The organism is Moorena sp. SIO3A2 (assembly GCF_010672265.1).
Classification (GTDB): domain Bacteria; phylum Cyanobacteriota; class Cyanobacteriia; order Cyanobacteriales; family Coleofasciculaceae; genus Moorena; species Moorena producens.
Map to the genome: position 1 here is coordinate 346,029 of NZ_JAAHHC010000015.1, position 57,402 is coordinate 403,430.

Annotated in this window: 54 protein-coding genes and 6 pseudogenes; 26 read left to right on the plus strand and 34 right to left on the minus strand. The window is 43.9% G+C overall.

Going from position 1 to position 57,402, the window contains the following annotated elements; translation table 11 throughout:
- The first annotated feature begins 16 nt into the window (after positions 1–16).
- From F6K64_RS18930 to F6K64_RS18940, 3 genes are read left to right on the plus strand one after another with little or no spacing between them, the layout of a single operon-like run.
- A complete protein-coding gene (locus F6K64_RS18930) occupies positions 17–238 on the plus strand; it encodes a hypothetical protein (RefSeq protein ID WP_287265988.1) in 222 nt (73 codons plus the stop codon).
- Positions 239–249: 11 nt separating this feature from the next.
- Positions 250–390 carry a hypothetical protein gene (locus F6K64_RS18935; protein WP_287265989.1) on the plus strand — a complete coding sequence of 47 codons (141 nt, stop codon included), beginning with the start codon at positions 250–252 and terminating at the stop codon, positions 388–390.
- 31 nt (positions 391–421) lie between these two features.
- Positions 422–1,135, plus strand: coding sequence for a hypothetical protein (locus tag F6K64_RS18940; RefSeq protein WP_287265991.1), 714 nt, complete (start codon positions 422–424; stop codon positions 1,133–1,135).
- A gap of 121 nt (positions 1,136–1,256) precedes the next feature.
- Here the strand turns inward: F6K64_RS18940 and F6K64_RS18945 are convergent, their stop codons facing one another.
- Together F6K64_RS18945 and F6K64_RS18950 are read right to left on the minus strand one after the other, a co-directional pair.
- Positions 1,257–1,706 (minus strand): PIN domain-containing protein, encoded by a 450-nt coding sequence (locus F6K64_RS18945; RefSeq protein ID WP_287265992.1) that lies wholly within the window; start codon positions 1,704–1,706, stop codon positions 1,257–1,259.
- A 6-nt stretch (positions 1,707–1,712) separates the two neighbouring features.
- Positions 1,713–2,039 carry a hypothetical protein gene (locus F6K64_RS18950; protein WP_287265994.1) on the minus strand — a complete coding sequence of 109 codons (327 nt, stop codon included), beginning with the start codon at positions 2,037–2,039 and terminating at the stop codon, positions 1,713–1,715.
- A 177-nt stretch (positions 2,040–2,216) separates the two neighbouring features.
- On the opposite strand from F6K64_RS18950, the gene F6K64_RS18955 reads away from it, so the two are divergent.
- The 4 genes from F6K64_RS18955 to F6K64_RS18970 all read left to right on the plus strand — a co-directional run bounded on the left by F6K64_RS18955 (position 2,217) and on the right by F6K64_RS18970 (position 3,320).
- On the plus strand, positions 2,217–2,471 hold the full coding sequence (locus F6K64_RS18955) for a hypothetical protein (protein ID WP_008189740.1): 255 nt from the start codon (positions 2,217–2,219) through the stop codon (positions 2,469–2,471).
- Positions 2,468–2,800 carry a type II toxin-antitoxin system RelE/ParE family toxin gene (locus F6K64_RS18960; protein ID WP_008189742.1) on the plus strand — a complete coding sequence of 111 codons (333 nt, stop codon included), beginning with the start codon at positions 2,468–2,470 and terminating at the stop codon, positions 2,798–2,800. Before F6K64_RS18955 ends, F6K64_RS18960 begins: the two co-directional genes overlap by 4 nt.
- 57 nt (positions 2,801–2,857) lie before the next feature.
- Positions 2,858–3,013 carry a hypothetical protein gene (locus F6K64_RS18965; RefSeq protein ID WP_154659948.1) on the plus strand — a complete coding sequence of 52 codons (156 nt, stop codon included), beginning with the start codon at positions 2,858–2,860 and terminating at the stop codon, positions 3,011–3,013.
- Between the two features lie 181 nt (positions 3,014–3,194).
- On the plus strand, positions 3,195–3,320 hold the full coding sequence (locus F6K64_RS18970; RefSeq protein WP_287265996.1) for a hypothetical protein: 126 nt from the start codon (positions 3,195–3,197) through the stop codon (positions 3,318–3,320).
- A 98-nt stretch (positions 3,321–3,418) separates the two neighbouring features.
- On the opposite strand, the gene F6K64_RS18975 is transcribed toward F6K64_RS18970, so the two are convergent.
- Genes F6K64_RS18975 through F6K64_RS18985 form a run of 3 tightly spaced genes read right to left on the minus strand, consistent with a single transcriptional unit; the run spans position 3,419 to position 4,133 of the window.
- Positions 3,419–3,595: a hypothetical protein gene (locus F6K64_RS18975; RefSeq protein ID WP_154659949.1), complete on the minus strand. Its 177-nt coding sequence runs from the start codon at positions 3,593–3,595 to the stop codon at positions 3,419–3,421.
- 29 nt (positions 3,596–3,624) lie between these two features.
- Positions 3,625–3,927: a helix-turn-helix transcriptional regulator gene (locus F6K64_RS18980; protein ID WP_008189746.1), complete on the minus strand. Its 303-nt coding sequence runs from the start codon at positions 3,925–3,927 to the stop codon at positions 3,625–3,627.
- Positions 3,924–4,133: a type II toxin-antitoxin system RelE/ParE family toxin gene (locus tag F6K64_RS18985; RefSeq protein ID WP_334220046.1), complete on the minus strand. Its 210-nt coding sequence runs from the start codon at positions 4,131–4,133 to the stop codon at positions 3,924–3,926. Before F6K64_RS18985 ends, F6K64_RS18980 begins: the two co-directional genes overlap by 4 nt.
- A gap of 207 nt (positions 4,134–4,340) precedes the next feature.
- Between F6K64_RS18985 and F6K64_RS18990 the strand changes: the two genes are divergently transcribed.
- The 7 genes and pseudogenes from F6K64_RS18990 to F6K64_RS38975 all read left to right on the plus strand — a co-directional run.
- Positions 4,341–4,679 (plus strand): DUF433 domain-containing protein, encoded by a 339-nt coding sequence (locus F6K64_RS18990; protein WP_287255570.1) that lies wholly within the window; start codon positions 4,341–4,343, stop codon positions 4,677–4,679.
- A gap of 98 nt (positions 4,680–4,777) precedes the next feature.
- A complete protein-coding gene (locus tag F6K64_RS38290; RefSeq protein ID WP_229415549.1) occupies positions 4,778–5,044 on the plus strand; it encodes a DUF5615 family PIN-like protein in 267 nt (88 codons plus the stop codon).
- 73 nt (positions 5,045–5,117) lie between these two features.
- The gene (locus F6K64_RS18995) at positions 5,118–5,411 is read left to right on the plus strand and encodes a ribbon-helix-helix protein, CopG family (protein WP_287265998.1); all 294 of its coding nucleotides are present in this window, start codon (positions 5,118–5,120) and stop codon (positions 5,409–5,411) included.
- A gap of 164 nt (positions 5,412–5,575) precedes the next feature.
- Positions 5,576–5,797, plus strand: coding sequence for a type II toxin-antitoxin system HicB family antitoxin (locus F6K64_RS19000; protein WP_287266000.1), 222 nt, complete (start codon positions 5,576–5,578; stop codon positions 5,795–5,797).
- Positions 5,787–6,000 (plus strand): annotated as a pseudogene (locus tag F6K64_RS38970) (type II toxin-antitoxin system HicA family toxin). The gene F6K64_RS19000 and the pseudogene F6K64_RS38970 overlap by 11 nt, the downstream one beginning before the upstream one ends.
- Before the next feature lie 86 nt (positions 6,001–6,086).
- A complete protein-coding gene (locus F6K64_RS19010) occupies positions 6,087–6,341 on the plus strand; it encodes a type II toxin-antitoxin system Phd/YefM family antitoxin (RefSeq protein WP_008189757.1) in 255 nt (84 codons plus the stop codon).
- A pseudogene (locus F6K64_RS38975) lies at positions 6,338–6,430 on the plus strand (Txe/YoeB family addiction module toxin); the annotation flags it as partial. The gene F6K64_RS19010 and the pseudogene F6K64_RS38975, both read left to right, overlap by 4 nt.
- 187 nt (positions 6,431–6,617) lie before the next feature.
- Here F6K64_RS38975 and F6K64_RS19015 read toward each other — a convergent pair.
- The 6 genes and pseudogenes from F6K64_RS19015 to F6K64_RS19040 all read right to left on the minus strand — a co-directional run bounded on the left by F6K64_RS19015 (position 6,618) and on the right by F6K64_RS19040 (position 9,384).
- Positions 6,618–6,884, minus strand: a complete 267-nt coding sequence (locus tag F6K64_RS19015) for a DUF2442 domain-containing protein (protein ID WP_008189761.1) — start codon at positions 6,882–6,884, stop codon at positions 6,618–6,620.
- Positions 6,856–7,101 (minus strand): annotated as a pseudogene (locus tag F6K64_RS19020) (DUF4160 domain-containing protein). Before F6K64_RS19020 ends, F6K64_RS19015 begins: the two are co-directional and overlap by 29 nt.
- Before the next feature lie 304 nt (positions 7,102–7,405).
- A complete protein-coding gene (locus F6K64_RS19025) occupies positions 7,406–8,338 on the minus strand; it encodes a flagellar assembly protein H (protein ID WP_502708048.1) in 933 nt (310 codons plus the stop codon).
- Positions 8,339–8,506: 168 nt separating this feature from the next.
- On the minus strand, positions 8,507–8,701 hold the full coding sequence (locus F6K64_RS19030; protein WP_008189766.1) for a hypothetical protein: 195 nt from the start codon (positions 8,699–8,701) through the stop codon (positions 8,507–8,509).
- A complete protein-coding gene (locus F6K64_RS19035; RefSeq protein ID WP_008189767.1) occupies positions 8,702–9,055 on the minus strand; it encodes an HNH endonuclease in 354 nt (117 codons plus the stop codon).
- Positions 9,052–9,384: a hypothetical protein gene (locus F6K64_RS19040; protein ID WP_287266002.1), complete on the minus strand. Its 333-nt coding sequence runs from the start codon at positions 9,382–9,384 to the stop codon at positions 9,052–9,054. The genes F6K64_RS19035 and F6K64_RS19040 overlap by 4 nt, the downstream gene beginning before the upstream one ends.
- A 578-nt stretch (positions 9,385–9,962) precedes the next feature.
- Here F6K64_RS19040 and F6K64_RS38980 point away from each other — a divergent pair.
- Positions 9,963–10,154 (plus strand): type II toxin-antitoxin system HicB family antitoxin, encoded by a 192-nt coding sequence (locus F6K64_RS38980; protein ID WP_502708049.1) that lies wholly within the window; start codon positions 9,963–9,965, stop codon positions 10,152–10,154.
- Positions 10,151–10,321, plus strand: a pseudogene (locus tag F6K64_RS38985) (type II toxin-antitoxin system HicA family toxin); the annotation flags it as partial. The gene F6K64_RS38980 and the pseudogene F6K64_RS38985, both read left to right, overlap by 4 nt.
- A 146-nt stretch (positions 10,322–10,467) precedes the next feature.
- Here F6K64_RS38985 and F6K64_RS19055 read toward each other — a convergent pair.
- Positions 10,468–11,004 (minus strand): annotated as a pseudogene (locus F6K64_RS19055) (AhpC/TSA family protein); the annotation flags it as partial.
- A gap of 396 nt (positions 11,005–11,400) precedes the next feature.
- A pseudogene (locus F6K64_RS19060) lies at positions 11,401–11,631 on the minus strand (hypothetical protein); the annotation flags it as partial.
- A gap of 463 nt (positions 11,632–12,094) precedes the next feature.
- Here F6K64_RS19060 and F6K64_RS19065 point away from each other — a divergent pair.
- Positions 12,095–12,469 (plus strand): DUF433 domain-containing protein, encoded by a 375-nt coding sequence (locus F6K64_RS19065; RefSeq protein WP_008189779.1) that lies wholly within the window; start codon positions 12,095–12,097, stop codon positions 12,467–12,469.
- A 2-nt stretch (positions 12,470–12,471) separates the two neighbouring features.
- Complete coding sequence (locus tag F6K64_RS19070) at positions 12,472–12,843, plus strand: DUF5615 family PIN-like protein (RefSeq protein ID WP_008189781.1); 372 nt, start codon at positions 12,472–12,474, stop codon at positions 12,841–12,843.
- Positions 12,844–13,038: 195 nt separating this feature from the next.
- On the opposite strand, the gene F6K64_RS19075 is transcribed toward F6K64_RS19070, so the two are convergent.
- The 5 genes from F6K64_RS19075 to F6K64_RS19095 form a co-directional block, all read right to left on the minus strand.
- Positions 13,039–13,611, minus strand: a complete 573-nt coding sequence (locus tag F6K64_RS19075; protein ID WP_008189786.1) for a Uma2 family endonuclease — start codon at positions 13,609–13,611, stop codon at positions 13,039–13,041.
- A gap of 15 nt (positions 13,612–13,626) precedes the next feature.
- Positions 13,627–13,761 (minus strand): hypothetical protein, encoded by a 135-nt coding sequence (locus F6K64_RS19080; protein ID WP_008189788.1) that lies wholly within the window; start codon positions 13,759–13,761, stop codon positions 13,627–13,629.
- Positions 13,762–13,915: 154 nt separating this feature from the next.
- A complete protein-coding gene (locus F6K64_RS19085; protein WP_008189790.1) occupies positions 13,916–14,722 on the minus strand; it encodes a Uma2 family endonuclease in 807 nt (268 codons plus the stop codon).
- A gap of 281 nt (positions 14,723–15,003) precedes the next feature.
- The gene (locus F6K64_RS19090) at positions 15,004–15,207 is read right to left on the minus strand and encodes a type II TA system antitoxin, ParD family (RefSeq protein ID WP_267872116.1); all 204 of its coding nucleotides are present in this window, start codon (positions 15,205–15,207) and stop codon (positions 15,004–15,006) included.
- A 96-nt stretch (positions 15,208–15,303) separates the two neighbouring features.
- Entirely contained in the window at positions 15,304–16,479 is a 1,176-nt protein-coding gene (locus F6K64_RS19095) for an RNA-guided endonuclease InsQ/TnpB family protein (RefSeq protein ID WP_008189792.1), read from the minus strand.
- Between the two features lie 230 nt (positions 16,480–16,709).
- Here F6K64_RS19095 and F6K64_RS19100 point away from each other — a divergent pair, with 230 nt between their 5' ends.
- Positions 16,710–17,000 (plus strand): hypothetical protein, encoded by a 291-nt coding sequence (locus tag F6K64_RS19100; protein ID WP_131826858.1) that lies wholly within the window; start codon positions 16,710–16,712, stop codon positions 16,998–17,000.
- Between the two features lie 357 nt (positions 17,001–17,357).
- On the opposite strand, the gene F6K64_RS19105 is transcribed toward F6K64_RS19100, so the two are convergent.
- The 3 genes from F6K64_RS19105 to F6K64_RS19115 form a co-directional block, all read right to left on the minus strand.
- Positions 17,358–19,088, minus strand: a complete 1,731-nt coding sequence (locus F6K64_RS19105; RefSeq protein ID WP_287295244.1) for a ShlB/FhaC/HecB family hemolysin secretion/activation protein — start codon at positions 19,086–19,088, stop codon at positions 17,358–17,360.
- 359 nt (positions 19,089–19,447) lie between these two features.
- Positions 19,448–20,317, minus strand: a complete 870-nt coding sequence (locus tag F6K64_RS19110; protein WP_052308483.1) for a calcium-binding protein — start codon at positions 20,315–20,317, stop codon at positions 19,448–19,450.
- Between the two features lie 433 nt (positions 20,318–20,750).
- Positions 20,751–27,902: a two-partner secretion domain-containing protein gene (locus F6K64_RS19115; RefSeq protein WP_287266008.1), complete on the minus strand. Its 7,152-nt coding sequence runs from the start codon at positions 27,900–27,902 to the stop codon at positions 20,751–20,753.
- An 871-nt stretch (positions 27,903–28,773) separates the two neighbouring features.
- On the opposite strand from F6K64_RS19115, the gene F6K64_RS19120 reads away from it, so the two are divergent.
- The gene (locus tag F6K64_RS19120) at positions 28,774–31,554 is read left to right on the plus strand and encodes a CHAT domain-containing protein (protein ID WP_287266010.1); all 2,781 of its coding nucleotides are present in this window, start codon (positions 28,774–28,776) and stop codon (positions 31,552–31,554) included.
- A 29-nt stretch (positions 31,555–31,583) separates the two neighbouring features.
- Here F6K64_RS19120 and F6K64_RS19125 read toward each other — a convergent pair whose 3' ends face one another.
- Positions 31,584–32,333: a DUF928 domain-containing protein gene (locus F6K64_RS19125; RefSeq protein ID WP_287266011.1), complete on the minus strand. Its 750-nt coding sequence runs from the start codon at positions 32,331–32,333 to the stop codon at positions 31,584–31,586.
- 652 nt (positions 32,334–32,985) lie between these two features.
- On the opposite strand from F6K64_RS19125, the gene F6K64_RS19130 reads away from it, so the two are divergent.
- Entirely contained in the window at positions 32,986–33,186 is a 201-nt protein-coding gene (locus tag F6K64_RS19130) for a hypothetical protein (RefSeq protein WP_287254000.1), read from the plus strand.
- Positions 33,187–34,009: 823 nt separating this feature from the next.
- On the opposite strand, the gene F6K64_RS19135 is transcribed toward F6K64_RS19130, so the two are convergent.
- The 7 genes from F6K64_RS19135 to F6K64_RS19165 all read right to left on the minus strand — a co-directional run bounded on the left by F6K64_RS19135 (position 34,010) and on the right by F6K64_RS19165 (position 41,531).
- Positions 34,010–35,944, minus strand: coding sequence for a sensor histidine kinase (locus F6K64_RS19135; RefSeq protein WP_287266014.1), 1,935 nt, complete (start codon positions 35,942–35,944; stop codon positions 34,010–34,012).
- 24 nt (positions 35,945–35,968) lie between these two features.
- Positions 35,969–36,640, minus strand: a complete 672-nt coding sequence (locus tag F6K64_RS19140) for a response regulator (RefSeq protein WP_502708050.1) — start codon at positions 36,638–36,640, stop codon at positions 35,969–35,971.
- A gap of 28 nt (positions 36,641–36,668) precedes the next feature.
- Positions 36,669–36,869: a hypothetical protein gene (locus tag F6K64_RS19145; protein ID WP_287263171.1), complete on the minus strand. Its 201-nt coding sequence runs from the start codon at positions 36,867–36,869 to the stop codon at positions 36,669–36,671.
- A 478-nt stretch (positions 36,870–37,347) separates the two neighbouring features.
- A complete protein-coding gene (locus tag F6K64_RS19150; protein WP_287266017.1) occupies positions 37,348–37,845 on the minus strand; it encodes a WD40 repeat domain-containing protein in 498 nt (165 codons plus the stop codon).
- A gap of 2 nt (positions 37,846–37,847) precedes the next feature.
- Complete coding sequence (locus F6K64_RS19155) at positions 37,848–39,050, minus strand: RNA-guided endonuclease InsQ/TnpB family protein (RefSeq protein WP_287256359.1); 1,203 nt, start codon at positions 39,048–39,050, stop codon at positions 37,848–37,850.
- A gap of 221 nt (positions 39,051–39,271) precedes the next feature.
- Positions 39,272–40,471 (minus strand): hypothetical protein, encoded by a 1,200-nt coding sequence (locus F6K64_RS19160; protein ID WP_287266019.1) that lies wholly within the window; start codon positions 40,469–40,471, stop codon positions 39,272–39,274.
- Positions 40,472–40,826: 355 nt separating this feature from the next.
- Positions 40,827–41,531: an esterase/lipase family protein gene (locus F6K64_RS19165; RefSeq protein ID WP_008189821.1), complete on the minus strand. Its 705-nt coding sequence runs from the start codon at positions 41,529–41,531 to the stop codon at positions 40,827–40,829.
- A gap of 40 nt (positions 41,532–41,571) precedes the next feature.
- Here F6K64_RS19165 and F6K64_RS19170 point away from each other — a divergent pair, with 40 nt between their 5' ends.
- Both F6K64_RS19170 and F6K64_RS19175 read left to right on the plus strand, forming a co-directional pair.
- On the plus strand, positions 41,572–42,282 hold the full coding sequence (locus F6K64_RS19170; RefSeq protein ID WP_008189823.1) for a precorrin-2 C(20)-methyltransferase: 711 nt from the start codon (positions 41,572–41,574) through the stop codon (positions 42,280–42,282).
- 172 nt (positions 42,283–42,454) lie between these two features.
- Positions 42,455–44,395, plus strand: coding sequence for a TonB family protein (locus F6K64_RS19175; protein ID WP_044495274.1), 1,941 nt, complete (start codon positions 42,455–42,457; stop codon positions 44,393–44,395).
- A 330-nt stretch (positions 44,396–44,725) separates the two neighbouring features.
- Here the strand turns inward: F6K64_RS19175 and F6K64_RS19180 are convergent, their stop codons facing one another.
- A complete protein-coding gene (locus tag F6K64_RS19180; protein WP_044495276.1) occupies positions 44,726–45,175 on the minus strand; it encodes a MerR family transcriptional regulator in 450 nt (149 codons plus the stop codon).
- A gap of 228 nt (positions 45,176–45,403) precedes the next feature.
- The gene (locus F6K64_RS19185; RefSeq protein WP_071102587.1) at positions 45,404–45,607 is read right to left on the minus strand and encodes a hypothetical protein; all 204 of its coding nucleotides are present in this window, start codon (positions 45,605–45,607) and stop codon (positions 45,404–45,406) included.
- 1,699 nt (positions 45,608–47,306) lie between these two features.
- Here F6K64_RS19185 and F6K64_RS19195 point away from each other — a divergent pair.
- Complete coding sequence (locus F6K64_RS19195) at positions 47,307–48,404, plus strand: sulfotransferase family protein (protein ID WP_052308484.1); 1,098 nt, start codon at positions 47,307–47,309, stop codon at positions 48,402–48,404.
- Between the two features lie 250 nt (positions 48,405–48,654).
- On the opposite strand, the gene F6K64_RS19200 is transcribed toward F6K64_RS19195, so the two are convergent.
- Positions 48,655–50,220 (minus strand): NAD(P)H-quinone oxidoreductase subunit N, encoded by a 1,566-nt coding sequence (locus F6K64_RS19200; RefSeq protein ID WP_008189835.1) that lies wholly within the window; start codon positions 50,218–50,220, stop codon positions 48,655–48,657.
- A gap of 701 nt (positions 50,221–50,921) precedes the next feature.
- Here F6K64_RS19200 and topA point away from each other — a divergent pair.
- Positions 50,922–53,600, plus strand: a complete 2,679-nt coding sequence (gene topA / locus F6K64_RS19205) for a type I DNA topoisomerase (protein ID WP_287250987.1) — start codon at positions 50,922–50,924, stop codon at positions 53,598–53,600.
- 92 nt (positions 53,601–53,692) lie between these two features.
- Positions 53,693–55,201 carry a tetratricopeptide repeat protein gene (locus F6K64_RS19210; protein ID WP_161603203.1) on the plus strand — a complete coding sequence of 503 codons (1,509 nt, stop codon included), beginning with the start codon at positions 53,693–53,695 and terminating at the stop codon, positions 55,199–55,201.
- Positions 55,202–55,462: 261 nt separating this feature from the next.
- Here F6K64_RS19210 and F6K64_RS19215 read toward each other — a convergent pair whose 3' ends face one another.
- Together F6K64_RS19215 and F6K64_RS19220 are read right to left on the minus strand one after the other, a co-directional pair.
- A complete protein-coding gene (locus F6K64_RS19215) occupies positions 55,463–55,906 on the minus strand; it encodes a DoxX family protein (protein ID WP_008189841.1) in 444 nt (147 codons plus the stop codon).
- A gap of 257 nt (positions 55,907–56,163) precedes the next feature.
- A complete protein-coding gene (locus F6K64_RS19220) occupies positions 56,164–57,141 on the minus strand; it encodes a class II glutamine amidotransferase (protein ID WP_008189843.1) in 978 nt (325 codons plus the stop codon).
- Positions 57,142–57,402: the final 261 nt, after the last annotated feature.

Genomic DNA, 57,402 nt, shown 5'->3' on the forward strand with positions numbered 1-57,402 from the left:
AAGGAAAAAACTATATATGTCACTCTCAAGTAAAGTCAAAAAAATCCGCAAAAAGAAAAAAGATGCTAAGAAAGCGAAAGCAGCATCAAAAGCATATTCAGATTCTTCCAATTCCCAATCCCAAGGAAAAATCAATCCGATCACCGGTATGACCACCGAGGCGGAGATCAAGACATTGAGTGAAGCCCTTGCCGGTGCTTCTAACCTGTCCAAAGATGATGCTGCTTCTTTGTCTTGATGCAGTCGCTCATGGGGGAAACCACGGCAGTCGCTCATGGGGGGAACCCCCAAGACCGCGCTGCCTCCCCAAGACCGCGCTGCATCGCTTTTAAAGCAGGGGCAAGGTCTGAGAGACAAAAGGTCAAGTGGTCAGCCCATCTCAAAGTCTGAGATAGCCTCTTTCAAAGACTCTACGGGTGATATGTTTAATAAATTGGAGGATGTAAAAGGTTTCGATCAATTAAAAAATCCATTTACGATGACCGAGAGTGAGATCAATCAACAAGTTGAGCAACTCGCTCAGGCGATGGAGAAAGCGGTAAAAGTCCCTTCAGACAATACCAAAAAAATGCTCAAGGATACCTATGCCTTAATGGATCATTTAACCAATACCAAGGGTGACAGGGATTCTGCCGATGGTGAGGCAAGAGATGACTCAGATACCAATACCTCTAGCGCTGATTATCAAAACTTACTCAATAACTTCAAAGAATCTTATAGTCAGCATTATGATGCCTTAGAGTCAAGTGAAGCCGGTAAACCCATTGGTGGTCATTTGTTTAATATGACCAAAGATGAACTGGATGCTGAGATTAAGGATATCAATCAAAAAATAGCAGACGCGAAACAACTTCCACCAGAGCAAATTCATGAGTTCGTTCGTGATGCCTATGCCTTAAGAGAAAAGCTATTTGATTTTTCTAAATCCGCAGAAAATACTGCTAGCACCGATAGCTCTACTACAGAGGATAAAGAAGAGAACACAAAAGCGGATGAGACGATAGATCAAGAGGTGAGGGATAAAAATTCACCAGAGGATCAAGTTGCGAAAAATGAGGTATATCGAGAAATAGGTGAATTTAACCAAAAACATGCTGGCACGATGGAGGAGATAGTGCGGGCGTCACTCAAGTAGGGTGCGCCATTCAACAGTGCGATCGCCCGATATTGTAGGGTGCGTTAATGAAATGTAACGCACCAAATTCCTATTAATTTTAGAAGATAATTCCGGGTGTAATAATGAATCATCTAAATTTTTAAATTTCTTGCCATTCCCGAGCATTGACAAATAAAGATAGGTGCTTTGTATTATTGGTTGCCACAGTAACGTCATACCCAGAATTAGTAACTAAAATAGCTTGAGCGGCTAAAATAACATCTCCATCTAAAGCTTTAGGATCCGCTGTTGGTTTTCCTTTTTTTCTGACTTCCGCCCATAATTCGGCAGCTTTTAACATAACTTCTGTAGTAATCGGAAGATATATTATTTCGGCTTTAAGGCGATTGAGTTTCTTGATTCCCGATACCTTATTTGCTCGTAATAGTTCTCTTCTAATTTCATAATCGATAATTTCAGGTAAAACAACATCATATCCTCGGTCAAAAAGATTATAAAACCATTCTTGACATTTCAGTGACAACGCAGCGCCTTTTGGATTTGTAATTAAACCAACAGGGGCTGAATCTAAAACTATCACTTTGCTCATCTTAGTTTAAATCGAAACTCCTTTGATCGATTTAATGATTTCCCAAGTTTCTTTTTGGTCTTCTTCTTCGTCTAACTCATTCCAAGATTCAAATAACTCCTTTAACTTTTGTTGTTGCTGCTTTCGTTGAATTGGATCAGATTTTTCCAGCCGATCCATCGCTTTTTGCCAATGATATACAGATTCTTTATTCGTCATTTGGCTTTGACGAAATAAACGAAGGATTTGTAATAATTGTGGAATCTGTTCGTCGGGAATATTTTCAATTTCTAATAATAGATCGTCACGCAAATCAGTAAGGGTACGTGTTAGTTCAGAACTCGAATGATTCATGATTCATTTCCTCAAGATCGAGAGTATTAATTTGTTCTGGTTTTCCAATTTGTTGCACTTTTATATTATAGTGCGATCGCGATCTTGTCGGGTGGGTTGAGGAAATGCTAAAGTAACGCCCCCCCACACTTTGCTAGAATAAAGCGCAGAAGCAAAGGTTGGGAGGGAAGTAGCTCGATGACAATTGTTGTTACCCTTAGCTCAGAATTAGAAGCACTACTGCGTGAATATGCTGCTCAGCGAGGTCAAGATGTTAGCTTGGTTGCGTCCGAATTGCTGGCTAGTGTCTTAGAGTCGGAGGTGGAAGATTCACAGGAGGCTATCAAGGGCATTCAAAAAGGACTGAATGATTTCCAGGCAGGTCGATTTCGGTCTTTCGCTGAGTTTGCCCAAGAGCAGCGTCGCCAGTATAACCTGCCAGTCGATTCATGAAATACCCTATTGAAATTTCCAGTGTGGCCGAGGCGGAAGCCGACAGCGCCTTCCTACGTTTATCCCAAGTCACATCTACCACCCAGGCAAGCCAATGGTATGCTGGATTGCTACAAGCAATCGAATCTCTATCGCAATTTCCAAAACGTTGTCCTCTAGCAAGAGAGAATAAGTATTTCAGTCAAGAAATACGACAATTACTCTACGGTCGGGGACGTAATTCATATCGAATTCTTTTTACCATTTTGGAAGAGCAAGAACGAGCGACCGTTCGCATTCTACACATCCGGCACGCATCACAGCAAACCTTAGGTGAAGAACTAGGCTGATGCCAATATGGTCGTAGCGATCGTCGCTTTTGTAGCTTTTGTAGGTTGGGTTGAAGAATGAAACCCAACATAATTCCCCTCAACACAACGTCTTCTCCTCAAGAGCGAGGTTTTCTCTCTTGCAAAGAGAAACTAAAATTTAATTGGTGTGGCGGTCTGATGTTGTTGGGTTTCCGTTCCTATACCCAACCTACGATTGAATTGAGGTGGTGAGTGCGTACGCTTATCCTCTGTTGCGGATAACATACATTGAGCCATGCGATCGTGCTATACTAAGTAAAAAAATATAATCAAAAAAACGTAATTAATCATGACAGCAAATAGCACTATAGAAAATAGACTCATAGAAAAGCTTAAAAAACTCTCCCTTGAACAAATCCAACAAGTATAAAATTTGATTGATGCCCTTAGTCAAGATAATACAGAGCGAAAATTAACTGTTGTATCGACTAAACTTTCTGAATCTGTCTTTGCTAAAATTTGGGATAATCCTGAAGATGCCGAGTATGACAACCTATAATTTTGGGGATATTATTCTCGTCCCTTTTCCCTTTACTGACCAAACTACTATCAAAAAAAGACCAACCGTTATCATAAGCTCAAACACTTATAGCAATTCTACGACTTGTGAGGTACAAATTTCTGAGGTGCGACCCGTGGCGAATTTAATTCGCCTACGGAAAGCGCACCTAAGTTTTTAGGGAGCAGGGAGCAGGGAGCAGGGAGCAGGGAGCAGGGAGCAGCGGATATGGGAAAAGGTAAGAGGGAAGAGGTAAAAAATAATGTGTACCTCATAGCTAAGAGAAACGCTATATAATTTCAGGTTAAGGAGAAGGTTCAATTGGCACAAAATTAATTTCTACCTTATATCCAACAGCCTGAGCATAGTCTTCGATCGTCGAGAGCTTGGGAGAATAAGATGAATTAACATTCTCTAAACGGGAAATATTGCTCTTTTGTGTATTTAGAATTTTTGCCAACTCTTCTTGAGTTAAACCGGCTTTTTTCCTTAGGTCAATAAGTTTCTTTCTAAGATCGTAAGCTACGGCCAGAGCTTCATACTCTTTTTTAACTTCACTATTAACTAGAGCTTTTTCTTTAAACTTGGCAAAGGTTGGACGGCTCACTTTTTTATCTCCTTCATCCGTTTTTTGGCCAGATCTAATTCTTTTTTTGGTGTTTTTTGCGACTTTTTAATAAAGGAATGCAGAATAATTACTTCTCTTCCTTTGATCATACAGTAAAGAGAGCGACCAATACCTTCTTTACCTTTTGATCTTATTTCAAAAAGTCCGCCACCCATTGAAGCTGTGTATGGTATAGCAGTCGCCAGGGCAGTTAGGACATGACAAAAGTCTCACACCCTTTGTAAGCGCAAGAGTGTGACTTCTGACTTCTGACTTCTGACTTCTGCTATACTAAGAGCATCCGTTAGGATCGGAAGGTAAATTAACCGACAATGCAGACCTTACCTTAAAGATGGCATCCTACTCCCTTAACTTGCCGCTTTAACTTCAGCCAAGTTGTAGAACAATGTGCTTTGCGTCAAGGCATTCCCCTCAACGACTTTATTTTATGGGCAGTGGCTGAAAAAGTTGCCGAAATCAAGCATCAATTCCATGACCCAAGCTTTCCCCACATTACTTATCGTCAAGGAGCCAGTGGTCACCCCGTCTCAGTCATTCGTGGGACAGGGATTCGAGTCCAGACAATTGCGATCGCCACCCACCAATGGGGAATGTCTCCCAACCAGCTGGCCGAGGAATATGGGTTAACTGAAACTCAAATTAACGACGCACTAGGGTTTTACACCGCACATCAAACCGAAATTGACAGCGCGATCGTAGCTGAACAAGAGAGCGAAGTAGCCAATGTCTAAACTGCGGCAACACCAAAGATGCGGACACGTCTATCAAAGCCTTACAATCAGCCCTAACCGTTCGTGGTCATGATGTTACTCGGACTCCCAATGAATGGATAGCCAAAGATGCAAGTGATGAAACCCAACTTTTGAAGGCAACGGCTCAAGGGCGATGTATTTTTACATTCAACATCAAAGATTTCTCCGCTTTAGCCATACAATACCCAGAACATCATGGCATTATTCTGGCGGCTCAAAGCAGATGGAACTTATCCGACCTTATTAAGGCACTCGAGCGTTTTCTTTTAGAGACTCAATCAGAAGATTGCTTAGGGCAAGTTCGTTGGTTGAATCAATATCGCCCTATTAGCCGTGATGATTAATGGTGAGTACATTAAGGGGAATATATATGGTTAATCACTTATTGGAAAAGCACGAAAAGGGAGAGAGAAATTTATGAACAATATTTCTATTGAAGAAATTGAACAAAAAATTGAAGTAGGAGAAGAAGTTATAGACCGCTATTTTGACTCCACAACAACAAGAGTCGGAACACGCCGTCAGATGACTTCAAGAAGAAGACAGGATATAGAAACCAAAAAGGTGGAAATTCCTAGCCCTATGCTTACTGAACTTGATACAATGGCAAAAGAACTCAACATTAGCAGATCTGCTGTGATTAAAATGATGCTAAGACGCGCCCTTGATGAACATTATCTTGCTCAGAAGCAGATGAAATCAGAAATTTAGTGCGATCGCCGCTCTTGTAGTACGATAGTGTTTGGAAGGCGCGAGCTATAGCGTTTCGGAGCATTTTGGTTATGCACAAAATAGAAATTATCCACCGATTACTCTTTGTTGGGTCTTTCAACGATAGAATAGACAGCCAAAAAAATATCTAGATAAAAACAACAATGAAATCCATAAACGACTATAAAATTATTTTACGTCCCGATGACAATGGAACTTTTGTCGCTTATATTCCAGCGATTAAAGGATGTCATGCCTGGGGAGAAACTCCTGAAGCAGCCCTATCCGAATTAAATCCTGTTTTTGAGATGATTCAAGAAGAATACCTCGAAGAAGGCAAAAATTTACCTGATGATGTCGAGGTAACTGTTTCTCATGCCAGCTAAAGCTAAAACCGTGAGAAAAAGTTGCTAAACAATTAGGCTTTCATAAAGTTCGTCAAAAAGGAACTCATGCCCGTTGGAAGCATCCGGATGGACGGTCAACCACTATTCCTGTTCATGGTAATGCTGAGATGGGAGGTTGGTTATTTCGAGAAATACTCAAGCAGTTAGGAATTAGTGATCAGGAATTTTATCAACTCAAATAAGTGCGATCGCCCGTAGATTTTATTGACAAATAAAATAGGTAAATTTCGGTTACCTTTATAGTGTATAAAACTCTGACTATCTCAAAATGAAAGCAATTACGAGCAATCAAGCAAAACACCAATTAGATGAACTTATTGATCGGGTCATTCTTGACGTAGAACCGACTATATTATGTAATGATCAAGGAAAACAAGCTGTTTTAATGTCTTTAGATGAATTTAACTCTTGGCGAGAAACACTATATTTATTATCCCACCCTGCCAATGCCGAACATCTATTAGAATCTATTGGACAAGCTAAATCAGGAAAAAAATCAATTAAACAATTAATTGATGAATGAAAATCACTTTTACCGAAGCATCATGGTCTGACTATATTTGGCTACAAGAGAATGATAAAAGGCTATTAAAAAGAGTTAATTTACTGGTTTACGAGGACCTCAATTCATCAGGTTGACTCAAAGGGGGGATAATGTTGAGGCACGAAACCCAACAATCACGGGCTTTTGCTTACCTAACTGACGCTGCACTGGACGGACTGGCGATCGCTTAGTTCGTAACCGTTAGATACCTGCCGCCAGTGAGCTTGAACGTTAGAGTGCCTCACCTCGATTAACTCATAAATTTCTGGAGGATGGGGCTGGCGCACCACGCAGCATCCCTTCTGTACTCAAATCCTCGTCTATGTCGCTCCAGTGGATCCCATAACCACCACCGCAAACTTCCCAATTTGAACGTTGATCGGGTGTGGCGTTAAGTAGCCTTGGGTACCAAACTAGAGGTACGGTAATTTTCCGCCCATCCATTAAATCAACACTAATGGTTTCTTCAGTAAAGTAGACATTCTTAACTCTCTCATCCGCTCGAATTGCCAAAATACCCATACCAAGCCTCTAATAGATTTTTCTGATTTTCCTGGACTATCCCTTGCAATTTCCGAATTTCCTTAGCACTGAAACCAACATTGCTAGCTAGACTGACTGGTTCCAGCTAGAATTTAGCAGATGAAGCATCACGGTCAATATGGATGTGCGGCGGTTCATTCGGCTCATGACTATAAAAGTAGAAACGATTTGGACCGATCCGTAAAATTGTTGGCATAATGGAATAATTCTAACACTATGCTGGTTACCATGTCTTGAACTTTGGCTTGCAGCACGATCAAGTCGTCTGGTAGTGCGTTCGCGTAGCGTGACCTACGGTCAATCGCTTTTAGCGGAAGCTGAGGCCTTTCGGCCACGCTTTGCGAACGCTTCATCGCGTAGCGTGGCCTACGGCCAATCGCTCTTGTAGGGTGCGTTCGATTACACAAGAGCTATCAAGACATTTATTGACAAAATATCACAGAACGCACCATCCCTTACTGGGCTTCATTCAAAGTTAAATTTTCATTTTTAACTTTGAATTAATCCCTGAATCTTGCTAATAATTCCTCACGGGATAGCTGAGATAACTGTAAAATTAAAGCGGAAAATTCTTGATTAGATAAGGACAGCATTGGTTCAATAATACCTCTAAGTTGGTCATCAATAGAATTAAACCGAACTCTCAACAAGTTTTCGATAATCGCAGTGCGCTCCATCCTCAGACCCTGCTGCATACCTTGTTGTATACCCTGCTCTATACCTGACTGAGTAGCAGCTTCTAATTTTTCTAATAAAAGTGGTGATAACCGCATAATTAACTCCCTGTCTTGCTGTTCTAATTCTGTACTTACTTCCAAGTTACTACGCAGAGAAGATAACAACAATAAAGTATTTTCCCGAAATTGATTTGTTTCTGGCAGTGCTTCTAATTCATCAATGGCCTGTTGTTGGACCCTGCCTCTGCCTAACATTCTCAACCATAGTGTGTCTAAGGTCTTTGGTAATTTATGTATTACGACTAATCCAGTCCTTAGGAAAGAGGGTAACAAATAAATCCCCTCACCCCAATGGTCCGGATCACTCTTAGCACCAAAGCCTTCTAATATTGCAGATGATGCTGTCGGGGTCAAAATCCATAATTTTGGGTAATTCTCTTCATTGAGGCGAGTATTCTCTCGATTCCCTTGACGAATAAAATCTGTGTGTACCTCTAATAATTTCAGGAGGCAAGTCCGAATTTCGTTAATAGTAACCGGATTTCTAAAGGGTTCAAACAAACAAGGCGTTGTAGCTAATTTCCCTAATAATCCTAAGGCTTCTGGGGAAGTTTGTGCTTGATTGGCCGGGGCAAAAAATACATCGACTTGTCGGATTTCGCTGCGGATTTCTAGGGGAGCCTGACATTCTCCAAATTGTGATAACAATTCTTCTAAATAATCTTTGGCAAATTGGTCGTGGATAAATCGGGTCATTAGATAAATATGTAGGGTGGGCACTTGTGCGATCATCTGTGATAAAATCTTAGATTTACAAACACAAGTGCCCACCATTATAGGTTTGAATTGGTAAGCATTGTTGTTGGCCAATATCGGTCGATCGCGATCAATATTTCCATCAATGCTCAATCTGAAACCTACTCATTAGGTGGATGCGGTGCCTACTTCAATCCAAATTGCTCTTGCTTCAACCAGATTCTCATTGTTCAAGCGCAGCGCTTGAATAATGAGGTACACAAGATTTTTTCCCTCTTGCCTCTTGCCTCTTGCCTCTTGCCTCTTCTCTGTTCCCTGTTCCCAGATCCGCTGTTCCCTAAAACCCAAAAACTTGTACCTCACCTAATTGAAAAACGCTATACTGTTGCTCGGCCCACTGGTGTTATTCCAGCAATATGAGTTCCACCATTGTTCCAAATGAAATGGTCGTTCCCAAAATTGATTTCGTGGATTATAGAGTGCAACATACTGCCCTGTCTGTGGATCAACTGCGTAGATTTTGCTCCCTTTGAATTCATTACAGCGATAACAGGAAGCAGCTAAATTTTCTCGATTGTCTGTTCCACGTTGTGAGCGAGGCCAGATGTGCTCCATGACTAGTGGTGTACCAGTCAACTGGGAAGAGGTTTTACAATATTCACAGCGAAAATTGGCTTCTTGAATTACGCGCCGTCGTAATTCAACAGATATGGTCATAGAATCACAGGTAAATCAATAAGTGCAGGAATCCGATGCCCTTTCCAACGTAGAACAGACCAGGCATAAGCTTTCCGCAGCATGAGACGATCGGCTGCTTGTCGCAACTCGGCGAGTTCGAGCCGTTCCTCCGGTGTCAGTTTCTCATCCTGATGTTTGTCTAGCAACTCAACACAGCGATGATGCTGATCAGGGTCTATTTCTGCTTGAGCAATGGTGAGTAGCTGTTCAGTATCTAGTATCTGAAGCTGTAATAACTCTGCTTGCATTTCTAAAGGTGCATTATCAACCGAAGGTGGCAAATTGCTAACTACACAATGCAGCTGCAAGTGTCTCTACACTTTGCTGCGTAGCTTTGGCAATTCGTGCCAGTTGGTGGAAGATGGGACGGCAGCAGATCGATCGTGATTTGTTGAGTTGTCATGTTCAATGGCTACTGGCTAGATACTGCGGTTATTGTAGCGAGTTTTTTCATCGTGCATCAAACACTTCAGGAAGCTAGGTGTGATCGCTGATGTAGGTTGGGTTGAAGAATGAAACCCAACATAATTCCCCTCAACACAACGTCTTCTCCTCCAGAGCCGGGTATCTGCTCTAACAAAATAGAACCTACAATTTAATTGGTGTGGCGGTCTGATGTTGTTGGGTTTCCGTTCCTATACCCAACCTACGATTGAATTGAGGTGGTGAGTGCGATCGCATCATCGATGGCGTACGGGTGGGGATTGCGTACACTGATGGGGATTGGTTAAAATTAAGAGGTTACTTATTGTCGGTGAGTAAAACCGTTTGCGCGTCTGACAAAGAAAAGAAAATAATTTCTCTTGGTGCGCATTCACGCTTGTCGGGAAACCCGACCGGGGTCGCACCGCTGAGAGTATCGGAGGGCGAAAATAGGGTTTCCATGATGAAAATTACATATACATATTGGAAAGAAGCGGATGGGATGTTCTTGGGCTATTTGAATGAATTTCCAGATCATTGGACACAAGGGGTTGATCTAGAAGAATTAAAAGATAATTTAGCTGTACTCTATAGAACATTTACTAGTGAAGAAATTCCCGGAATTAAGAGAGTCGCAGAACTTGAGGTTGCATGAAAAGACGCGATTTAATTGCCTACTTATAAAAATCCGGTTGCTATTTGATTCGACATGGTGGGAAACACGATATTTACCATAACCCAAATAATGGACAAACGGAACCAATTCCAAGGCATCGAGAAATTAATGAGCGATTGGCTAAAAAGATTATCAAAAGCAAAACTCCAAGAAAATTAAATGCGAATAAAATAGCGCGAGCGGGTGGGAAGGGTGATCTCTGTTGTCGGTTGGGTTGAGTGCGTACGCTCTTGTAGGGTGCGTTCGATTACACTAGATCTATCAAGACATTGTTACTATCGCTTTGGTAGAGCTAATCTAATAAAAACGACAGTGGACGACTCATATTCTGAGCAAAGCCAAGGAGACCGCCATCGCGGTATTCGTAGAGTAATTTCCCCTGTGAATCGAATAAGAAGGTTCCCCCTCGCTGGGTCAGATAAGCCCCATTGGGTACATAAGTATTCCAGTGGCTTAAAACCTCTGTCATATTCCGCAGCCGCAGGGTTGCCAATTCAAAGGGTCTTTGAAAACCTTTGCCACCAGCCAGCCTGAAGAATGACCCCTTGATAGGGGGAAGTGGTATACCTCGCACAACCTCCTCATCATCGAGCAACTGCGGAGCCTGACTATCGCCCCAATAGCCTCGAAATACTTCAGCTAGAGTGCCAGGACTACCAATACCCGCACACATCAGCAGCAGATTCAAGTAGGCATTTAGGGTTATTGAGAGCCCTGGTAGCTTGAGCGATAGTCCTGGATAAAGATTAAGCTGGTGGTGCAGCTGTGCATTGGGACAGACAAACAGCCAATCCCCAGAAAACCCCGTATAGTTGCAGAATCGCTTACCAAAAATTTTGGGTTTAAAGCCCCGTCCTTATAGGACGGCTTTCTTTTTAAGTTAAAACTTGACAGTTTTCGCACTGCGTGTTATTATAAAAGCATAAACAAAAAATAAAAAACTAGATAAATACTATCTAATGATAAGTAGACAACGTAAAAAATATGTATCAGATACATATTGCGTAATTTGGTCTAACGACTTAAACGTCTATGAAAAAAATTAGATTAAAAAAGTATCTATCTATATATAAAAAAAAGGTACGGTGGGGCACACCGAAACCTAGGTTATAAACCAAATACGCTTGTGGAGAGGCGACCTCTATTTTTCCTGGCTCCGGCCTGGTTAAACAAGTAACCCCATTGAAGCAAGAATCCCCGTCCTTCCAGGGCGGGGAGTGTCAACAGAATCGCGATTGCCAATACCAACAGCTCGTATTACTATACCCTCGCCCTGTAACCTTTTTGCTTCCCGTTGCAGCCACCAAGCGTATTCGAGACTGTCGAAATCTCCAAGTTGGGGCCAGACAAGTACCAGCTGGCGGGTGGCTGACTCACAACCGCTCAGAAGTGGCAGGATGACTCCATCACTTACCCGCTGGCACTGGGTCTGATTTAAGATTGTGTAAGGATTCATGTTCAACCGGTTGTTTTAAGGGGAATGTGGTATTAAAAGTAAAGCACGCTTCGACATTGGTTTGAGCTTTGCGATGAAGCGTTCGCGTAGCGTGGCCTACGGCCTCAGCTTCCGCGCTTATGCGATCGCTTCTTCTATAATTTGTTGAATTGCTGCTAAATCAGGAGGCTGTTGGTGGCTCTCCATTCCCAGCCAAAGCAGATACTCAATATTACCACCAGGTCTACTCAAATTGCTGCCTCAATTAAAGGTATTTATCTGCCTTGATCGTAAATTCGGGACTTACTTCAAAGTACCATCGAGTTGAGCCTGGTACGATCGCCGATCAACTGAATGAGTGAGCGAACCATAACGGATCTTATTTCGTGCTTAAAGGGTATATGTGAGCGAACGGGCTTTGAATATAATGGACATTGGGTATCAAGGGAATAGATAGCTATCCACCAGGGATAGGAGGTTTAATATGGTGTCAGCACCTACTGAAGAACCAGCAATCATTCGGACAGAGCGGGGATTGACAATCGCAGGTACACGCATCACTCTTTACGACGTGATGGATTACCTGAAGGCTCAGTATCCACAACAGTTGATCTGTGAAAAACTAAGTCTTAATAATCATCAGATTCGTTCAGCGCTAGCCTACATTGAAACTCATCATGTTGAGTTTGAAGCGGAATACCAAGAATGTCTCCAAACAGCAAAGGAAATTCGGCAATATTGGGAAGAGCGAAATCGAGAACGATTTGCCAAGATCGCAGCAATGCCTCCGAAGCCAGGTCAGGAAGCCCTCCGTGCAAAACTCCAAGCATGGAAAGCGCGAATTGAAGCCCAGGCATAGCCATGAACTTTCTGATTGACTACAATTTAACTGGCGATGCTGTTCTATTTTGGGGAACACTATCGGCTGAAGGATGGCTGGAACTATTACCTATTCGCTTCTTTACATTTCAGGACGCTGACTTGCCAATGGATAGTAGCGATCGCGCTGTTTGGCACTTTGCTCAGAGCAACCAAATGATCCTGATTACCGCTAACCGAAATATGATAGGAGTTGACTCTCTAGAGCAAACAATTCGTGAGGACAATACACCAACTTCGTTACCAATTCTGACAATTGGTAACCCAGATCGACTTGACGAAAGTAGTTATCGGCAAAAATGCGCTACCCGATTGATTGAAGGCAACCCAACACCTCAGAACTTTGACCCATGATGTCCTGGAAGGCAAAAATTTACCTGATGATGTCGAAGTAACAGTTTCTCATGCCAGCATTAGCTAAAACCTTAGTGACTAAACTTTCTGAATCGGTCTTTGCTAAAATTTGGGATAATCCTGAAGATGCCGAGTATGATAACCTATAATTATCACTTATAATTTTGGTGATATTATTCAGTTATACGTGCTGTTTTACTTAACCGGAAAGAAGCGATTGATTAGTACAACAAAATTTGGTAATAACGGAGAAGTTAACTCATCCTGATCAAATAAGGTAGCAACTAGAGTTAATTTTACCTTGTCTCGGCGATATACCTCTACTTGCTTACGAAAACGATCGACAATCCAATATTCTTTTACTCCTTGAATTGAATATAATTTGACTTTCACTTCCCGGTCGCGTTTTTCATTTTCTTTACCAAAAGAAATTACTTCCACCACTAATTCTGGTGCTGCGGTAAGATGTCCAGCTTCATCTTCTATTTGAGCTAATCTTTCTTGGCTTACCCACACTACATCAGGAATCACATTATCGGCATCTGAGAAGATAATTCCGGGAGTAATAATAGTTTCACCATTACCTGTTGATTCTGACCAATTATTCAAATAACTAAAAATTCTGCCACAAACTTGTTGATGTCGTCGGTGAGGCGTTCGAGTCACAAATAATTCTCCTTCAATTATTTCGTATATTGTCCCTTCAGAGTGAGGCAATAGTTCTAAATCATCGATTATCCAACTGACTCGATCAATCGTTTCAGTCATACCAATTCTCCTAATTTAATATGTATTAATTTTATCAAAATGCAGATAAGCTAATATCATGTCGGGATAATTACCCTTAATAAAAATCTCCGCCATCTCCCCATCTCCCCACACTTCCCACCCTCCCCACACTTCCCACCCTCCCCACACTTCCCACCCTCCCTCTAATTATGGGTATTCAACCTGACTTGATATAATCCCTCATCCTGAGGGGGAGGGTGTTGCGCCACCCTTAAGTCATTCATCACCTCATTCACCCCCTTAATCGCCTTCCGCACTTGACAACGTGTCGGTATGGTGGGGTTCATAGCTCGAACTGTTCTGGATCTATGCCCTTTGCTTTTAATTGCGATCGCAAGGCTTGCAACGAAGCTTCTGCCTGTTCTGCCCGTTGTGATGCCTGTTGTTTTTCCAGCCTTTCGAGCTCTAAAGCTTCCTCCGCTTGCTCTAAAGCTTCTTCCGCTTGCTCTGCCCGTTGGCGTTCCTGTTCTTTTGCCAGCCTTTCGAGCTCTGCTTGTTGTTGAGCGAGATCTTTGAGCTCAATAATTTCCAAATAAGTAGCAAAACGTTCACCATTGGGATAATACAGCACCAATTGAGATGCTACTAACTCAAACCTAATTCCTAAACGGGGACTAACCCAACCTGGCATCTGGGGGATGGGTTCTAGTTTTTCGGCTGAACGCAACCAGCCTTTTAGTTTTGTCCGATTTGGATCATACAGATAGTACTCTTCTACTCCATGGGTCTGGTAAAACTTGAGTTTATCCTCTTCTAATTCCTTGATGGTGTTCGTTTCTGATGCTATTTCAAAGGTCACCTGGGGATTAAGGTTATCTTCAACCCAGGTTTTGTAGGAACGCCGATGCCCTTTGGGTCTACCTACAACCACCATCACATCGGGGGCTTGGTTGATTTTAGGTTGTCCTTGTTCTGGATACCACAACAAATCCCCAGCGACGAACACATTCGGGTCATCCTTGAATAGGGCTTCCAGGCCATACTTAATCGTGGTAATTAGTTCAAATTGAAGGGTATTGTCCGCCAAGGGTTTGCCATCACTTTCGGGATAGAAGATGTTATCGGTAGTGGGCGGTCGCTGCTGAACCATAAGGAAAAACCATTACCAGAGCTGATCAGCCTATTTTATCTTATACTCAGATCTTGAACCAAGTTTAAAATTTATCTGTAAAGGTAGGGAACTTCGGATCAGTAAACAGGTAAAAAAACCTGTATACCTCATTACTATGAGAAATGCTATATTAACCCGAAATGACGTTATTTATTGAGAGCATTAATTGCCAATATAGCTGTTGCAAAAGCCATTTTTAGCCTAGGTAATCTGCGGGATTCAGACCACTTTTGCAAAACGTCTAATCAGGGCATCTTCATTCAGGACTGGATGTTATTGCGTGCTTTCTGCTTAATATCAGGAAAAGTGCTGGGGGAGAATTCACCCCATTCAGCCGCTTCTATTCTCGGCTTGAGAAAGGCAGACAGTTGAGCGAGGGCTTCTTCGGAGCTTAGTTCTGGGTTGATGGGCACATCAGGCAGAGAGCGTTCAAGCACATATTCCTTAATCGTTTTGCCGCTCAGGGCTGCGTTCGCGAAGCGGTTCTAAAGGAACATCGCTTTGAGCTTCTGATGCTGTTCTGGGGTAACCAATCCCCACGGCGCTTATGCCGGGGGCTTTTAGTAGCCCTGTACAATATCTGTTAGAGAACAGGATAAGTACGAACCTCCGGGCAGGGTTACACTCTGCCCCAGCATTTTAATCATCATAGAACCATTGAAATCAGCATCTCCAATCCATCCACAAGCACTACACTTGTAGCGTTTTCGGGACCTATAAGACTTGCCTTTTACTGGATGGATATGCAGGCACTTGTGGCACGTTTGAGAGGTATAGCGAGGATTGACGAAGATGACTTCTACCCCAGCTTCTAAAGCCTTGTACCGTATAAATTCTCTAAGCTGATAAAAAGCCCAACTGTTAGACCTTCTTTTTTCGGTCTTAGACCTTGGCTGTAGGTTCGTCCTCTCTCTGATACCTGTCAAATCCTCCAGAGCGATAACTGCTCCTTGAGACTTTGCTGATTCAACAATAGCCTTGCTTACATTATGGTTAACCCAAGTCTGAAAACGTCTTTCTTTGCCTGATAGCCGTTTCTGAAGTTGGCGACATCTGCGTCTACTACTTCTTGTGCCCTTCGAGGCTTTCTGTTGAATTTGTCTTCTTACTCTGGCAAATTTGTCTCTAGTTTCCGTTACTTGCTTGCCAGAAAAACTCAGGTTTTCACTAGTAACAGCGATCTCCGTGCGCCCTAAGTCTACTCCAATAACCTTTTCTCTTTTTTGAGGTAATGGAGCTTTTTCCTTAACTTGGATATGAACATAATACTGACCATCACGATGCTTGCATAGTTGAGCGGAGGTAGGTTGCTTGCCTTTGAGTTTGCCAATTTGGTAGTTACCAATCTGCAAGGTAAATCTCTCTCTGCCACCTACTAAAGTTAAGCTAACAGTTTGATCTTTTTCTCTGTAACTGAAAATTCTGGCATCATAATCAGCACTAGTAGGACTGAAATTTGATACAGGCTTGTTTTTATGTTTAGCTGTTTTTCTGTTTGCAGCCACACGTCCACAAACTCTTACCGCTAAATTAGCGCTTAAGTTATAGGTTTCCCTGATGTATTTGTAAACCTGAGCCTGTATCGTGTTTTTGCTGGTTATGGAGGATTTTACGACAGCATTGGTATAGTTGCAAGCATCCGCAAACCCCTTAAGTGTGGCCTCAATCTTGTCGGCTTGCTGGGGTGTCGGTTGAATCTTGCAAACTATTGTTAATACTGTGGTTTCCATCTCCATAAATTCACATGTGAGTATCTATTGCTATTATACATCAAGATTTTGGATATTCCGGAAGATTTCGCCGCCAACCTCGGGCTTTGTCCGACGCTACGCGAACAAGGGTATTGAACCCATTGACCTGCTTGTCACGCTGCGCGAACGGCTGGCTGCGGGGGATTATCCCCCAGACCCCCTATTTTTGGTGATCTCAATCGAAAGCCTAGGCATGGGAAATCCCTATGTTGTTCTTGAACAACATTTCTGGAATAACAACTTTTGTTGCTTTTACGCAGTCGGGAACAGCGGATCTCGGAACAGGGGATCTCGGAACAGGGCAAAGTGGACAAGAATTGACCCAAAGCCATACAGCGTGGTCTTGGGGGTTCCCCCCACGGGAGTTTAGTTTATCCGAAGACCTTGCTGCATCACTACTCTGTTCTCCCTACTCCCTACTCCATGCTGCCCTCAAGGTAATCCCGGTAAGAGTAGTTATCGACACTAAGAGCCTAACACTAACTAATCTCAGCTCATCCCCCTAGTGGGCAAAGCCTATCCAGAGAGATTCACTTTTTGACTTCCATTAATGGACACAATTGCTCTGAAGCTTATCTGATGGTGGTCTTGAGAGGATTACACCTAGAGTTTTAGAGGAATGCGATCGCTTTTAGCGTGGCCTACGGCCAATCGCGTAGCGTGACCTGCATGTCAATCGCAAAAATAAACCCAAATTACACATGGGTACAGTTTCCCGGAAGCAATTGCTGTAACCCGAATTTAAAAAGGGTTTTATGGGTTGTTAACCCCATTAGTATGGAGGAATTTAAGTTAAATGCGATCGCTTTTAGCGGAAGCTTCGCTTCATCGCATAGACTTTTGCTCAAAACTCAGCTGCGAACCTAGGGCTGGTAGCCCACTGAAAAGTGGAAACCATTCTCTTGTAGTGAATTTCCCCGGTTGTTGACCTCAATCAAGGGGATACCATAGTCTAGGCGCAAATCTAAACCAGAGATAATCTGCGATCGCAAACCTACTCCCAAGCTAGCAATGGTGGCGGGGTCAGGGTCAGGATCTAGATTATTCCAAGCTGTACCGATTTCAAAAAAAGGGGCTAGTTGTAGCCTGGTGGGGTCTGAGGTGAGAGGGATGCGGAGTTGTACGGAACCCAAGATACCGTTATCAGCAACCAGTTGGTTTTGTCGATAGCCTTTGATAGTATCCACGCCACCGATACTGAAACGTTCTAGGGAGAGCAAAGAATCTGGGGTTAACTGAGCATTAATTTGTGTGATCAGCGTCGTTCTCGGTGACAACTGTTGTACCAATTGGAATTGTCCCAACCAGCTAAAGAATCCCCCGTCAGTCCCACTATTGTTGATAGTTGCATCAAAGGCACCTAACCCAAAACTAAACTGAGAGCGAGCAGCTAATATCCGACTAGGGCTACTACGGTCTATCCAATCTTGAGAAAATCGCAATACCGTTACCTTGGATTCGCCGTCTTCTGGACCAACTGAGAAAGAAAAGGGTTCCCCGAGTAAAAAGGTTTGACTGCGACGCAAGTCTAGGGCTAAACTCAGAGCAAATTCAGTTTCTGGGGAGCGGAATATCGGTTGGCGAAAACTAACAGAAAAGGTGCGAGTTTCGCTTTCGATATCAAACTCCTCAAATTCATCTTCGATAATGCCGCTGTCGCTGTTGTTGTAGCGTACACTGAGGGTGCCATTGTAGGGATTGACGGGGATAGAATAGTTGATATCGTAGAGGTCTAGCCCTTCGGTAAAGCTGTATTGAGTGCTGAAGCGATCGCCAAAACCCAAAAGATTATCATGGGCAACAAACAGCCTGGTTTGTAGTGAACCAATGCTGGGAGATTGGTTGTTGGCGGTAGAAATACCAGCGTGAAAGGCAGACGCTTCTTTGAGTTTGACTTGCAAAATATTGCTACCAGAGCCGCTTCCTGCAGTTAACTCGGCATCCACTTGATTGAGTAAGGGGTCAAGTTGCAGCAGTTTCAGGGCTTCTTCTAAGCGGCTTCGGTTTAATGGTGGGTGAGTGGCTAGTTCAAGGCGACTGCGCACATATCCTTCCCGCAGACGGTTTAATCCCTCCAGTTCAATCCGTTCTAAGTCACCCTCAACCACCTGGATTTTCACAACACCTTTGCTAAAGTCTTGGACGGGCAAAAATGCGCCAGAGGTGATGTAACCATTTTTAATGTAGAGCTCAGTAATGGCAGAACGCAGTTGAAGCAACTCCTCAAACCTTACTTCACGGTTCTCATATGGTTTTTTTTTATCTGCAATTTCGTCTTGCAAAACCGTATTTCCCAACACCTCTACTTCTGTGACGAAGAATGGCACACTGGGTGGAATTGTAACTTCAGGGAGTTGGGGAGAGGAAGGAATTCCCAGGTTTGGCTGAGGTTGTGATGCTGGAGATTCTTCACGAACAGGAGGAGGTAAATCGGATGGCTTGGGAATGGTTTCCTCAATCCTCTCAGGGGTGGTGGGGGGAAGGTTCACTCCTGGGGGTGGAGTAGACTGAGCCACTGCTCCCATAGTTAGGCTCACGATGGGAATAATACTAGAGCCTGAAATTAGAATAATCGATTTCAGTATAAGATACATACTTTCAGCTTTGTTAGCATTGCTGAATCTTCGGATGAATAGGAGTGGGGTGGGCATCCTGCTTGCTCGGGAATGAAACAGGCAAGATGCCTGCTCGCAAATGAAACAGGCAAGATGCCTGCCTGGTCGCAAATGAAACAGGCAAGATGCCTGTTCTACAGCCAAATGCCTATTCCACAACACTATTAAAATCATCCCGTATTTATAGCACTACGCATTAAGGTGTTTGAAATTGATACAAGCTAAAAAGCGGTTGTAGTCAACTTTTGTATGCATGGCTCTTGCCTTGGGCGTAGCGCTATATCTAACCAAATGCTTCCCCCAACCCCCAGAGGCTGAGGGTGTTTTTGGAAAGAGTCTTAAACAAAGTTAAAGTCCGCAGAGGTCACGACATTAGTGGTGTCTTCTACCACACCGATAAGATCGTTCTTATAGTAAATCAAGGTATCCTTTGCACTGCTGCCAGACCAGTTTTGGAAGCTCAGTGAGTAGTCACTGGCACTACCATAAACCTCGAACTTATCTCCCTCAGACCAGTAGAAGTCGGTAATTGTGGCATAGCCCGAGCCTAGATAGAATGCCCCAAAGGCATTCCCCAAAACAAATGTATCTGCTCCATCATAAGAACCTTGAACACCAGGCTGGGATGAACTGTAGTCTCCGCTTAGGATATCGTATTCTCCGATAGTGCCACCATAACCATTGAGGATGTCATTACCGGAACCCCCGACTAATGTATCGGTGCCCGTTCCTCCAAGTAATGTATCATGGCCAGATTCACCCTTAAGGCTGTCATGGCCGGAACTGCCACTTAAGTAATCGTTCCCAGAGTAACCTAGAAGGGTGTCGTTACCTGAGCCACCATACATATTGTCATTGCCAGTCCAGCCATCCAGATAGTCGTTACCACTCTCACCGTAGAGCTTATCGTTGCCGCTATTACCATATAAATTATCGTGTCCAGAGTAACCTAGAAGGGTGTCGTTACCTGAGCCACCATACATATTGTCATTGCCAGTCCAGCCATCCAGATAGTCGTTACCACCCTCACCGTAGAGCTTATCGTTGCCGCTATTACCATACAAAGTGTCGTTCTTCGGACCGCCAATCAGGGTATCATCGCCCCCATTACCCGTCATTGTCCAAGACTTCCATTTCTTGAATATCCACCAACCTTCCTTGTGTGCTTGAAAGTAATTGTTAGCATTGTTACCGATGTAATTTCCCATGGTTTTTACTCCTGAGAGCATTGAATTGTGTAACTTCAAAGGGTTATCTTCAGTCAATTAATTCTAGATAACCCCAATGTCTAAGCTTTGATTTTTGCGACGACAATTTGGTCGTTTATTCGGCAAAAAAAACAAATTATTTAGAGATAATTTGTTCAGCAACTACCTTAGCTTGTTGCTTAATTTTCATAATAAAGTTAAGACTTTTAGAATTCATTCACCGTATCTACCAATGTGATGACTTGGATAACCAAGACTCATGGCAAGATTTAGTCAGTGGGATTGCTGAAAACTACATATTGGTAATCAAAAAGAGAGGCTCTAATCCAGTGAGCCTCTCTTTTTTGGTTTACGGTAGTTGTGCTAAAAGCTAAAGCTTGAAGCTAAGGAAGTATAGGATCAAGCTTCTGTTCAAAATTCCTAACCCCCAGCCTCAAGAACATTCCCGCCCCATCACTAGGCGTCCATTGGGCAGTTGATACACCCCGGTTGCTTCAACAATTGGGTCACCCTTTTGCCAAGGACGAGAGGCACTCTGACTCGGTACCGTGCGTACCTCTCCAGTGGGATAACGTGAAACTGAAGCATCCCCAGGGCGGGTGGGTAAGTTACCACCACCGGTAATGATGAATTTTCCTTCTTGTTCACTGGTTCGGACAATGCAGCTATTGGCTAGCAGATTGTCGGTGTCAATCAGATTGTCCGGTAACTCTGTCAGGCTGTTTGTGATATGAGCGAGGTTGGGTAAACCCTGAATATCCCCAGGGATAGCAGCACTAGCGTTGATATCGACTCGGTTATTATTATCTAAAGTGGCTGGGTCAGTGCCTGGTGGTGCTGGACGGAAAGCAAAGCCGAAGAAGATGGGGGTTGTGAAGGTAATATTACCTCCTCGGCCATCACGGGCAAAGGCTAGGATATCACTGTCAGCGAAGGCAATGAGGGAGTCAGTGGTGATGGTAATATTGCCCCCGTTGTCAGCACCGCTGAAGACACTGGTGGTAATGTCACTGTCACCGCGTAGCCTAATATCTTTGGCTGTGATTTTGATCTCACCTCCGGCAGATTGAGTGGTAGCAGTAATAATATTGCCGTCAGTAGCTGTTAACCTGTCTGAGACATTGATATCGATGTTGCCAGCGTCGCCTTCTCCCTGACTTTGGGCAGATATCTCTGCACCATCCTCAAGGGTTAGTTTTCCAGTGGTAATCTCTAAGTCTCCAGCCTTTTTAGTTGAGCCTGGAAGTGCTGCTGTAAAGACACCACTGGGGACTGTGCCATCCGCTGAGGTGCCAATCACTTCTACTGATTCTGAGGCATTGATGGTTATATTTCCTCCTTTACCTGCATTTGCGGTTGCTGCGCCAATGCGTGAACCACTGCGGACCATCAGTTGGTTGGTTTCAATAGTTATATCCCCGGCATTTCCGAAAGCATTAATAGAAGTAGCAACAGAATCAGTAGAAGTAGCAACAGGACCAATAATTGTATCTGCCGAAATTGTAGCTCCCTCCTCAAGAGTTATTCTGCCAGATTTTAAAAATAACTTTCCTGCATCACCATTTCCGAGAGTAGCAGTTGCTATGCCTGCCTGACCTTGAATCTCGATAGACTCGGTAGCAGTTATACTTAACTCTCCGCCTTTTCCGCCAGACAAGGTAACTTGCCCATTATTTCTTTCAGTTAAAAGAGGTGCTGAGGTAATTCCAGCTCCATTCTGAATGACTAAACTACTAGTACTAAGGCTTAACTTACCAGCATTACCAGTCCCAAAAGTTGCTGTTGTCAAACCTGTAGTAGTTTGACCTGCCTGGCGAATTGAGTTTGGGTCTAGAGGATTAGGATTAAATACTATTGATTGATTGCCCCTTAGTATAACAGACTCGGAAGCATTGATGGTTAAGTTCCCTCCATTGCCACTGCTGAATGTTTCTGTTCCTATTCCAGTCAAGCTATTCAATTCAGGTCGGTCATTTTGTACAACCAATTGCTTAGTATTAATGGTTGCGTTGCCAGCATTGCCATTCCCAAATGTCTGGACAAGTAATCGACTACCATTGATGATATTGATGGAATCAGAGGCATTAATGTTGAGATTTCCTCCCGAGCCATCCCCACGAGTCCTCGTCGATACTTTCGTCCCAGTAAAGGAAACGGATTGAGCCTTGATATTAATATCACCAGCCTTACCGGAGCCATCAGTGTCGGTAGTAATAAGCTGATTTTTTGCTATGATTGCACCGTTGCTATTTAACGTAATATCACCCCCTGCAACATCGCGACCACCAGAATCAAGAGAACCAAGGTTAAGGTCACCGTCAGCAGACAAGGTTATCGGTCCGCCACTGCCAGAGGAATATGTACTGAGAAGACCTGCCGTAGTATCGATACTACCATTGGTGCTGTTGAGGGTAATCGAGCCACTGGGACTAATAATATCCTGAGTATTAATGTCTCCGATGGCGTTGAGGATCAAGCTTATTTCTTGATTGGAAGATTCTCCAATACTAAGGCTACCGCTTTGTGCGATCGCACCACCAGAAGTAATGTTTAAATTACCAGAATAAGTTGAGTTGAGTAAGTTGGTAGAGTCACTTTCGTTGATTGAGATGTTACCCCCTGTAAAGGAAAGATTCCCAAACTGATTGTCTGAGTTGTTGAGAGTAATATTGCCATTCTCAGCATTAAAGCTAGCAGTACCGCTAACATTTAGAGCACCATTTTGGATAATTTCGGGAGTACCTGTATCGAGGCGACTTAGGGGTGCTTCAGTATTTATTCTCAATACGCCACCAAAGGAGTTTCCAGATTGAGCTAATTCAATCGCTGTACTTTCGTTAAAGGCTTCATTGTTGTTGAAAGTCAGTCTTCTATCTAAGCTGTTCACCGTTAGATTGCCAGAGATAGTTTCGGCACTTAGAGTGATCTGTCCCACGTCAGTGATAATTACATCCCCATTGGGCAAGGTTATTCGAGGCAAAATATTGTTGCCAGTAGGCTCTAAATTGTCACTAGGAGCGTTTGGAATAGTGTTCCCTGCTACTTGTAAGATTTCCCCAGGGGCTTGGAAAATTGGTCCAGTAGAGTTAATCGTAAAATCCCCACCAATCAGGGAATTACCGATGATGGTGGCATTACTGTTAGTAATTGTGACATTGCCAGCGTTGGGGAGGGTAGTGGTGAGGCTGGTATCTCCTACAACAGTTAATGATGCTCCTATATCTTGAGTAATCATGCCTCCAGAGGTTAAGTTCAAGTTACCAGTGGCAGAGGAACTGATCAGATTTGTCTGGTCACTCTCACGGATAGAGACATCATTACCGGTGAAGGCTAGATTACCAAACTGATTAGCTGGTTCGTTGAGACTAATATTGCCAGTGTTGGCGTTGAAAGTAGCGGTACCACTGACAGTTTGAGTGCCAGTTTGAATAATCCCGGGGGTACCTTCCAACAAGATGGCATCGGTGGTGGTGTTAAACCGGAGGGTACCGCCAAAGGAATTGTCTTGATTAAGAGTGATGGCAGGGTTATCCAGAACTTGGTTAAAACTGACAACGGCTGCTGGTAAGCTATTTACTGTCAGGTTACCTGTGACGGTGTGGGCCTCTAGGTTAACTGTTCCCAGCTGAGTAATAATCAAATCCCCATTGGGTAGGAGAGTCTCTTGAGAAAAGTCACCGATAGTGTTAATTAGGGGTTGGCTACCTCCCCCATTGACTGAGATCTCTCCAGCGACTTGCAAGGGTTCGCCGGGAACTTGAGTAATTGGTAGAGCAGAGTTGAGAGTGAAGTTGCCCCCAATAATGGAGTAACCAACAGTGGTAGGTTTAGTGTTGGTAAAACTAACATTGCCTGCATTGGCTAGAGTGCTGGTGAAGAAGGCATCCCCATTCACAAATAGACTGCCGCTAGTTTGGGTAATGGTACTCCCTAAAACACTAAGATTACCACTACCAGTATTGATGTCATTGTTAAAGGTAACGTCGCTACCGGCAATGAAGGTCAGGGGGTTATTGTTAGTGTTAATGGTTCCAGTTGTTGTAATTGTCCCGCCTGTAACTGGAGTTTGAATCGTAGTAGGACTATTGAAGGCAGCAGGCAAAATAGCGATCGCACCGCTGCTGTTGTCTCGCCCAATCAGAATCTGGGCAAACCCGTTTTGTAACCTGTTGAGTTCGCTGCTGTCTAAATTTAAGCGGGCATCAGTAGTAGTCCCACCGATAGTGATGCCCAAAGTAGGTTCAAGGGGCTGTAGCTGAAGGCGGCTTGTGCCTGTAATTTCAGCCAGATTACTAGGGATAGTAATTTCATCAGCGGTGAGGGTGATGTTTCCAGTGCCAATAGCTTCAATTGCACCTCCATTACCAAAGAAAATCCCCTCACTGTTATTGCCAATGCCCCTAATAATGCCCTCTAGGGTAATGTTTCCAGTTCCGGTAGTTCGCACTACGCCACCGCCAACTGCACCTAACCAAATACCGTAATTTTCAGTTCCGGTTCCTCTGCTAATTCCTTTCAAGAGGATATCGCCATCTACCGATGTCACTCTAGTGTTGGAACCTAAAACAACGATTCCTTGATCCCCGTCCGACCCGATTCCACCATTCCCCCCATTTCCTGTCATGGTAATCATTCCTGTTCCGGTGGATTCTACCCCACCGTCAGCTACAATCGAAATGCCCTCGTTGCCAAACCCAACATTACTGCTTGCGTTAGCAGTACCTGTTATTTCGATAGAGCCTGCTCCAGTCGATTGTACCAAGCCTTGATTGTAAATATAAATGCCGTGGTTAAAATCTCCATTACTTGGAGCTGCTGTACCTCTGAGGGTGATATTTCCATCTTTTCCACTCACTCTGGAACCATTACCATCAATTAATATGCCTTGATTCTCAGAAGTTCCAGCAGCACTTGTACCCTCCAAAGTTATAGCTCCAGTACCCGTTGATTGAATTACACCACCACTGGTAGGATTTGCACCCAGATTGGAATCGCTCAGAAGAATACCGTTGTTGTTGCTCCCAGTTCCGCTACCAGTTCCCTGAAGAGTAATACTTCCTACCCCAGTTGTTTCCAGCAAGCCGTTCTGAAATATGAAAATACCAGAATTATTTTTCCCAGTTCCGTTACTGTTGCCTAACAACCTAATATTTCCATCTACTGAGCTTACTTTAGCGTTGCTTCCAACAGCTATTCCTTGATGATCGTCACTGCCAGCACCGGCAGTACCCGTCAAGGTAATATTCCCAGTTTTAGTTGCTTCCACAATGCTGCGAGTTTGAATCGAAATGCCATCACCGTCCACACCATTTGCATTAGTCGTACCTGTCAAGGTAATATTCCCGCTGGATTGCACTACACCGTCTAATCCAATAAAAATGCCGTGATTTGTTGTTCCAGTAGATATTTGAGCAGTATTACTAGCGCCAGTCAGAGTTATATCTCCATTAATCGAACTAATTCTAGACTTTTCATCTTGAAGTAGTATTCCGTGATTAAAATTCGCTCCACTCCCGCTGAAACCGTCTAGGTTAATGGTGCCATTGGTTGTTTCTACCACGCCGCCAGAGTTAATTAAAATGCCTGTATTGGATCCAGTGCCGTTTCCAGTACCTGTCAAGGTAATATTTCCAGTTTTTGCAGAAACCCTACCACTCGCCTGAATTAGTATTCCGCGATTCTGCTTCCTTCCGTTACTACCAGTACCTTCTAGAGTTATGCTGCCTGTCCCAGTTGCTTCCACTACACCGGGACTACCAATGAACTTCTGCTCTCGAATTATGATGCCGTAGTTGTTACCTGCGCTAGTGCCGTTGCTAGTACCCCTCAGGCTAATATTCCCTGTCCCAGTGGAGCGCACTACACTCCCATCACGAACCTGAATACCCCATCCATGGTTAACCCCACTGCCAGTGCCTATCAACCGAATATCACCATTTTCAGAACTAACAGTAGTGTTTTCGATTACGTTAATGCCTATACTAAAATTCCCCTCTGTTCCACCATTGCCAATTAGAGTAATATTCCCTAACCCACTGGTTTCTAATCGACTCTGGCCCAGAGTAATGCCATGATTTTTAGTGTTGTTACTACCATCCCTTCCCCTACCTACCAAGTTAATACTGCCATCTTCAGCGTTAATGCGGCTAGAACCAATAAAAATGCCCACTTTACGAGCTTGACTTCCCTTGCCTGAACCTATGAAATCACCACCATTAGTATCAATCGTGGCATTAAAAATACCAATAGCGCCTGCTCCACTATTGTCACTATCAGCCAACAGCTCTACATTCAACTGACCGCTATTGGAAGTAATATCAGCGTTCAGAAAAATATCGTTTTCTGCCTGCAAGGTAAGAGTTGCGTCTCCACCTGCTGTCTTGCGAATTGGTGCATCATTGTTCTGAGTAATGTTACCTTGATCAGTGCCACCGATAGTTGTTGAAATTGTGACGTTGGTGCCCCTATTCAGGGCAGCATTAATATTAGCAACATCAACTGTATTGGTCCCAATCCCACCGCCACCGTTTGCGAGTGTGATATCAGTGGGATCGATTAACCAAGTGCCACCACTACCATTAGGAGCACTAGCATCGGGAGTAGTGGTGAGATTAAGAAACTGTTTGCCAGAGGTTTCAATAAATCCCCCATCACCGGAAACAGTTCCTCCCCTTGCTGTAAGGGTTCCGTTAACGCTTGCTGTCTGATCCGCCCAAACAATCACCTTGCCCCCATCCCCATTGATCAAGGCATCGGCATTAATCCTTACATCGGAGCCAACAAAGGTACGTGCTGCATTGGGAACGGTGCCATTACCCTGAAAGTCTCCCCCAATCAATACTGTACCGCCACCGGTGTCAGACGAGACATCAATTCGGGCATTCTCCAACAAGCTAACCTGATTTCCGAGAACCTCAACCAGGCCACCAGCTGCTGTCAGGGAGCCAGTGCTAGTTACCGTACCACCGGATAAGCTGAGCGTTTGTCCGGAACCAACTGCTAAATTCCCAGCATTAGCGATCGCACCAGCTTGATTCGTGCCATATTGCAAGCCCAAAGGCACACTCACCGTTAACAACGAGGAATTGTCGGGATTGGCACTAAAGGATGACCCATCCCCAAAGGTGATCGAATTCGCTGTACTCGCCACAAAGGAACCCTGAATATCCAGTTGAGCATTGGCTCCAAAGATAATCCCATGGGGATTCAGTAAAAATAGATTAGCAGCACCATCGACTCCCAAGGTCCCCAAAATACTTGAAGCATTAGTTCCAGTCACCCGTGAGATAATATTATCAATCCCTGCTGGATTAGCAAAATAAACCCGTTGTAACTCCTCAACATTAAAATCAGTAAAACTGTGGAACAGATTTGCCCCTCGTTCTGCTCCACCTTCTATCAAATCCGCTAGCCCTCCCCTAACCTGAGCATCAGGCGTAACCCGAGAACTTTCAGCCCCTAAAGTCGTATCTGGTGTAACCTCAGCCAAGGCTTGATGTTTATCAAAGGGAAAAAACACACCAATCGTTAAGCAACTGGCTACCTTCAATAAGCCACAGCAACGACCCCAAGATTGATTAACCATGGAATTATTCTCCTTGCTCTAAGCATTCAGCGGTCAGCGGTCAGCGGTCAGCGGTCAGTGGTCAGTGGTCAGTAGTCAGTGGTCAGTGGTCAGTGGTCAGTGGTCAGCCGTCAGTGGTCGCTGAAAGCTGAAAGCTTTTCGCGTAGCGTGCGCTAATCGCTGATAGCTGATAGCTGATAGCTGATAGCTGATAGCTGATCGCTGATAGCTGATAGCTGATAGCTGAAAGCTGAAAGCTGATAGCTGATAGCTGATAGCTGATAGCTGATAGCTGATCGCTGATAGCTGATAGCTGATAGCTGATAGCTGAATGCTTACTTTACTTTTTTGCTACCTCAGAAAGAATTATAAGGTATTCGGTTAACCTATCAGCTAACTATTTCTACAAACTTGATTGCGAATATAAGCAAGGGGAATTGCGGAATTCAGCAATTATTATTGTCAGCAAGTATATAAGCTTAGTTGCAGCTTTAGAGTGATAATTAATCTAAGAGGTTGTCTGAGAAGTCTCATTTGCTACATCCAAGCCCCCGTGGGTCCCCATCTGTCAAAAAGCGAAGCATCCGCTAATTCCCCCCAGAATTGGGGGGTTAGGGGGGCGGGGGACTTTTAGAAGCAAATTGACTCTTCCCCCAAGCGAGCAATCCCTCGCTTGGGGGGCTAGGGCGTGTCTTCAAACTCCGAGTACCCCCGTTTCCCTTAAAAAAGGGGGACTTTGAGTATGGCTCCCCCCTTAATAAGGGGGGCTGGGGGGGATCTAATATCTTGCGGAAAACTTTGAAAACACGCCCTAGGGGGGCAAAATTCAGTATAAAAAAACTTGGGAGATATCCTCTAAGTTTTCCAGAGCAGTTACAGAGCAGTCCTATTAATGTCGAGTAAACCTAAATCCAGGAGCGATCGCTTTTTAGGAATACTATTCCTGTTTAGCCTTACCATTTGTATAGGGCTAGGTCATCTTCCCTCAATCGCTCAACCAGCTGAACCGGGAAATATGGCAACCACCCAGGCTGCCAACCCCAGTCAACTCGTGGAACAAGGGGTTGAGTACTACCAAGCCGGAAATTATCAAGCTGCCATAGAGCCCTGGCAAAATGCCTTGACGCTCTACCAACAGACCAACAACTATACCAATAGCGCAATTGTCCGGGAAAATCTGGCCAGAGCCTATCAAAAGATTGGTCACATCCAGGAGGCAATCAGTAACTGGGAGCAAGCCATCCTTGACTATCAACAGCTAAGGAACTGGCAACAAATGGGGCGAATGAAAACGGAATTGGCTCAAGCCTACAATAGCTTTGGACAACCGAGAAAAGCGATCGCGCTTCTATGTGGAGCCCCTGATGCCGATGAAAATTCTAAAAACAAACCCAGTTGTGTCAAAAACAGTGCCTTAAAGGTTGCTCGCGCTGATCAGGATTGGAAGGGAGAAGCTGCTGCTTTGGGAAGTCTGGGAAATGCCTATCTTCTCAGAGGGGATTATGACCAAGGGATTGAATGTTTACAAACTGGTTTAGGCATTGATAAAAACGTTGAATTTGATATCAGCCCCCAACGCACAAAAGACTGTATAATAGATATATCTGGCAAAAAATACACAGCCAATATTTCTGCCGATAGTCCCTATGGCAGCTCATTTATTAACGACCTAGGTAATGCTTACTTTAGCAAAGCTCAGCGTTGGGAGCGCTGGGCTAGCTCTGCCAAAGAGCGGTCAGCGAAAGAAACAGAAGATAAATTTACAGAAAATGCCAACCATAATTACAATCAAGCTCAGAACTGTTTTCAGCAAAGTCTCAAAGTAGCTCGCACTCAAAATGACCAACCTGCTCAAATGCGAGCATTGCGCAATTTGATTCAACTGTCCTACCGCCCTCAAGAATCAATATCAATAGAGGCAGCAGAGGCGCGGAACCAATGGGTTCAAGACGCTCAGGAATTGTTCAACGAACTACCGGATTCTCAGGATAAAGTCTACGCAGCCATCGATTTAGCTAAACTGGAGCAACCGATGACTGTGGTTAATGACACGTCCCAACACAATTCCTGTGGCAAACGTCAGCTACAAGCAGAGACTGAAACACTCCTCAATCAAGCCATCTTAATTGCTCAACGCCTTAAGGACTACCGTTCCCAGTCTTTTGCCCTCGGTGAATTGGGTCATCTCTATTACTGCCGCCAAGACTATCAAAACGCCCTAGACTTCACTCAAAAGGCATGGTGGATGGCTGACCAAAATCTATCCGCAAAAGATAGCCTGTATTTGTGGCAGTGGCAGCTGGGTCAAATTTTCCAAGCCCAAGGTAACGAAGTTAAGGCGGTCAATGCTTATAAAGAAGCGATCGCTACACTCAACGATATCAGAAAAGAGCTTCTGATTGCAGAGCGAGACTTACAGTTTGACTTTCGGGATGCCATTAATCCTCTCCACCGTGAATTGGCTAAGTTAAGGTTGGAACGTGCTGAGCTACTCCCCAAAGATAGTAAGGAGTACCCAGATGAGCTAAAGTCTGCCCTCGAAACCATTGATTCCCTAAAACTAGCAGAACTGCAAAATTACTTCGGCAATGATTGTGCGTTAATACTCATCAGTCAGAAACGAGTTGACGAACTGGTTGGGGAAAAAACCGCTGTCTTTAGCTCGATTATTTTAAGCGATCGCACCGGTATTCTAGTCAGTCTTCCCAAGGGCGAAAAGCGACTGGAGTGGATCAATGTTGATAGTCAAACTCTTAGAGAAGAAATCAACCAATTTCGCCGGGGACTGGAACGCAGACGTGATATTAACTATAACCTCAAACCAGCCCAAGAGCTGTATAAAAAGATTATTGCTCCTTTTACCAAGTATTTAAAGTCAGCACAGATAGAAACCCTTGTTTTCATCCAGGATGGCATCTTACGCAGCATCCCAATGGCTGCCCTCCACGACGGTGAAAAATTCTTAGTTGAAACCTATGCTATTGCCACAACCCCCAGTCTTAAGCTGACCAATCCCCAAGCCTTGAACCGTCAAAAACTTCGCGTCTTAGCCTTAGGGTTAACTCAAGAAAGTGAAGTCAACGGACAAGGGTTTTCAGCTTTGACCAATGTTGAAAGCGAACTCAAGGCAGTCGAGACTCAATTTCCAGGTAGCAAAACGCTTTTGAATCAGGATTTTACCCAAGAGCGCTTAGAAGAAGAACTGGCTCAAACCGTTTACCCCATTCTTCACATTGCCACCCACGGTCAATTTAGTGCGATTCGAGAAGACACCTTTCTCGTCACTGGAAATAATGACAAGCTCACCCTCGATGATCTGGAAAACACCATCAGCGGCGTTAGTCGTAAACCCGACTCAGGGGAATTGCTTGCCCTCACAGCTTGCCAAACGGCAGTGGGAGATGACCGTGCTGCTCTGGGTTTGGCTGGCATTGCCGTGCGAGCCGGTGTCAGCAGTGCTTTAGCCTCTCTTTGGTCTGTCAATGATGCCTCTACGGCTCAGTTAGTGACAGAGTTTTATGCCAACTTGCGCCGTCCTGGAGTAAGCAAAGCCGAGGCTTTACGTGCAGCTCAGCGAAAACTGATTGAGGCTGAGGACACAGAGGAGATTAACGACCAATATGCCCACCCCGCCTACTGGGCACCGTTTATCCTGATCGGTAACTGGCTTTAATCCTATGATTGACGGCGGGGTGGACTCAATCACCGCAGGCTACTGGCTATTTGCCTTAAGTTCTCAATCCGTTCATACTCCTCGTCAGTCAGTGCAGCTGCCTCTAATTCAGCCAGGTTTTCTAGTAGGGTTGAACCCACCTCTCCCAACCTAGATTCGTTAGCCAACTTCAGAGCTTCAGCTAAGGCATCGTACCATAAACTTGCCTTGGCATAGAAATCGGATTTGTTTGAGCCATCGACAAAAGTGCTTTCCAAAGTAGAAGGCATCTCTAGAACCTGAATATCTGCCCTAGCAATTAAATCACTTGATGCGTTATCTGGGTCACATAAGATGGTGACTTGCCAAAGATAAGTGCGACCTACTCTAAGTTCTGGTCTGTCCTCTGGTAGGGTTAATGTCATAACTCCTGGCCAACTCTTCAATGGAATTGCCTCACCCATTAATTTGGGTTTACCGTTTGAGTCATATTCATAGAGCGTGAATTCCATCTTTTTGGTGGTCGAGTCAGGAACAAACCAAGCAAAAGTCGGGCGAGTCGAAGCCGTTTGTCCAACATGACTTAGAGGAACTAGGGCTGTTAGGGGTATCCCTTCACCTTCGCACCCATCTCTGGAGCCTGCTTGTCCTGTATAGTCACTTGGAGGTTTCTGATCGGAAGGGAATTCGTACTCAGCTAGAGCAGCCGGAGTTATGACCAGGGATAACCCTAAAATACAGCTAGTTACTAGTTTAGCTTTGATGCATTTATTAAGGAACCAAAAAATTTGAATCATCATAATGTTGGCTCAGTAGATATTTACTTATCTCAGACCATACTAGGAAAAATAGTGAGTTCACATCGCCTATTCTCACTAACTTGATGACTAGCTCAAGTCATTCTTATTGCTGAAAACTACAAACCCGTTGCTCAAACTACCAAATTCACCACTAAAATTTGCTAAAACTACTTCCATTTAACTTTTAGTAATTCTTTTATTTTTCTCAGAGTAGTAGGGTGCGTTAGGGGCGGAAAGCCTCTGATTTTTCGCCTCGTAGCCAGGGTTGGGATAGTCCGCCCCGTAACGCACCAGCAATTAGCGTTTCTGTAGCGTATATTTCAGAATATAGCACTACGCATTCAGGTTAGGACATTGTCTTGATGCAATAGCGAGTGGGGAGGGGCTGTGTGCGGAACCTGCGTCCGCACCGCTGTTTGCCCCGTGGAAACCCCCGCATGAAGGCGCTGCATCGCTCCTACACTCCGAAACGTAAGTAATTGCTTACTTTTGACTTCTGACTTCTAACTTATGACTTGCGCGTAGCGCTATATCGCTAATTTTTTATTAATCCTAAAACTCCCAAAAAAAAAATTCTAAAAACCCTTGACAAATTTATTTATAATCATTACAATAATCATCAAATGACCACAATAACTTCACTTTTTTATCCATGTCACGAAAATTTCGCCAAAACTTCAAAAAACAACCTGCTCAGCACACCTTGAAAGGGTCTCGTCAAGCAGTAATCTATAGTATGCAAATGCTTTATTCACTAGGCTATGCGGAGATAGCGGAATGGACCCCTCTGGAGCCGACCGACGTTCCCGGGGAAGTGATAACTACAATAACCAAGTATTGGTTGTTGCCGTAACACCTTGTCTTGATGCAGTCGCTCATGGGGGAAACCACGGCAGTCGCTCATGGGGGGAACCCCCAAGACCGCGCTGCCTCCCCAAGACCGCGCTGCATCGCTAAATTTCTGGGGGGGTTTCCCCCCCTAGCAAAGGTCAATCAGATCGAATCACATCAAGTTCCGTTTGGGAACTCAGTGACATAGCGATTTAAAGGAACTTATTGTGGAGTTGAAATAGCCGTGGATATTATTTCTACGGCTATTTTTTTTATTTTTAAGACTTATCGGGAATTTAGAATTTAGAATTTAGAATGTAGGGTGCGTTAGGGGCGGGCTTGCCCTCATTTTTAACTTCGAGCGCCAGTATTGGAATAGCCCGCACCGTAACGCACCACCAAGTAGAAGTTAGAAGTTAGAAGTTAGAAGTTAGAAGTTAGAAGTTAGAAGTTAGAAGTTAGAAGTTAGAAGTTAGAAGTTAGAATTTAGAATTTAGAATTTAGAATTTAGAATGTAGGGTGCGTTAGGGGCGGGCTTGCCCTCATTTTTAACTTCGAGCGCCAGTATTGGAATAGCCCGCACCGTAACGCACCACCAAGTAGAAGTTATAATTTAAAAGTTATAATTTAGAAGTTAGAAGTTAGAATTAGGAATCGGGAATTGGGCTCTCCATGAGCGACTGCATCAAGACATGAGAAAAGTTCCTCTGGTCAGGAAAATTTGCAGAGACTTTAGATTTATTTAGTTTGAGCCGGTGGTGCGTTACGGGGTGGGCTATTTCAACGCTGGCAAAGAGGCGGAAAATCAGGGCAATCCCACCCCTAACGCACCCTACGCAACTATTTTAGAATTTTTTGGTATATTTAAAAACTTTCAAAAAAAGAGTTTTCAAGCGATAGCTAACTTTGGCAAGACTCCAGTTACGACCTGCTAAAGGCCAGGTTAACTCACACAGAGTTCCTTGGGGAGAAAGAGGCTCTCGCTTAAATGTTCCTCCTAGTTGTTTCGCCAGAGCTTTAGCTTGCTGTGTTCCTCGGTTTTCAGAAGATGAACAGATGCCAGAGCCATTATCTTTAACACTCAGAGTGTACCGGTTCTCATGTAGCTTACCAGTCGCACTAAGACGAGTTACTCCTTTAGCATGTTTCCCGACATTGTACAAAGCTTCTTCGAGAAACTGACAGAGTTCTCGATTTTGCTCAATAGTTAAATATTGTTCCGGGATCTCCTCAAATTTAAGGGCTTTAACCTTAAGGGTATTAAAATGAGGAAGATGCCGTTCCAGCGTATCTCTACAGACTTCATAGAACAGCTTACTTATTGGATGCTTCAATGACAGTTTTAGGTTACTTCCTAGACGGATAGTTTCTTCTTGAGTCAGAGTTTCTTGTTTGAGGTAGTCTGCAATTTCCCATATGTCATCCTTGATAGTTTTAAGTTTCAACAGTAATTCATCTTCTGGCAAATCCTGGTTTTGAATGCGCGTAATAATGTACGCTAGTGTTTGCATTGGGCCATTATGAATGATATTAAATGTTTCATCAATAGTCCGTTGGCGCACATTGATCTGAGACCTCAAAGCCTGGTCATAGTGATAGAAAGCAGGAAATAGTAAACTATTTATGACTAAAATTAACAACGCTGGTGCTACTGGAATCCACCAGCCCCAAACTAGGAACACATAACCAACTCCAACTAGTCCAAAGCTGGCAACCCCAACACCAAACAGATTTTTGAATGGGGATTGAGTCAGCCGACCAAGACCAATGGCCAGAAAACCCCAACCTAAAATCCATAGATATTCCCAAGGATCTGACCAAGTTCTTAAAAGCGATCGCTGATCCAGAACAGCACTGAGAATTTGACTAGTAGCATGGGCATGAAATTCTACACCATAGATTTCGCCAGGAGGGTTCAAACCCTTGATGGCAGTGGTATTGACAGTGTCTTTGATGCTGGGAGTAGTGACTCCAACAATCACAATGCGATCGCGAATCCAACTGGGATTAAAATTCTCGGTTTTGATATCCTTAAGTAATAGAATACGAAAGCGTTCTCGACCACTCCGAAAATTGAGCAGCACCTGAACTCCACCCGCATCAGTTCCCACATAGCCACCAGAATTGGGCAAAAAACGAGGTAGCTCCGTTGAACCAAACATCATCCCATCAGGATTTTTAATGCCATTTTCGAGAGAAATGCCTTCAACCGTTAAATAAGTTTTTGCCAGACGGAGAGATAAAGAGAACTTGCCCCCTTCAGGAGTAGGAGTCCCTAGAAGACTGCGCCGGACGTTGCCATCCCCATCGAAAAGAACATCTGAGAAACCAACCCGTTCCGGGGGAAATCCCGGTGGTGGCTTAATTTTAGTTGGTAATACTTTTTCAATGGCAATCAGATTCTTGATATCCTCAAAGGTTTCAACCAGTTGCTCGTGACCTGGCTCAACTGGTAGATCCCGAACAATATCAAGACCAATTGCTCTAGGTTTGTAGGTTTGCAATCTCCGCAGCAGCCTTGCAATGTCTTGATCCGGTATGGGATAGGTTCCTACATCCTGGATATCCTCTTCATCAATTCCAACAATAACAACCCGTTCATCCATAGGTTCATAAGGACGCAAACGCAGAAAAGTATCGAGGGTTATCCACTCACTAAATTGAAGGTATCCATTGAGACGGGCTAACATTACCAGTCCAATCACTGCAATTCCTGGCAATTCTCCTCCACGCCAGGTGCCAATTTTGTTTCTTATTTTTGGCCAAATACTTCCCAACAACAGGTTTTTTCCTTGCTTAATTTATCAATCAATAAACCCTTCTTCTCTGGCTCGCATCTCGGTTTGAATTCGGAGATTCTTCCCACCTTCAGGATAAACACCCAGAACGTCTCGAATTTTCGTCCAGTAGTGAACCACAGTTCGTTCACTTTTATGCATACGCCCAGCAATTGCCTTATCTTGCAATTCCTCATGAAATGCTAGGGTGAGTAACTCCAGCCACTCTGGCTTAACTTCTCCTTTGAGCATATTTAGATCTTTTGTATGGGTTAATCCCTGCAATGCCCAGTCAACTCTGGTTAACATAACCTGACCGGAGAAACCTTTATCTACCACAGTGAAACCCCCTTTGTGCTCGTCAATCTCATCCTTAATCCGCACCAGAGCTTTGAGGTAAGTGCTTAACACCACAAGATTGAGGTTGGGGTATTGCTTCATCACTGTCTGCAAGAGTTTAATACCCGTATCGATTTTAGCTGTATTCTCAGAATCTTCTGGAATGGAAAGATCGACAATAACGAGGTCAAGCTGAAATCTTTCCAGTTGTTCCAGAGCGCTCTGGAACGTTTGAGCTGTTAGGATTTCCGCTTCTGGATACTTCCGTCGTAGGGTGTCGATTATTCCACCCAGCATCAATTCGTGGTCATCAACCACAAGCAGCTTCCGTTTCCTTGACTTTGGTAAATCTTGGGTCATCATCAATTCCCTCTATGTTTGCTATTCACTATTGGAACCTATCGTTGCAATTTAGCCAACGAGGTTTTAAGACAGCCAAGTTTTTCCTGTCATGGGTCTTACAGCCGTTTTCATATGAATTGACCTCACTAGCTTTAGCTGCAAGCCCCCTAAATCCCCCAATTCTGGGGGACTTTAACTCAATTTCCCCCCTCCGGTGCGCTTTCCGTTGGCGAATTAAATTCGCCACGGGTCGCACCGCAAAGTTGGGGGGCTAGGGGGGCGAAACTTGCTGTAAGTATAACCACCGCTCGCTGAACTTTTAGCTTAAAAAGACACAGATAGATAAAGCAATGCCCTTGTCTACCAAGTTGATTGCTGGTTTAAGACAAGAACTGGGTAGAATTCGGTCAGTAGGATTGCTGAAAACTACATACTGCTGCTCAAAGCTTCGCCAACTATTTCTAAACCTCTAGTCACCAAAGCTGCTGTGATGCTGATCTGATGGTGGTCTTGAGAGGATTACATATAGATGGTTAGAGGAATGCGATCGCGTAGCGTGACCTGCATGTCAATCGCTTTTAGCGTGGCCTACGGCCAATCGCGTAGCGTGACCTGCATGTCAATCGCAAAAACCAATCCCTAATACACATGGGATAATCATTCAGCTATCAGCATTGAGCTAATGCCCTACGCCCACGGCTGACGGCTGACGGCTGACATATCAATCAACGCCAAATTTTAATCTTACCCTTTCCGCCTCCACTTACTAGGATTTGTCCATCAGGGCTAAAAGTAACGGGATAACAACCATTCAGATTGCGCAGTAGCTCACCAGTCCGTAGGCTCCAAAGTTTAATCTCGTTTATACTGGCACTGACTACTGTTTCTCCATCAGGGCTAATAGCAATAGAAAGCACCGCTGTTGAATGTCCAGTTAGAGAAAAGATTAGTTTTTCAGTGTGGAGATTCCACAGTCTGACGGTTTTGTCAGTGCTCGCGCTAGCGATAGTCTGACCATCAGGACTGATCGCAATGGAAGTTACCCAGCCTGTATGTCCCGTAAGAATAGAGCGCTGTTGATACCTGCGTCTGTTCCACAGTCTGATGGTTTTGTCATTACTAGCACTAGCGATAGTCTGACCATCGGGAGTAATAGCAACACAATTAACCATGTTTGAATGATCAGTTATTGTGTGGATTAGTTTTCTTTTGACACTCCCCACGGCTAGAAGCCGGGGGATTCTTGGTTCACAGACCCGTCTTGCTCAACCAGGTCGGAACCAGGAAGAGTAGAGGACAGGTCTCCCCAAGCGTTGATTAAAGTTCCCGTGTGCCCCACGGTACTCAAGGCTCTAGTTAAAATGTTTCTGGCGGCGTTGTGGTCTCGATCTAATTGACATCCACATTCGCAGACATGGGTTCTAGTCGATAGCGACTTCTTAACCACTTCACCACAGTTAGAACAATTCTGGCTTGTATAAGCTGGATTTACTGCAACAGTTATCCGCCCAAACTTTTGACCAAAATATTCCAGCCATTCCCGGAACTGATACCAACCTGCGTCGTTAATAGACTTGGCAAGACAATGGTTTTTAACCAGATTTTTAATCCTCAAATCTTCATAGGCGACCAGATCGTTAGACCGGATTACGCAACGTGCCAGTCTCTTGGCATGTTCTTCACGTTGTCTACTTATTTTGAGGTGTGTCCTACCTAGTTTATTAATCGCTTTCTTTCTGTTAGTTGAGCCTTTATTTTTCCGAGAAACTCGACGCTGATAAAACTTTAAGCGCTTCTCGCCTTTTCTGTAGAATCTAGGGTTGGGTTCAGAGTATCCATCAGAGTCGGTATAAAACTCTTTTAGCCCTACATCTAACCCGACGGTAAAGCCAGTGGCCTCTAGTTGCTCTGAGTTATCTAGTTTTACACAAAACTGAACATAATAACCATCAGATCTCTGAACAATGCGAACCCGTTTAATCAGCTTCTGGTCGAAACGCCATAAGTCCCAGGTGCCCTTAAGCTTGACCTTACCGATCCCTTTTTTGTCTGTGAAATTGATAGATTTTTTATCTGGCGACAACTTCCACCCAGATTGCTTGTACTCAACAGACCGGGAATGCTTTTTGAATTTGGGATAGCCTTTCTTGCCGGTAACCTTTTTTTTACAATTATCAAAAAATCTTTTGATAGCCCGCTCTACGTTTTCAACCGATGCTTGACAGGCGTGACTATTAAGCTCTTTGACAAACTTGAATTCGTCCCTTAACTGGGTGTTGTAACGGTATAGTTCTTTTTTGCAAATTCCGCGATTGTCCATCCAAAAACGCAGCACTTTGTTTCGGACAAACTTAGCTGTCCTTATAGCTTCATTTATAGCCACTTTTTGGGGTTCTTTTAGAATAGCTTTGAACTCCATTACTAACACCTTTGATCACCTCCTTAGTTTGTTGGATTTACTTATTATTATAGTCGATGTCTATTGATCAGGGAATAAATTCCCTCAAAAGACGAAACCTTAGAATAGTGGAGCCTTAATCAATAAGTTTTAACTTTTCTATGCATAGCCTGTCGCCTATAAAGGCTCCACTATTCTTACGGTAACTTTAAAAGGCTAACCCCATGAATAGAATTCAGGGGCTTGCGCCCTTAGATTTTTTCGGTCAAGCTATCCCAAACTGCGATGGTCTCATCACCACTAGCACTGATCAGGATTTTACCATTTTGGCTAAAAGCAAGATCCGAAACCACGGCTCCATGACTGAAAGGAGAATTTGGTTTATTGAAGATGCCAGATAACGTTTTTGTCCGTAATTTCCAACTGGTAATCACGTTATCAAAGCCACCAGCAATCAGCATCTGTCCGTTCGGGCTAATGTTTACTGCTTGAACTTCTCCTCCTTGTCCGAAGAACGTGTAAATGCATTTTACCGTTGTTAAATCCCATAGTTTTACAGTTCTATCATCACCACCACTGGCAATAATATCACTATTACGACTGAGAGCAACGGAATTAACGTTTGCTATATGTCCTTTGAGAATAGTATTACATTTCCAATGTTGATGTGATTTAACAGTTATTAACTTATTAAGTTTGGCTTTAACCGCTTGTAATTCTTTATCAACGTCTAGATTCTTAAACCTTTGTTTCGATGAAAGCTCAGCATTGCTTACTTTTTCTGTTGGTTTAGACTGATTTTCCCCCAAAAGGTTTGCTTTAAGCGCTTGTAATTCGTCCTCAACTTCTAGATCACTAAACTTTTGTTTCAAGGCTATGTCAGCTAAGATTGGATCTAGCTCCATCATTGCCTGGTTATAGGCTTCCTGGTAAGAGATTGCTGCTTCCATTCGGTCAAAAGTTTCAGTAACAGGTTCTTTGCTCTCATGCTCAGAGAACATTTTTGCTAAGCCATAAACACCGAGTCCAACGACTCCACCAGCAGCAGCCATCGAAGACATATTAACCCCGATAGTTTTCCCCCCAAAACTCAATCCCATACCACCTACTGTGGCAGAGATACCAGCCCCTGTAACCGCTCCCAGTGCCACTGCCCCAATGGCAATAAGATCCCCTTCCCGTATCGCCCTAACAGCGCCATAAGCAGCAACCCCAGTTATTGCTCCTAGACCTGTCATCGTGGTCGGACCAATGCCCACGCCACCAAACCCCCCGACTAATCCCACACCGCCAATTGTCGAGGATAGATTAGCTCCCGCTGCTGCGACCGCTAGGGTGAACAATACACTCTGTTGCTTGGTCATGACTACTTCGTAAATAGGCTTACAGTTATAGAGTTCCCAAAAAGGCGATTGACCGTAGGCCACGCTAGGCGATTGACCGTAGGTCACGCTATGCTCCGGAAGCGAAGCTTCCGCGCTTATGCGATCGCACTAAGTTCTGGATAGGGTGCATCTCCTAAAAGCTGTTTGACCTGATGGTGCGTTACGGTGCGGGCTGTTTCAACCAGGGGCGAAGAGGCGAAAAATCAGGGCTCGCCCGCCCCTAACGCACCCTACACCTTCAACCTTCAACCTTCTGATGGTGCGTTACGGTGCGGGCTGTTTCAACCAGGGGCGAAGAGGCGAAAAATCATGGCTCGCCCGCCCCTAACGCACCCTACCCCTTCAACCAAATAACCTTCAACCTAATAAACCTTCAACCTTCAACCAAATAAACCTTCAACCTAATAAACCTGATAAACCTTCAACCTAAACACTTCACCCAAGCCTCCCTGACCTCAGGTGAACCATACCAAATCCCCTTCCTCCTAGGAGAATGTAGCACTTCATCAATAGTAATATTAGTCGCTCCAGCCAAATGAGCAGCAGGAATCGGAGTAATCCCATCTCCCCAGCAATTCCCTTCTCCACACGTGAGCTTGTAACTGTTGTAAGCCAACCAGCTGCCTAAACGTCGCTTACCATAAATTGCCTTACCAGCGACACAAATATAATTGACATCTTGGTGAAACGCCCCTGGATAGTTATCATTCACAAAATCAAGATTGCGTTTAGTCCAACGTTCCTGACTCATATGAGGTGTACCAAGAGTCACCAAGGTAGAGATATAGGAATGAGCATTCCATAACCCTACCGAGTCATCACTAACATCTCCATGAATAGTGTAAGGCTTTTCTCCTAGATATATCCTGGCAATCCAGCCACCAGCAGAGTGACCGATTAAATTAATCTGTGACGTGTTATGCTTCTCCAACTGCTGTTTAACAGCTTGGTCGATTTTTCGCAAAATTGGCACCACAGAGCGACCACCGAGGGTAGGAAACCAATCCTGTTGGCGTATTGGTACAGTAGTTGCGGCAATCCCTAGCTGTTGTAGTGATTGTTCTAAATCACGGTATTCACTAGCGCTAGCAAAATAGCCCGGTAAAATAACAGTTGGTAATGGCATCGGTGGTAATTTTAAATTTTATAGATAATTTTAAACTTTTGTGAAACTAGGTACACTTTATGGTATAAGTGTCGGACCTGGGGATCCTGACCTGATCACCCTCAAAGCACTACGTATATTGAAACAGGCACCAGTAGTAGCCTTTCCTACTGGAGTCCGTGGAAAACCAGGAATGGCTCAACAGATTGTCGCTCAATGGTTGGAGAATCATCAGGTGCAGTTACCCTTGACATTTCCATATGTGCAGGATACCGCTATCTTGACCCAAGCATGGCAACTTGCTGCTGAGCAAGTCTGGAATTATCTAGGATTAGGGCAAGACGTAGCATTTGTGTGCGAAGGAGATGTAAGTTTTTACAGCACATTTACCTATTTGGCACAGAGGCTACAGCAGTTACATCCTCAAAGCCTGATTCAAACTGTACCAGGGGTATCTTCCCCCATGGCTACAGCATCTGTTTTGGGATTACCCTTGACCATTCGTGATCAGCGCCTGGTGGTGCTACCAGCTCTCTATAATGTGGAGGAACTGGAAAAGGTTTTGGCTTGGGCAGATGTAGTAGTCCTGCTCAAAGTCAGTTCAGTTTATCAGCAGGTGTGGCAAGTGCTGCATCGACATCAGTTGTTGGAAAATGCCTATGTGGTAGAACGAGCAACTCTACCGGAGCAGGTGATTTATCGTAATTTATGCGATCGCCCTAATCTGGCATTACCCTATTTTTCTCTGCTAATTGTTAAGGTGAACCAATAGATAGCAAACCAAGAGATAACAATGTTTCAGCCATCGATGTAGTTGTCAAAATAGTTGTTATAGCTAGCCCGAGCACGATCACTCACTCTTATTTGCCAAGACTGAATTGAATAAGCATCTCCTCAGCCGAGAGCTTATTAGCAACCATGGAAATACGTCAACAATAACTGCCATGTCCGATGCTTCTTTAATTAAAAACATCCCAGAAATGCTGAGTCACCCCCTAGTGATTTCTGTTACCGCCTCTCTGGGGGTTCATATGCTAATCGTACCGATCTTAGGTGATTTGTTGAAGAATCAAAAGCCTAAGGAAGACTCAATGGTGCAAGTGTTGGAGTTAAGCCCTCAACAACTGAGCCGTGTTCCCAAGTCTGCTGCACCACCACTGACCCTGCCAGCTCTACCGAATGCCAAAACTCCGACCAAGCCCTCCATCCCTTCGTTATTTAATCCTTTCCCACCCCCTCCACCACCGCTACCTTCAATACCTGCTCTAAAGCCCCTGAAAATTCCCAAATCCCCACCTCTGAGATCCCTACCGATAAAACCCTTACCCTCAATTGGTAAGTATCCTTTACCACTGCTAAACCGCAAAAGACCGATTATCACCAGAGGGTCTTTCCCGATCCAGCAGCTACCACCAAAACCCAGGACACCACTACCAGCCCCACCACCGCGACCTAACTTCACATTCGATACAGAGTCTTTGAATCCAGGTTCCTTCCAGACAGGTTCCTTGCCAGTATTTGGGAATTCTACCAACCAGATTCCTGACCGATCAGAGTTTCCTAACCAACAGCCACCAGTATCCGTTACTCCACCTCCTCCGCCACCACAATTTTCGATCACCCCTCCTCCTTCTGAGCCTACTAAACCAGCACCCCCTAGTGCTGTTGCGATCGCACGACAACGTCAGAACAATTTAGTAGCTCAAGTGCGGATGCGGCGGAAGCAACTGAAAAAAGATGTAAGCAATACCAGTGATGAGGAAGCTAGGAAAAACCTGGTAGAATGGATGGCTTTGGTAAAGGATACCTTACCCAAAAAGGAAGTCATACCAGCAGCAATTACAGTGAGTGGTACTTATCCCAAAGACGCTTGTATTAAGAAACTAGAAGGCACAACAGTCTTCGGAATTTTAGTAGGTGCTAATGGTGAAGTGACTAATGCACAGCTGATTCAGAGTGCAGGGTACGGCATTTTAAATCAGCAGGCACTGGAAGATATTCAGTTCCGAAAGTTTAACAACAAAACTGGTGCAACAAAACCCTACCAGGTCAAGGTAGCCTTTGACTATGATCAAGGCAACTGTCCTAGTCTATCGGTTTTCCAAGAAACTGCTAACCAGCCAGTTCCAGCAAAGCCAAATACTGTTAGTGGGGAAAACGCTGCTGTCAACAATCCAGTAATAGTAGTTCCTAAGCCAGAAACCCCTAGCAATAACTCTGCTAATAATAACTCTACCGATAACAATACCGATAACAATAGGACAGTATCAGTTCCAGTAAAACCGAATACTGCTACAAATACTGCTAGGGAAAATTCGAGCACTAAACCCAGAACAATATCAGTGCCAGTGCGGGACAATACCTCTAGTCAAGACTCGACTCCTAAACCCAGGAGAGTTTCAGTACCAGTGCGGGACAATACCTCTACTCAGGAAAATACTCCTAAACCCAGGAGAGTGTCAGTACCAGTGCGGGACAATACCTCTACTCAGGAAAATACTCCTAAACCCAGAAGAGTGTCAGTACCAGTACGGGACAATACCTCTACTCAGGAAAATACTCCTAAACCTAGAGCAGTGCCTGTACAGCAAAATACTCCTAGTCAGGAAAATACTCCTAAACCCAGGAGGGTGTTAGTACCAGTGCGGGACAATACTCCTAGTCAGGAAAATACTGCTCAGGAAAATACTACCAACACTACAGCTGTGCCAGTGAAGCCAGCTCAAGCTACTAATGAAAACTCAGGGAAAGAATCCGTTCCAGCAGCAGCCACTGAAGAGCAAAACTCACAAGAGGATAAAGCGTGCAAGTTCAAATCTAGATCAGCTCGCAGGCGCAACAGAATAGACTCCTTTACAACACCATCGTCCAGGTCATGTAAATAAGACGTTCTGTTAGTGAAACCCTTGGTTGTTGGTCAATGGAGCATTAACATTATTCTAGAATTTAGAATTAAGAATTAAGAATTTAGAATTAAGAATTAAGAATTAAGAATTAAGAATTTAGAATTTGGAATTTTACATTCTGCATTCTACATTCTACATTCTACATTCTGCATTCTACATTCTGCATTCTGCATTCTTCATTCTGCATTCTACATTCTACATTCTGCATTCTTCATTCTACATTCTGCATTCTGCATTCTGCATTCTGCATTCTGCATTCTGCATTCTGCATTCACCATTCTGCATTCTTCATTCTGCATTCTACATTCTTCATTCTGCATTCTGACAGACACCGATGAAGTGGACATCACTAAAGGTTTCAATCCATAGACGAGCGCCACAAGGCAGTGGGTTATCCGGCTGATAGGTAATTCGACATGGACCGAGGATTTCTACCTGGTTGCCATATAAATTGTTGCCACTTCGTTTTACTGAAATCACTGGCTTGCGCTCTTCCGGGCGTTTGTGGATATTCGAGCCAATGTGATTGCGGTTGACATTAATCTTGGCTAGAGCCGGAGGACGACTGGTACGCCATTTTCCTTTTGGTCCTCTAGTGCCTTTAATGATTTGAGGCATATTGTTGAACAGAGGAATAATCCAGAATTTCCCACTTTTATAAGCACCCCGGACGCGACCCTTCTCTAGGAGTTGTCGCAATCGTCTCGAAGAGATTCCTAGGAGAGATGCTGCTTCGGTAGTACAAACGCACTTGTTCATAAGTTTCTTTTCCACTAACTATTCCGATAGTTGTATTATAAAGCAAAAGCAAGCATTAAGACAACCCCTGATTAAGGAAAAGAGAAGGTTATAGAAAATTTTGTAAATTAAGCTGAAGTGTTCTATCGGTCGGAGTTGAGGCAAGTTTGATATAGCGTTCGCGCAGCGTGGCCTTTTGGCCAAATGCGATCGCATACCCTGTGCCTTCCAAACACCCATTCTGCTGACTCAGTCATCGGGAAACTGCCAGCAAGAGATACGTTCTACATCATTACTACTACACTGGCGACAAGTTTTATCAACAGAGGAATCTACCCATTGATAGCCACAAGTCCGACAGTGGCAAAAAATGTTGTTGTGGTTAGCGATTTCAATTTTTCTGCGCCACTCGTTAATTTGAGAGGTGTCTGGCTTGGGGGTAGGTTCTGACATAAATTTACGATGATTTAGAATTCGATACCAGTAAATCATCTAAGGTAAGCATTCAGCATTCAGCTATCAGCATTCAGCTATCAGCTATCAGCTATCAGCTATCAGCTATCAGCTATCAGCTATCAGCTATCAGCATTCAGCTATCAGCTATCAGCTATCAGCTATCAGCTATCAGCTATCAGCTATCAGCTATCAGCTATCAGCTATCAGCGATTAGCGCTATGGGCACGCTACTTTACGAACAGCTTTTGAATACAATAAGCTGACCACTAACGGCTGACCACTAACGGCTGACCACTGACGGCTGACGGCTGAATGCTTACGGGTTTAGCTACTAACCCAGTGAAGTATTTTGCTGGATCGGAAAGTGATAAGTTATAGCACTACGCATTAAGAGGTTTGACATTCCTAAACTCCGAAACGTAAGTCTAAGCTTACTTTTAGGTGCGACCCGTGGCGAATTTAATTCGCCGAACGCGCCCCGCGTCTCCTACGGAGAACGGAAAGCGCACCTTTGACTTCTGACGCAAGAACCTTGCTGACTTGCGCGTAGCGCTATATATGATCATTTTACTCATATTAATAAGGTGACGCCCCTATTTTTTACTTTTTCCCTGTTCCCTGTTCCCTGCTCCGAAGTCCCTGCTCCCTAAAACCCAAGAATTTGTACCTGACTGAATTGCAAACCGCCGTAGTCATCATCACTATGAATGAATTTAGTCATTTTACCACTGACCTACTGACGTACTGACGCACTGACCACTCAGCCTTTTGCCTTGCTATTGAATTAAGTTATTTGAGGGTTATAATATTTAAGTTATGTAGATGAATTTTTCTATATTGAAATAATATTAATTAAACCAATTAATTATATATTATTTTTATCAAATTTTCAGAAATTTTGAGGAATTTTGAGGTGATTTTCACCAAATTTACGTCTTAAGGCTGATCTATCAGACTTTGGCTTGACAATGTAAAAAATTAGTAAATATACTGTTAAGAGGAAAAAAGATTTGGTGTATCTCGTCATCATCAGGGAGCAATTAGGCTGTCAAACGACTTCAGAATTGTGATTCCAGGCTGGTTAATTACCTGATCAGTTCCGACTGATGAATTCCTAAGTCATAAGTTATAGTTTCTTGATAGTTCTGAAATCGCACAGGAAGACGAGTTGGCTATCCCTGGATAAATCATGGTTTTGAATTCCGTGCTTTCAGCAATTCTGAATAATTTCAATAAAAGCGTGATGGAGCGCGCTCTTGGGGGTTCCCATGGGGCTTTCAAGGTGCGGACGCAGGTGACCCACGCAGCGCCAAAACCACTCGCTATTGCATCAAGACAGGGTAGCATTTTAAAAAGATTCAACGACACAGAGAAATCCTAAAGGTTTGGCAAATAAACTAAAAATCCTGCAGTCCTGGTGCATACTGTATCCTAAATCAGCTGCTGTAATCCCTTTTTGACCCACAGTTACTATACTAGGGCTATCTATTAGAGTGGGAATTAGATAGTCAAAAGCTGATAGTGAGTTCGGTTGACTACTTATCAGTATTGGGTGTTCATTAATTGAAAATAAAAATTGAAAATTGCCAATTAACAATTTTCAATTAACTCAAGCTAATCAAGCCTAGTATAAGTGTTCAAATTAACGTGATAGGACAGATCAGCTAAGCAAGCTGAGACAAGTCAAGGTGCTATATTGCTCAAGTTCAAAAATAAACTCTACCGTCATCGACACATTATGGAATCTTTGTCTCAACAAAATCAGCCACTTTTTATTTTTGGGATGGGACGTTCTGGAACAACGCTTTTGCGGTTAATGCTGACCGCTCATCCTCATTTTTGTATTCCTCCTGAAAGTCGGTTTTTTGTTAATCTGGATCCAAAATACGGTTCATCGAAAGACTTAAGCAATCAAATCGATAACTTCTTGACAGATATCTACGGTGATCCAAGGTTTCGGGAGTGGAACATTGACCGACAGCAGTTGCGAGAAAATTTGACAGCTCAGAAACCACTGAATTATTCAACAGCAGTCGCCACAGTTTATCAAACCTATATACAGCAGTTTGATGGTCAAGCAGGTTGTTGGGGAGATAAAAATCCTTGTAATATCTATAATATTAAGACCATTCTCAAGTATTTCCCTAATGCCAGATTAATTCTAATTATCCGAGACCTCAGAGCAATCTATGCTTCCCTAAAAAGAAATGAGCAAAAATTTGCCAAAACTTGGAAGGGCTCCTGTATCGCCAATGTGGTAGCGACAACCAAACAATGGCAAAATTTATTCCAGGTCATTAAACACTATCAAAATGACGAGCGGTTTCATATCCTCTTCTACGAAGACTTAGTGACAAATCCAGAAGAAGAACTCCAGGGAATTTGTAATTGGCTCGGGGTATCCTTTAGCCAATCAATGCTGGAGTTTAACAAAAAAAATGCTCAAAAAAAATTGGTACCGACCCGTGAGCTAGGATGGCACGCCAAGACCTTTAAACCCGTTAGTAGCGATCGCATTGAGGCTTGGAAACACGAACTTAGCGATTCAGAACTAGCAGTCTTAGAGATTCTGAATTATAAAACCATGCTCCATCTAGGCTATGACTGTATTCCTAAAACGTGGCAATTTGACAGGTTACTCAAGTTCTACGCAGATTATTCTCAGTACATCTATTGGAGACTGTCTAAAGCTAATCTTCAACCAGTGATAGGGAAAATCCGTGAAGCTTTAGTAACTCTCAAGACATTGCAATTATCCATGACCAGAAATTTATCCCAAAACTCGATCCAATGAGGTTCCAATGAGTAGAAAAGCCTGACCGTAAAGTCAGGCTAACTCACTCAAGCTAAAATCTCTTGTTCGCGCCCTATCCTAAAGGAAGGGGCGCTTGGGGTCGGGTGCATCTCAATCCATGCAATTAGGAAAAAATTCGGGCGAAAATTCCCACACTTCCCACACTTCCCACACTTCCCACACTCCCCACACTTCCCTTCTTTTTTACAAATATGAGATGCACCCCTTGGGGTATATGGCTCTGAGGGCCTCAATTATCAGCACTCATGAATGAAACCTGATGCCCTTGAGACAGCTCAGCACTAATCACGGCCTGTTGCAGTATGGGGGTATTAACAACAGAATCATTGGCCAAAGAAAACAGCGGATTGGACAAAATGCCTGCCAGAGAGGTCGCAATTAACGACATCACTAAACCGACCTGTAACGGACGCATACCGGGTAAACTCCAGCGAATTTCGGGATAATTCTTGACCACATCCGACATCTCTTGAGGTTCCTTCACTACCATCATCTTGACCACACGGATGTAGTAGTAAATCGAAACCACACTAGTTAACAAGCCTAGTAAGACTAAAGTATACAATCCTGCTTGCCAACCAGCCCAGAATAAATAGATTTTACCAAAGAATCCAGCAAAGGGTGGAATACCACCTAAAGATAGCAAACAAACACTTAAAACCAAAGTCAGCAGTGGATCCTTGTGATAAAGACCAGCATACTCACTAATTTGGTCGGTACCAGTGCGTAGGGTAAACAGAATGACACAAGCGAAAGCCCCTAAGTTCATAAACAAGTAAACCAGCATGTAGAAAATCATGCTAGCGTAACCGGCTTGGGTCCCAGCAATTAGACCAATCATCACAAACCCAGCCTGACCAATAGAGGAATAGGCTAGCATCCGTTTCATGCTGGATTGAGTTAGGGCAACCACGTTACCCAAAATCATACTTAGGATAGTCAAAGCAGTGAACACAAAATGCCACTGATCGCTTAACAATGGGAAAGCAGTGATCAGTAGACGAATTGCTAGAGCAAAGCCAGCGGCTTTAGAACCAACTGAGAGAAACGCTACCACTGGGGTGGGAGAACCCTCGTAAACATCAGGAGTCCATTGGTGGAAAGGAACTGCTGAGATTTTAAAAGCAATACCAGCGATCGCAAACACCAACGCAATCAGAAGACCTAGGGATTGACCGGATTCTAGGTCAGCAACTCCAAGAGCGATCGCACTCAACTGCGTTTGTCCCCCAGACAACCCATATAATAGGGAGACACCATACAAAAATACGGCTGAACTGGCTGCTCCAATCAGCAAATATTTCAAAGCGGCCTCATTGGAACGGGGGTCACGCTTCATGTAACCCGTCATCAGGTAGGAGGAAATACTGAGGGTTTCGAGGGATATAAAAATCGTAACCAGCTCCGTCGCCCCGGACAGGAACATCCCTCCTAAAGTAGCCGTGAGCAAAATGCCAATAAATTCTGCCAAGGATGTACCCGACTGCTGCACATAACGAATTGACATCAAAATCGTTGACACAGTCGATAGGGCAATGATGCCACGAAATGCCACACTCAGGGTGTCACCATTAAATTCCCCAAAGAAGGCAATGGGATTTGCAGCATCCCATTGGAAATACAGGGCAACTATGGCAGCAAGTAGACCCCCAATGGCTACATAGGAAATAGTTTGAGCCGACTTTTTCCCAGCAATCAGGTCAATGATTAACACTAGCAAGAGGGTAATAACTACAATTCCCTCTGGCAAAATTACCCCAGCATTCAACTGGGCGGCAAGATTGGCAAAATCCATAGGCTTTAATGATATGATCTATGGTTATTTGAGTATCCAGATTAACTTTCTTATCATATCGGTGATTGTAGCTAGTTGGGAAAATGGCTTGTATGCCTTGGAGATTGGACAAAGTACAATTCCGTATTTATGCCCTTTCACTGCCCTCTGTGCCACGGTAAGGTGAGACTAGCTATGTCGTACACCGGATCAATGTTACCTTTGAAGGCAACGAACGAATTGTTTACAAATCTTTGAGCAGCAGTGAGAGGAATTGGGATAGGGGTGTACTTACGGTGTTAACGGTGCTCTATTGGATGGCGAATACTACATGAGCTATTCGTGGTTTACCTCTAGGTAAAGATTATTTCTGGCACAATCCGAAAAAGTAGGGAGTACTGCTGAAGCGCATATATATATATAAGTATAAGTAGCCCTCAAATCCCCGTACCTATGGTCGAGTTGCCTGACTTCCTTTCCCACACAGTTGCTCCTTGTTCGTGTTAGCCTGCAACACAAGTAGCGTACTGTAGAAATTAAGAGGCAAGCTTATACTGCCATCAGGGGGTTCTACTTAATGTTGGAAAACTATGCTGGAAAACTATGCTGGAAAACCATACCCAGACTCAGTAGGGAGCAAGTATACTGGCTTACTCCCTCGACCTTTGAGAAATAGTATTTAAATTAGACTATTCAACACCGCCGCTATTGTTGAAACTCCGATGACAACCCTTGTAATTGTCGAATCTCCTACTAAAGCTCGCACCATTCGGAACTACTTACCTCCTGGTTACCAGGTCGAAGCCTCCATGGGTCATGTCCGTGATTTACCTCAATCAGCTAGTGAAATCCCCGAAAAATACAAGGGGGAAAAGTGGGCTAAGTTTGGGGTAAATGTGGAAGCTGACTTTGAACCGCTTTACCTGGTGCCTAAAGACAAGAAACAGGTTGTCCAACAGCTCAAAGCAGCTCTGAAGGATTCTGATGAACTGATTTTGGCTACGGATGAAGACCGAGAAGGGGAGAGTATTAGTTGGCATTTGTTACAAATCTTAAATCCGAAAGTGCCAACTAAGCGGATGGTATTTCACGAAATCACTAAGGATGCTATTCAAAATGCCCTACAAAACTGCCGTGAGATCGATGATCAGGTGGTAAGAGCTCAGGAAACAAGGCGGATTCTTGACCGACTCGTGGGCTACACCCTCTCACCGCTGCTGTGGAAAAAAGTGGCTTGGGGCTTATCAGCTGGTCGGGTACAGTCTGTAGCAGTGCGGCTGTTGGTGAATCGAGAACGCCGACGCCGTGCCTTCCGCAAGGGCACCTATTGGGATTTGAAAGGGATTCTAGAAGCAGGAAGTTCCTTTGATGCTAAGCTAGTAACCCTGGACATGGTGAAAATTGCTACCGGTAGTGATTTCGATGCCAATACAGGTGACATTATCGAAGGTAGGCAGGTCAAATTGTTGAGTGAAGTGGAGGCTAAAGCACTCAAAGACAACCTGTATGATCAAGTCTGGACGGTTACTAATTTACAAGAACGACCTGTTACTCGGAAACCCTCACCCCCCTTTACTACCTCGACCCTGCAACAGGAGGCCAACCGGAAACTGGGACTATCGGCTCGTGATACGATGCGGACTGCCCAGAGTCTGTATGAAAAGGGTTTCATTACCTATATGCGTACAGACTCAGTACATTTGTCTGAACAAGCGATCACAGCAGCCCGTAGCTGCGTTGAACAAAAATACGGGGTAGAGTACCTTAGCCCCAAACCGAGAAAGTATACCACTAAGAGCAAAGGAGCTCAAGAAGCTCACGAAGCCATTCGTCCAGCAGGGAGTACATTCAAAACTTCTCAAGAAACGGGATTAAGCGATCGCGAATTTAAAGTCTATGACCTGATTTGGAAGCGTACCGTTGCTTGTCAAATGGCGGATGCTCGACAAACTCAAATTGTGGTTGATTTGCAAGTGGAAAATGCCGGATTTCGGGCTACCGGTAAGCGCATTGACTTCCCAGGTTATCTAAGGGCTTATGTGGAAGGGTCTGATGACCCCAACGCTGCTCTAGAAAACCAGGAAGTGATTCTGCCAGCTTTGAAAGTGGGAGATCATCCTAACTGTAGAGAACTAGAAGCTATCGGTCACGAAACCCAACCCCCAGCCCGTTACACGGAAGCGACCTTGGTCAAAACCTTGGAACAAGAGGGGATTGGTCGTCCCAGTACCTACGCTAGTATTATTGGTACTATCATTGACCGAGGCTATGCTCAGAAACTGAAAAATGCCCTTGCTCCAACGTTTACGGCGTTTGCAGTTACTAATTTGCTCGAACAAAACTTTCCCGACTTGGTGGACACGAGCTTCACGGCCAAAATGGAGCGCACCTTAGATGACATTGCCAATGGAGCAGCGCCATGGCTTCCTTACCTGCAGAACTTTTATTTGGGAGAAAAGGGTCTCGATAACCAAGTCAAGGAACGGATTAATGAGATTGACCCCATTGTTGCCCGTACTGTTGAACTCGAAGACCTCGATGCTAGAGTCCGGATCGGCAAATTTGGTCCCTATGTCGAGGTGAACAATGGCAATGGTGTACTTACTGCTTCGATTCCCCAAGACCTCACCCCAGCTGAACTAAACATTGAGCAGGTTCAGGTACTGATTCAGCAGAAAATGGAGGGGCCAGAGAAATTGGGAATACACCCAGAAACGGGTGAAGCAATTTATATCCTCAATGGAAATTATGGTCCCTATCTACAGCTAGGTGACGCAACAGAGGATAAGAAGAAAAAACCCAAACGTGTCTCTTTGCCTAAGGGGGTAAATAAGGAAGATGTACACCTAGAAATGGCAGTGGGTCTCCTAGCACTCCCCCGCCTTCTCGGTCCTCATCCGGAAACAGGCAAACCGGTCAAAACCGCAATCGGACGCTTTGGTCCTTATGTTGTCCATGACCAAGGGAAGGAGGGCAAAGATTACCGCTCCCTAAAAGCTGAGGATAACGTCTTGACAATTACCCTAGACCGTGCATTAGAGCTGCTGGCACAACCTAAGAGGACAAGGGGCGGTTCTCGCAGCAAGACTAAAAAACCCTTACGGGAACTAGGGGTTCATCCTAAAGATAGCGAGCCAGTCAATATCTATCAGGGTCCCTATGGCATATATGTGAACCATGGCAAAGTTAATGCCTCTCTGCCAGAGGGAACATCAATGGAGGAGTTAACCTTAGAAACCGCCTTGGAACTCATAGCAGCTAAGGCGTCATCGGGTAAATCTGGTAGCAAGTCCAGTAAATCAAAGACTTCCACCAAAAATAAAACCTCTGGGAAATCCACCAAGAAGACTACTAAGAAAACAAAAGATGATAACCAAGAGGCTCAGTTAGAGAGTGAATAAGTAATTGTACTTGCTGACCAACTGATTAAACTCAGGATATATATAATAAGGTGTGACAACACCATTGTCAAGTGGAAACTAGGAAGTTTGAATTGAAGCAAAAACTCTTATCCTTTATTCATGTTCCTTCATCCTTCCTGCTGACCACTGCCTCTTTACTCATTTCTCTGACATTCCCCCTTTCGCCTATTCTGGCTCAAGACCAAACTAGCCAAGACCAAACTAGTCTTGACCAAACTAGTCTTGACCAAACTAGTCTTGACCAAACTAGCCAAGACCAAGTCACTCCACCCCAGCAGCTCTATGTTAAAGGTCGCCAACAGTTAAGTACAGGTCAATTACAAGAGGCTTTAGAGAGCTTCCAGAAGTACCTAGAACTTAAACGAAACATTGGCGATCGCTATCAAGAAGGAGTAGCGCTATATTTTATTGGGTGGGTTCATGATGAACTTGGTCAATATCAATTAGCCAGGTCGTTCTTTGAGCAATCCTTAGCAATTGATCGAGAATTAGGCGATCGCACCGGGGAAGGGAGTACTCTTAATAATCTGGGGTTAACGTATTCCAACCTAGGGGACGATCAAAAGTCCCTAGAATTCTATCAACAAGCCTTAGCCATCTACCGAGAAGTGAGCAATCGTGGCTACGAAGGCAGGACTCTCCATAATTTGGGGAATATATACTATAAGCTGGGTCAAGACCACCAGTCCCTGGATTCCTACCAGCAAGCTCTCGATATCTATCGAGAAATACTGGATAAATCGGAAAACAATTCTCTAGTGTCACAGGCAGACGAAGGAACACTGCTCAATAGCCTAGGGTTAGTTTACCACCGTCTAGGCAAGCACGAACAGGAACAGTTGTCCTATCAGCAAGCCTTGACTATTGCCAAAGAAGTAAGCGATCGCATTTCAGAGGGAATGCTTCTGAATAATTTAGGTATCGCTTACCATCGCCTAGGAAAGTACCAACAAGCATTAGAGTCTCACCAACAAGCCCTAGTGATTCATCGGGAAGTGGGTTCATTAGCTGGGGAAGCATTTACCTTTAGGACTATTGGTGCTGTCCTGGCGGCACAAAACCAGCCAGAACTCGCCATTATTTTTCATAAGCAAGCAGTCAATGTATATCAGTCCCTGGGGCAAGATGTAACTAAACTGTCTCAAGAGAAATTGTCTCAGGAGCAAAAGCAGTCCTATAAACTCAACTTGGATAATGCCTACCTGAGTTTATCTGAGTTGCTGCAGCAACAAAAACGGGTGCAGTCGGCGCAACTGGTGCTAAATTTCTTCCCAGTGCCAGAGCAAAAAGACGATTTGTCTAATCAAGACAAGACTCAAACTAGGGTTCACGAAAAAATACCATACTTACCTGAAGAGGAGCAAATCAAAGCAGGCTATGAGGCTATTTTGCAGCAGCAGCTTTCCCTGAGGAAACAACTCAATCAACTGATTACTATTCCGATAGCAGAAAGAACTCCTATTCAGCAAGACCGTATTCTTGAGTTTAGGCAAAAGGAGCAGCAGCTGACCCAGGAATTTCTGCAATTCCTCAACAGTTCTAAGGTTAAGAAGCTAGTAACACAGTTGAGGGAATGGTGAAAATGGTAATTGGTGATTGCTAATTGCCAGTTTTTAAGAGGGAACAGGGAACAGGGAACAGGGAATAGGTAGTTTTGGATTAATTTGGTATCTTTAAATACTTTTTTTATCATGGTCTTGATGAATTCCCTCATCTGACTCCCCATCTACCCATCTCCCCAAACTTCCCACACTTCCCTCCCTTTCCCGATTCCCTCGGTGCGCTTTCCGCATTAAGAATTAAATTCGCCACGGGTCGCACCGCTCCCGACTCCCGACTCCCTAAAACCGAAATCGACCTAAGATTCTCCGCCAGTCATACTTTAATGGCAAGACGAACTGGATTCGATCCCAGAGACTGCGGTTATCAAAGCTAACTGGTCCTGGTCCAAAGGTTGCTACCATCAATAATCCACCGATTAGTCCTAGATTTTTCAGAAATTGAATTTCTTGCATTTGATTAGAGAAATCTGTGTGAAAAATCAAGGTGGTGGGAATTAAAAATCCAATTAGCGCTAATGCTCCCCAACGAGCTTTATAGCCTAGTAATACGGATAATCCACCCGCCAACAGTATAATGATGGTGGGAATAATCAGTATACCGGGAACCCCTTTGGATTCCATCAATTGTTGAGTATAGGTTGGGTTAAATAGTTTATCGATACCAGCTTTAAGAAAAATAGCACAAAGGAATATCCGCCCTAGGAGTGGAATGTATTTTTTCATAATTTCCAGGTTTTTTGATAAGCGCTATAACCCCTTATTATAGAAAATGGCATCAAGGATGTTATAGTTGAATCGCCGTATAGTCCACAAATAACCAGATTTTATGACTGCCCTCCTCCCTACTCCCTACTCCCGCGCAACCCAGAAGTAAGTACCTCATCCAATTAATAACTGCAATAGCATTGATGGTTGGGTCTAACACTTAAACCCAACCTAGCTACTCGATTACCAGTTAGAAATCAGCGACTGGATAAAAATTAGTTGAAGGGAAATGGTTTAGTCTCAACTCTTGGATTACCATTATTGTTATCGAAAAAACAAATATGTTGAAAAGGAACCATTGACCAACCAGTCACATCTTCAGTCAGTGGTTCGGAAGAAATAATAACAGAGCGTACATCTTCATCTGCTGCAGATTGCATCTTAAAACCATCATAATCTCCAAAATTTTTGCCCTTCAATGACCAAACAGGACTCTTGAGGAGGTACAATGCATCTTTTTCTCTATCGCTTTTCAGCTCTTGTAATTCTTCATTTGTTAATTTTTGCCAGTCACCTGGTACATCTAGCTGTCGGTTATAGCCAATCCCGAGATTGGCAACTAATAAATCATTACTATCTGCCAGGAACAATTTTAGAACACTGATTCCTTCACAATTGTACTCAGTTTGAACATCAAGAATAATTTTAACTGTCTTGTTGATAGCATCTAGAATTTCATCAACAGACAAATCCTTGGTCGGATCATCGACCTGTGACATAATTAGAGCATAGATTACCTCAGTATCGGTACTTCCCTCTAGATTCTGGATAATTTCTGGTCTGCACTTATTTAATAAAGGGAAGCGAATCTCTTGAAACCCGTATATCCAGCCATTGTGTGCTAAAGCTAAACGGAATCCTGGAAAAATAAACGGGTGGCAATTATGCTCATGGACAACCGCTTCATAAGTGTAGTATGCTGCTCGGATGTGGGATAAAAGTAAATTAGTCTCATGACTCTCACACAAAGACTGTAAATTTCTGTCATAAAAAGGTGGTTTAGTTCCTTTATAGATGAAAGGATAATTGGCGCTGAGAGTGTCTTTTTTCCAAGTAGCAAGTCCAAACCCTGCTAACTGTACCATATGATGGTAATCTGAATCGTAACTTTGATTAACCAAAGAATTATCAGGTTCGAGGATTAACTTGGAAATTGCTAAAGGTTCTCCAATATAGCCCAGTACTCTGCACATAGATACTATCCTTGATGTCATTATTTGTAGAGTTCAGGGAAAGTATATCTTATAGGTGACACTTGGTGGTGAGCAATGTTGTAGTGATATCTCGCACCATTGTGATGAATCCTATGATGGACAGTGAGTAGGTAAGCTATCAGCTATCAGCTATCAGCTATCAGCTATCAGCTATCAGCTATCAGCTATCAGCTATCAGCTATCAGCTATCAGCTATCAGCTATCAGCTATCAGCTATCAGCTATCAGCTATCAGCTATCA

Excerpts from the sequence above, each read along its gene's own strand:
- F6K64_RS18930 (WP_287265988.1), top strand. The coding sequence starts at position 17 with ATGTCACTCTCAAGTAAAGTCAAAAAAATCCGCAAAAAGAAAAAAGAT.
- F6K64_RS18935 (WP_287265989.1), top strand. The coding sequence starts at position 250 with ATGGGGGAAACCACGGCAGTCGCTCATGGGGGGAACCCCCAAGACCGC.
- F6K64_RS18940 (WP_287265991.1), top strand. The coding sequence starts at position 422 with ATGTTTAATAAATTGGAGGATGTAAAAGGTTTCGATCAATTAAAAAAT.
- F6K64_RS18945 (WP_287265992.1), bottom strand. The coding sequence starts at position 1,706 with ATGAGCAAAGTGATAGTTTTAGATTCAGCCCCTGTTGGTTTAATTACA.
- F6K64_RS18950 (WP_287265994.1), bottom strand. The coding sequence starts at position 2,039 with ATGAATCATTCGAGTTCTGAACTAACACGTACCCTTACTGATTTGCGT.
- F6K64_RS18955 (WP_008189740.1), top strand. The coding sequence starts at position 2,217 with ATGACAATTGTTGTTACCCTTAGCTCAGAATTAGAAGCACTACTGCGT.
- F6K64_RS18960 (WP_008189742.1), top strand. The coding sequence starts at position 2,468 with ATGAAATACCCTATTGAAATTTCCAGTGTGGCCGAGGCGGAAGCCGAC.
- F6K64_RS18965 (WP_154659948.1), top strand. The coding sequence starts at position 2,858 with ATGAAACCCAACATAATTCCCCTCAACACAACGTCTTCTCCTCAAGAG.
- F6K64_RS18975 (WP_154659949.1), bottom strand. The coding sequence starts at position 3,595 with ATGAGGTACACATTATTTTTTACCTCTTCCCTCTTACCTTTTCCCATA.
- F6K64_RS18995 (WP_287265998.1), top strand. The coding sequence starts at position 5,118 with ATGAACAATATTTCTATTGAAGAAATTGAACAAAAAATTGAAGTAGGA.
- F6K64_RS19000 (WP_287266000.1), top strand. The coding sequence starts at position 5,576 with ATGAAATCCATAAACGACTATAAAATTATTTTACGTCCCGATGACAAT.
- F6K64_RS19010 (WP_008189757.1), top strand. The coding sequence starts at position 6,087 with ATGAAAGCAATTACGAGCAATCAAGCAAAACACCAATTAGATGAACTT.
- F6K64_RS19015 (WP_008189761.1), bottom strand. The coding sequence starts at position 6,884 with ATGGGTATTTTGGCAATTCGAGCGGATGAGAGAGTTAAGAATGTCTAC.
- F6K64_RS19025 (WP_502708048.1), bottom strand. The coding sequence starts at position 8,338 with ATGACCCGATTTATCCACGACCAATTTGCCAAAGATTATTTAGAAGAA.
- F6K64_RS19035 (WP_008189767.1), bottom strand. The coding sequence starts at position 9,055 with ATGACCATATCTGTTGAATTACGACGGCGCGTAATTCAAGAAGCCAAT.
- F6K64_RS38980 (WP_502708049.1), top strand. The coding sequence starts at position 9,963 with ATGAAAATTACATATACATATTGGAAAGAAGCGGATGGGATGTTCTTG.
- F6K64_RS19065 (WP_008189779.1), top strand. The coding sequence starts at position 12,095 with ATGGTGTCAGCACCTACTGAAGAACCAGCAATCATTCGGACAGAGCGG.
- F6K64_RS19070 (WP_008189781.1), top strand. The coding sequence starts at position 12,472 with ATGAACTTTCTGATTGACTACAATTTAACTGGCGATGCTGTTCTATTT.
- F6K64_RS19075 (WP_008189786.1), bottom strand. The coding sequence starts at position 13,611 with ATGACTGAAACGATTGATCGAGTCAGTTGGATAATCGATGATTTAGAA.
- F6K64_RS19085 (WP_008189790.1), bottom strand. The coding sequence starts at position 14,722 with ATGGTTCAGCAGCGACCGCCCACTACCGATAACATCTTCTATCCCGAA.
- F6K64_RS19095 (WP_008189792.1), bottom strand. The coding sequence starts at position 16,479 with ATGGAGATGGAAACCACAGTATTAACAATAGTTTGCAAGATTCAACCG.
- F6K64_RS19105 (WP_287295244.1), bottom strand. The coding sequence starts at position 19,088 with ATGTATCTTATACTGAAATCGATTATTCTAATTTCAGGCTCTAGTATT.
- F6K64_RS19110 (WP_052308483.1), bottom strand. The coding sequence starts at position 20,317 with ATGGGAAATTACATCGGTAACAATGCTAACAATTACTTTCAAGCACAC.
- F6K64_RS19115 (WP_287266008.1), bottom strand. The coding sequence starts at position 27,902 with ATGGTTAATCAATCTTGGGGTCGTTGCTGTGGCTTATTGAAGGTAGCC.
- F6K64_RS19120 (WP_287266010.1), top strand. The coding sequence starts at position 28,774 with ATGTCGAGTAAACCTAAATCCAGGAGCGATCGCTTTTTAGGAATACTA.
- F6K64_RS19125 (WP_287266011.1), bottom strand. The coding sequence starts at position 32,333 with ATGATGATTCAAATTTTTTGGTTCCTTAATAAATGCATCAAAGCTAAA.
- F6K64_RS19130 (WP_287254000.1), top strand. The coding sequence starts at position 32,986 with ATGTCACGAAAATTTCGCCAAAACTTCAAAAAACAACCTGCTCAGCAC.
- F6K64_RS19140 (WP_502708050.1), bottom strand. The coding sequence starts at position 36,640 with ATGACCCAAGATTTACCAAAGTCAAGGAAACGGAAGCTGCTTGTGGTT.
- F6K64_RS19165 (WP_008189821.1), bottom strand. The coding sequence starts at position 41,531 with ATGCCATTACCAACTGTTATTTTACCGGGCTATTTTGCTAGCGCTAGT.
- F6K64_RS19175 (WP_044495274.1), top strand. The coding sequence starts at position 42,455 with ATGTCCGATGCTTCTTTAATTAAAAACATCCCAGAAATGCTGAGTCAC.
- F6K64_RS19180 (WP_044495276.1), bottom strand. The coding sequence starts at position 45,175 with ATGAACAAGTGCGTTTGTACTACCGAAGCAGCATCTCTCCTAGGAATC.
- F6K64_RS19185 (WP_071102587.1), bottom strand. The coding sequence starts at position 45,607 with ATGTCAGAACCTACCCCCAAGCCAGACACCTCTCAAATTAACGAGTGG.
- F6K64_RS19200 (WP_008189835.1), bottom strand. The coding sequence starts at position 50,220 with ATGGATTTTGCCAATCTTGCCGCCCAGTTGAATGCTGGGGTAATTTTG.
- topA (WP_287250987.1), top strand. The coding sequence starts at position 50,922 with ATGACAACCCTTGTAATTGTCGAATCTCCTACTAAAGCTCGCACCATT.
- F6K64_RS19215 (WP_008189841.1), bottom strand. The coding sequence starts at position 55,906 with ATGAAAAAATACATTCCACTCCTAGGGCGGATATTCCTTTGTGCTATT.
- F6K64_RS19220 (WP_008189843.1), bottom strand. The coding sequence starts at position 57,141 with ATGTGCAGAGTACTGGGCTATATTGGAGAACCTTTAGCAATTTCCAAG.